Raw genomic sequence first — 57356 nt, 5'->3', positions numbered from 1 at the left:
AAGGATAGAGAGAACGCAGATCGATAACATCACATTCTATTCCTTTAGCAGCGGCTTTCTCCGCTGCTTCTTCCGCAACTTTCACCATTGCTCCCCATGCAAAAAGGGATAGATCCTCTCCATTACGCCGCCTATAACCTTTACCAAGCGGAATTGTATAACTTCCTGTAGGAACGTCACCTTTACCGGTCCGATACATTTTCATCGGCTCAAGAAACAGAACCGGATCAGGATCTTTAATACTACTAATTAATAGCCCCTTTGCATCATGTGGCGTTGAAGGAACGACTACCTTCAACCCAGGTATGTGAGTAAAAAGTGCTTCTGTACTATCACTATGAATTTCAGGGGCCCGTACACCTGCTCCATAAGGTACTCGAATCGTAAGTGGTACGGTATATCGACTTTGTGTTCGCGTTCGAATGCGCGTTGCATGAGTAATTAATTGATTAAACCCTGGATAAATAAAGCCAAGAAACTGGATCTCTACAACAGGAGTATATCCATTCATCGCAAGTCCAATTGATGTACCAATTAAACCTGATTCCGCAAGAGGTGTATCCATCACTCGCTGATCACCAAACAGTTCAAACAAGCCGTCAGTTGCTCTAAAAACTCCGCCGTTTCTTCCTACATCCTCTCCGAGAACAAGGACAGACTCATCTTCTTCAAGAACCACCTTTAGTGCTTCTGTAATCGCCTGCACCATCGTTAGCTTTTTCATATTGACCGCTATGCTCATTTCCCACTCTCCTTATGAAAAAAGCGCTCCTTTTGTTCTTGAACAGGCCAAACATCCGTGCCAAACACATGATCAAATATAAGTCCTTCATCCGATTTTTTTGTTTTTTCCATTTCCTCAACAGCAAGTTGTAATCGTTTCTCAGACTTTTTCTTAAGCTCTTCCTCCCAATCAGCATCCCAGCTACCTTCAGCTTTCAGATACTTTTCAACTCGACTAATTGGATCATCCGTCTGCCTTCTCCGTTCACTTTCTCCCTGGTCACGATATTTCGATGGCTCATCTGTCGTCGTGTGAGCCCCATAGCGCCATGTAACCGCCTCAATCAACGTTGGACCTTCCCCTTTTCTCGCACGTTCGACTGCTTTTAGCGTTTCACTATAAACAGCAAAAACATCATTTCCATCCACTCTTACACCAGGCATGTCATAAGCGAGAGATTTTTGAGCAATGGTTTTTGTATTCATCTGTCGCTCGATCGGAACGCTAATGGCGTAGCCATTATTTTGATTAAAGAAAACCACTGGAATTTGGAACACACTAGCAAAATTTAATCCCTCGTGAAAATCCCCTTCTGATGTTGCACCGTCTCCAAAATATACAAGCGATACTCTGTCGCTTCCTTTTTTCTTCTCAGCCCAAGCTGTACCAGTCGCATGAAGAATTTGGGAAGCAATCGGAACGGATGGTGGAAAAATGTGTTTTCCTTCTGGAGGAACACACCCTTCAATACATCCTTTCCAGTAAAGAAAGATATTGACGAGCGAATGCCCAAAAGCTGCCGTTGCGGCATGATCACGATAAGTAGGAAACATCCAGTCACCATCTTCTAAAGCTAGAGCACTTCCAATTTGCGCGCCTTCTTGACCTTCAAACGGAGCATAGGTACCGATTCGACCCTGACGCTGGAGATTAACAGCTTTTCGATCAAACATACGAGAAAACATCATTTGTTCATAAAATCGTTTTGCATTCGCTACCGTAATGGATGGATTTTCTTCCAGTTGTTTACCTTCTCCATTGACTAATTGAATAAATGGGAATTGCTCAGTTACGTCCATTAAACTCCTCCTCTAACATTAATATTAAGAGCGAACAGACCATTTCCCTGGTTTCTTATGCGCAAAGAAGCTATTTCTCCGTTTTCGGCTTTCAATTCGCTGTTCACAAAAAAGATTCGCCGCTTTTATCGTTGAAAATGAGTGAGTTTCCGCCTGCTCAAAAATGGACAATAACGTATCGTAAATCGCCTTTGTTTTTTGAAGCACTCGTTTGGGGTTTGGTGAATACAACTCATCAGATACCTGGATCAACCCCCCGCTATTTACAATATAGTCAGGCGCATAAAGAATACCGCGTTCATTGAGCTGATCGCCGTGCTCATTTGTTAAAAGCTGATTATTCGCAGAACCAACAATTGCTAGTACTTTAAGCTTATGGATGGTTTGATCATTAATGATCCCTCCAAGTGCACAGGGAACAAAAACATCGGCGTCTGCTTCGTAAATGTAATCCCCAGAAACGACCTTTACCCCCTGCTTGAGCTCAATCGCTCGTTGAATTAAACGATCTATAGCTGATTGATTAATATCTGAAACAATCAAATCTGCTCCTTTTTCAAGAAGCATTTCCGCGACTTTATAGCCTACCTTCCCAAGACCTTGAATCGCATATGTCCTGCCACCAAGTTCTTCTGAACCGAAAACAGTTTTATTCGTAGCTTGTATGCCGTAAAGAACGCCGTTAGCTGTTGGAATGGAGGAATCTCCACTTCCACCATATTCTTCTGGAACCCCTACAATACAGCTGCTTTCTCTTAATGAATGAACAAAATTATCAGGAGTTGTTCCCATATCTGTTCCTGTGTAAAATCGTCCATTCAAAGATTCTACAAATTGACCAAAAGCACGAAAAAGCTCAGGCGTCCGATCTATCAGCGGATCACCGATTATCACTGCCTTGCCACCTCCAAAATCCACATCAGCAGCTGCACATTTATACGTCATGCCTTTGGAAAGTCTTAAGACATCTTCAATGGCATCATCTACCGTTTCATAGGGACGCATTCGACAACCACCAAGCGCTGGTCCTAGCGTTGTGTTATGTATGGCGATTATGGCTTTTAGACCTGTATCAGCATCATTACAAAATAATAATTGCTCATGCTCTTCTATGCGATCAAACACGATTTTCACCCCTTTATGAAATCGCTTACATTTTAGCGTTTTCTAATTTCTCGTCGATCACCTTTTTAGGGAGGATAAACTGAATCACTTTTCCTGTCCCAATAAGCTCTCTTCCTTTTTTAACATCTATTCTGCTAATAACCGATTTGTGTGTAAGTGTAATAATAACGGCTCGTATTGTAAGGGACTGCCCTTCACACGCTGGGCCCATATGCTTTACCTCAACACCGCCGCCGATTCCCTCTTCATCATCTTCAAGGTAAGGAAGGATTAACTGTCTTGCGGCCCACTCCATATGATAGACCATCGATACAGTCGAATAAGCCTGATGGATGATTCCACCTTCAAACTGAGCATACATATCTGGCGTGACCTCTACATGAATGACAGCACTTTGTCCAACCGATATTCCCTGTTTCACCAGCTACACCTCACACCATAATATATGACGTTTATTTAACGATATAATAACATCACGTATAATAACCGTCAATGAATTGTCGAAAAATTAAGAACGGGCCATAATGAAAATAACTAAAGGTAAGTTAAAGAATCCTCCTTACCTCCATAAGCCATTTTAAAGAAAAACCAACCGGGAATCCGATTGGTTTCAATTCCTACCCTAAGAGGGCTCGATCATTGTTCATCTTTGTACCTTTGATTCGCTGGAATTCTTGAAGCAGAGCCTCAATTGTTAAATTCTGCTTATCTTCTCCCTCAACTTCTAATATAATTTTACCGCTATCCATCATAATTAATCGGTTGCCTAAGTCCAGCGCCTGTTGCATATTATGAGTGACCATAAGTGTTGTTAATTGAGTTCTTTCTACAATTTCACCAGTCAATTTTGTAATTAAAGCTGCTCTGGCAGGATCGAGAGCTGCAGTATGTTCATCTAATAAGAGCATTTTAGGCTCTGTGAAAGTCGCCATTAAAAGGGACAGCGCTTGCCTCTCTCCTCCCGATAGCATGCCAACTTTCGCAGACAGGCGATCCTCAAGACCAAGATGAAGCGTTTCAAGCGCTTCCTGGAAAGTTGTTTTCAGCTTTTTAGTCACGCCCTTCATTAGCGTTCTTCTTCGATTTCGATTGTAGGCGAGGGCCAGGTTTTCCTGTATCGTCATGGATGGAGCTGTTCCTGCCATAGGATCCTGGAAAACGCGTCCGATTAACTTTGACCTCTTATATTCTGGTAAGCTTGTAATCTTCTTATCATCAATAAAGACATCTCCAACATCAGGTGTTAATACCCCGGAAATCATATTCATTAAAGTTGATTTCCCTGCCCCGTTACTTCCGATCACTGTAACAAAGTCACCTGGATCAAGCGTTAAATTAATATCTTCAAGTGCAATCTTCTCATCAAGCGTACCTTCGTTAAATACTTTGTGAATTTGATTTAGTTGAAGCATACTCTTCGCCTCCATCCTTCATTTCTTTTAACTTCAACTCTTGCTGAAGACGTTTTCGCTTCTTTCGATTTCGTTCTTTTTGACCATCTATTAATTGTGGAAGAACAAGAGCAGCAATTACAATCACAGCTGTAATCAATTTCATATCGCCTGTCTCCAGGAAATCCACTCGTAGCGCTAAACTGACAACAATTCGATAGACGATCGCTCCTCCAACTACAGCGAATGTTGTCACTGCTATTGTCCGTGTTCCAAAAATTGCTTCTCCAATAATCACTGAAGCAAGTCCAATAATAATCATTCCAATGCCCATGCCAACATCTGCAAATGAGCTATACTGTGCAATTAATGCGCCGGCAAGTGCTACGAGAGCGTTCGAAAGCCCAAGTCCAAGAATCGTAAATTGATCCGTGTTCGCTGAGAAACTACGAATCATTCGTTTATTATCACCTGTTGCTCGAAGTGCAAGACCAATTTGCGTGCGTAAAAATAAATCCGTCAAAATTTTTATAAGTGTCGTAACAAGTAGCATGCTTATTAAAACGGACCATGTTGATGTTAGGTTGCCAAGTCCAATTGATGAAGCTAAGTTGCTTAGTAGAGGATCGAGCCCAGATGCTTCAAAAAAACCTTTTAATTTGGTAAAGACAGATTCCTCATTTAGCAACGGAACATTGGACCTTCCCATTATTCTTAAGTTTATGGAATAGAGTGCAATCATCATAAGAATCCCCGCAAGAAGAGGATTGATTTTCCCTTTTGTATGTAGGAGGCCTGTTACGCAACCCGCTAAAAACCCCACTCCGATTGCTATAAGCGTTGCAAAAAAAGGATTCGTTCCATTTACAATTAGAATTGCAGCAATAGCTGCACCAGTGACGAAGCTCCCATCAACGGTTAAATCGGGAAAATCTAGAATACGAAACGATAAATAAACACCAAGTGCCATAATTGCATAAATAATGCCAGATTCTACTGCTCCAAACATTGCTGAACCCATACCGAACTCCCTCCTATTCTTTTCACAGTGTATTTATCCATTTGAAAACGGTATTCGTAAAAAAGGTTCGAAAAAGAAAACTCCTTCTTTTTCGAACCCATTTTTCTACTCTGTGTATTCCCCCATCTCTTCCCATTCTGACTTCACTTCGATGCCCATTTCTTCTGCTGCTGTTTCATTCATTTTAAGTTTTAAATTCTGAGGGTATTGCACTGGAATATCTGCCGTCGTTTCTTCACCTTTTAAAATCTTTGCAGCCATCTGACCTGCTTCATAGCCAATATCTTGATAATCAAAACCATAAGCCGCAAAGGCACCGCGGTTAACAGAATCAAATTCTCCCGCAAACATCGGAATGTCCTTATCATTTGCTACGCTAATGACCGATTCGAGCGCTGATACGACCGTATTATCTGTTACGATATAAATCACATCTACTTTACCAACAAGCGCTTCAGCTGCTTGCTTTACTTCAGCTGAAGTGGAAACACTCTTCTCAACAGCTTTCATATCCTTACCTTCCATTGCTTCTTTCACAATATCAACTTGGGCCACAGAATTTTGTTCCCCAGCATTGTAGATCAGCCCAACATTTTTAGCATCGAACTCATTGGCAATAAACTCAATTGTTTTTGGAATCGCTTCAGGATGAGTATCTGTTGTACCTGTTATATTCTCACCTGGCTTATCAAAATCCTCGACAAGTTTTGCCCCGACTGGATCCGTTACCGAAGTAAAAACAATCGGAATATCGGAAGTGGCATTTAACGCGGACTGTGCGCTTGGAGTTGAATTCGCAAAAATTAAATCTACTTCATCACCTACGAGGTTTTGCGCAATCGTGTTACTGTTGTTCATGTCATTCTGAGCATTTTGAACATCGTAAGTAATGTTATCTCCTTCTTTAAATCCGTTCTCTTCGAGTGCCATTTTAAAACCTTCATAAGCTGCATCTAGTGAAGGGTGCTCCACGATTTGTGTGACGCCAATTGTATAAGTATCTTTACTTGCTTGTCCTTCATCATCTGCGTTTGATGACGAATTGTTCGATCCACACCCTGCAAGTGCCATCACGCTTACTACCGAAATTCCAATCCACTTTTTCCAGGATTTCAAATGCCTGTCCTCCCCCAAATAAGTTCTCCCAACTTATTGTCATCATATTTTAATCCTATCGCCTGTCCGGCATATTGTATCGTTATGGTACACTGGCAAATCTAGCTTGTCAACGAGTATTCAAACAATTATTACTATTTTATATTTTCAAAAATAATATTTTGATATAGATCTAGTGCTTTAAATAAAAACCTTTAAATGCCTTCATCTGATTCTCGTAAATTTGCTCAGCTCCTTCCATCATTTCTTTAAATAGCTCCTGAACTGTCGGAATGGACTTAACTAATCCGCTTATTTGTCCGCCATTAATAAATCCCTCTTCCAATCGCCCTTCTACTGCACCAATTCGATGCTTTTCCTCATCTGTCATTGCTTCAAAATCATCTGGATGAATACCTGCTCCTTCCGCTTGAATTAACCGGTCAGCATAAGCTGTTTTTAAGATCCTACGTACTTTTCCGACGCTCCGTCCTACGATAACAGTTTCTGTATCAGCTGCTTCTAGTAACCTTTCAACATACCGTTCATGATAAGGAGATTCCTTCGTTGCTATTAATCTTGTTCCCATTTGAATCCCCTCTGCCCCTAAAGCCAATGCTGCGGCAAAGCCTTTTGAATCACCTACTCCTCCTGCAGCAACGACAGGTATTTGCACTTTAGCGACAAGTTGAGGAATAAGCGTCATCGTCGTAAGCTCAAGTGGAGAATTGATCCCAGCTGCTTCAAAGCCTTCTCCTACGATAAGATCTGCACCAGATTTTTCAGCTTTTTGTGCATGCTTCACGCTAGCGGTAACACAAATGACCTTAATGTTATTTTGTTTAAAATAATGAATATAAGGGGCTGGATTACCGGCTGAAAGTGAGACGACAGGTACAGCGTGTTTTACAGCTAATTCACACATTCCTTTTAAGTTTTCTGTAACTGAAATTGGTATATTGAGCGCAAATGTTTTCTTAGTTCGTTTCTTCATATCAAGAAGCAATAATTCTACTTCATCTACTGTTAAAGTACCCGTTCCGATTGTCCCGAGTCCGCCTGCTTCAGACACAGCTGATGCAAGAACAGGACTAGAAATATTCCCCATTCCTCCTTGTATAAATGGGTAGTGAACGGACAGCAACTCACAAAGACGTCTCATTTTATATCTCCCCCTAAATTCATGACGATATTAATACGCTTTATATAAAACGTGTTATACTTATTTATAACATTCAAAGTAAAACAAAAAATTCCTGCTTCTTATGAAACACGATTTATTTCTAGCCCGTCACTAGCCTGTTATTTCAGAAAGGAGAACGCGCTTATATGTTATTTTCGTATAATGGTTTAACACCAGATCTTGCGGAAGATGTGTACGTAGCTCCAGGCGCCAAAATTATTGGGGATGTCACAATTGGAGAAAAATCGACCGTATGGTTTAATGCCGTTTTAAGAGGGGATGAAGCACCAATCACAATTGGAAAAGGGTGCAATATCCAGGACAATTGTACGTGCCATTTGTTTGAAGGGTTCCCACTTGTGTTAGAAGACGAAGTATCTGTTGGCCATAATGCGATTCTACATGGCTGTACGATTCGTAATGGAGCATTAATCGGTATGGGAGCAATCGTACTTGACGGGGCTGAGATTGGTGAAGGTTCGCTAATAGGGGCAAATACGCTGATCGCATCTGGTAAAAAGATTCCACCACATTCTATGGTTCTCGGCTCTCCAGGAAAAGTAATCAGGCAATTAACAGAGAAAGACAAGGAACTCATCACCTTAACGATTGAAACGTATAAAACAAAGGGAGAAGAATTTAAAAATCAGGTACATGAAGTGCTCAGATAACGAAAAAGAAGGAGCGGGATACCCGTTCCTTCTTTCTACTTCTATGACCTGTCAGATAACAAAGGATGCTGGAGCGCATCATACTCATTATCTTTATTTTTCAGTTCATTTCCTTCTCGAAAAACTTCTTCAAAAAAACGTGAAGCTGGTTTCGCAAGGGTTTTATAGTAATCGCTAAATAACATGGCTGCATGCTCGCCAGGCCATTCGTCAGGTAATAGTTGTGATGGAAGACCTGGATCAATAAATAGAAACTTCCGGTACTCATGAACGAGCTTAGCGCGTTCTACAAAACAGTCGCCATCACTCATTTTCCCTTTTTCAATTTTACTACGATCGATAACATAACGCTCACTATACATTTTAATAAACTCACGGTATCGATTGCTTATTTCATTCAAATCCCAGCATTCATTGACGAGGGCATAGTTTTCGTGTGGACCTTTATAATCAGCAACAAAGAAATGAACGTAGTCATTAATTTCATACTTATCGATCAGCCATTTCACCTGTTCTTCAAGGTGATTAGGTGAAAGCCATAAGCTAGCGGATGAACTGCCGAACCCGCTCCAAACAAGCTCTTTACGTAGCTCATCTCGAATATGTCGCTTCTCTTCAGGAATCGTATAAAGAAACATACGCCATCTTCCATCCCATTCTGCTGGCCGGAGCTTAAATATTCTCTCAGCCGCCTCATCCATTCTCCTAATCCCACGTTCTGTTAAATAGTAGAAACTCTTATTTCCTTCTTTCCTTGCTTCCACCCAGCCCTGCTTACTCATTCGTGAAATCGCCGCTCGAACAGATTGATCATTGTGCCCAAACTCTTTTAGAAGACGAATCAAACTACCAATCCAAATATCATTTCCATAGTGTCTAACATACTCTCCATACAATGTGAAAATCATGGAGCGTGTATTCAAAGATTCGCTCATCATCATACCTCCGCTTGCTTAAAGCATTCCGTCATAAAAACGCGGTTCAAATATGATGTTATACTACCAGAGCCTTTCCTCTTCTGCAACAACTACTCCCCTTTAAAAATTGGTTTCCTTTTTTCTGCAAAGGCATCCAATGCTTCAAGACGGTCATTCGTTGGGATTGTTACTTCATAAGCTTTCGATTCAATTGCCATTCCTGTATGACGATCCACATTCATACCTTCTCGGACAGCAAACTTCGCCTGCTGCACAGCAATTGGAGCATTTTTACAGATTTCTTGTGCTAACTCTTCACATTTTTTAAGCAAGTCTTCACGTGTTACGACACCGTTTAGAATACCATTTTCGTAAGCCTCTTCTGATGTTAGTTTTCGTGCTGTTAACACCAATTCCATCGCTTTCGCTGTGCCAATTAGACGAGGTAAACGCTGAGTTCCTCCCGCCCCAGGTATGATACCTAGACTTGTTTCGGTTAAGCCCATCTTTGTGCCTTCGACGGCATAGCGGAAATCACATGCAAGAGCAAGCTCAAAACCTCCACCAAAAGCAAACCCATTCAATGCTGCGATTGTTGGCTGAGGAAGTGATTCAACAGAAGAAAACACTTCTCGGATTTTTTTTACGTTGCGGCGGACTTCACTGTCAGAGAGTGTTCTTCTTTCTTTCAAATCAGCTCCTGCGCTGAAAGCCTTTTCACCAGCTCCAAAAAAAATAACGGCACGAACCTCGCGATCTGAATAAATATCGTCAATAATTCCCTGCAGTACTGAAAGGGTTTCGTAATTAAAACAGTTTAGAACTTCTGGTCGATTTAAAGTTACGTATCCAACATGGTTTTTTACTTCATATGTAACAACTGACATTTGAAGACCTCCTTCTATGGTAGTAAGCATAGGAAAGAGCCGGGAAGTAGGTTCACCAACCTCCACGGCTACTTTCGCTCTATAGCATCTATTCGAGATTTACCCCCGGTTTCCTGCTTTTTTCTCTCGCTCTCTTAACTCCCCTGGAAAACTGGTTTACGTTTCTCAGTAAATGCTCGAAGCCCTTCCTTATGATCTTTCGTTTGACCAGCTTCGGCCTGCGCAACAGCTTCCATTTCAAGCACCTCATCAAGGGTACTATCCCAGCTTCGAAGTAAACTCTGTTTAATGAGAGATACCGCTTTTGGGGGAAGGCTTGCTAGACGATTTGCAAATTGATTAATCCCTTTCTCCCACTGTTCATTAGAGAAAATTTGCGTCACAAGACCAAGGTGCTTAGCATCTGGAGCACTTACTTTGTCTCCAAGTAGAGCAAGTTCTAGCGCTTTTGCATGACCGATAAGACGTGGAAGGAAATAGGTACTCCCAGAATCAGGCACAAGACCAACATGAACAAATGCTTCAATAAAGCTAGCGTTCTCATGAGCTAATCGAAAATCACACGCAAGAGCAAGACTCATGCCTGCACCAGCCGCTACACCGTTAACTGCAGCGATGACCGGTTTAGATGATGAGGTAATTTCTTTTACCATCGGATTATAAGCAGCCCTTAGCATTTCACCATGATCCACACCTTCTTCAACGCTACCTAAATCCTGACCTGAGCAAAAAGCTCTTCCATTACCTGTGATCACCACACAGCGAGCTTCATTATCGTTATTCGCTAGCTTCATCGCTTCCGTTATTTCTTGATTCATTTTAAATGTAAACGCATTCAATTTATTCGGTCGATTTAACCGAATCCAACTTACGCGATCCTTTACTTCATATTCAATCGTTTCAAACATTCATTGCACCTCACTTTATTTTGTATCTGCTGTTTCTCCAACTTCTTCACCAATCATTAGTGTTACAAGATCGCCAGCAAAACTCATTAGATCTTTACCTGAAGCCTTGCCTTCTTGAGATTTCATTCCGGCTTTCATCGATTCATGATCTTCATAGTACATTTCACACATCAAATAATAGTCACTTTTTCCCATAGGTGAGCCAACAATCTTTGTCACTTCCATTTTCTTCAGTCCAGGGATTTTAGCTGTAATTGGGGCGTGCGTATTAAAATAATGCTCATCGAATTTCTGGGCGTTCTCCGGCTGTTTATACAATGCGATCACTTTAACCATCATTCATCAACCTTTCTTATTTTAATTAAATGGCTCTTTTCTAATAGATTGTTGCTTTTGAATCAATTATTGAATAAAAACCACACTTCGCTAATTGTAGCGGAAGGATGCTCGACTCCTGCGCGGGACTAGCGGGACAGGTGAGACCCCACAGGAGCGTAAGCGACGAGGAGGCTCACCGCCCGCCCCGCGGAAAGGGAGCATCCTGGAGCGGAAATGAACCACTTATCTAAAAACAACAATAACTACGAAAAGAGCTAATTAAATTGATACAGGCTTCATCGCTTCAAATGGGTTTTTACATGACTTACAATACAAAATACTTCGACAAGCGGCTGGTCCAAAAATATTATCCATTGTTGTATAAACTGATCCACAATATGGACACGGCACATGCCATTCCCCTTCCACACGGTCTTCAGGTGGCGCAATACCAAACTTTTTCAACTCCTGCTTCCCCTTCTCCGAAACAAGTTCGGTTGTCCATATCGGATGCCGAATAAATGCAACAGATAAAGAATTCACTTCAGGAATACTTTCTACAGCGAGCTCGATATTCCTTTTGATGATTTCTAATGCAGGACACCCCGAGAATGTTGGCATCACTTCAATTGTGACTCGATCATTATGAAAAGAAACGTTGTGGATCATCCCAAGGTCCACTACGCTTACAACAGGAATCTCCGGATCTTTTACCGTATCGAGCACCTTCATCACTTTCTCTTTAAGTATCATTTCCTCCCCCTCCTTACCACTCCGCTGTAGGGACAGATTGATATACTTCCGACAGCGTAGCAAGCGCTTCCCCTAAATGGGGTGTATGAGTGCCATTTCGACCATCCCCCTGTTTCATTTTCATAGAATAATGTATTTTTTCATTGTTTAAGTAAACCATCCATCGTTCCTTAAGGATCTCTTCACTTTCAATAAGCGAAAGCTTGGCCATTCGATCACCAATACTCCCGTATGAAAAAACACCACCTAACTCTTCAAATACAATGCTCATTGCTTCTTCCATTCTACTTTTCGCTTCAGCTGTACTACTGAAAAGCTGCTTAAACCAAACTTCCCAATGCATCATATGGTAGCTCATCTCAATGGAGATTTTTTGAACAATGTGTTGCAGTGGCTCATAAGATGATTTCTTAATTGAATCAAGTCGAACCTTTTTGGCCAGCGTATAGAAGTAATTTCGAACAACAGTAAATGCCCAATCATATGATGGATTTTCTAAATAAGTCCCCGTTCCATTCGGCAACTCTACAAGAATGGCATTTCGAAAATATTCAGGAGAGCGATTATGCGTTAAGTGATCTATCTTTCCTTCTCCAAGCTCTTCTAGTAATCCATAATAAAGTGCGGCATGCCCCATCAAATCCTGACTAATTGAAGCAAACGCTACATCTTCTTCAATATGAGGCGCAAGACCTAGCCATTCTGATCCACGGTATGCTAGCAGAAAATCATCATCAGCTAATTGATAGATCAGTTCAATTAAACACTCGCGATATTCGATAGACTCATCCATTAGCCTTCTCCTCCTCCCATGATATCTTTTTCAGTAAGCTGCTCCTGCTCATACTGGCGCCATTTTTTCTTTAAATAACCATATCCTTTTGTTTCACGATAATCTTTCTCTAAATGTTTCATCGCTTCTTTTTCTTCCTGACTCATTCGTTTTATGTGATCCCGCTTGACGACCCAAATATCAGCTACTTGCTCACGTCGAAAGAAGTTCTCCTTTGCCATAACAAATGCTAATTCCTGATTTGGCGCGAGAAGACTAAATTGATGCTGTAGTGAAGATGTATCTGTTTTTTTACTGAACACCTCGTAAACTTCATAGAAAAGACTGTCTTTATTACTCACGACATATCACCTCGCAACATTTGATACCTCACTTGTTCCAAGCGCTTCCCTTACCCAGCTATTCATTTCATACGAGCGCATTCGTAGCGCTAATCGCTCCTTCGATTTTGGACCATGTCCAGTCACAATTTTCTTGAATTCTTCCCAATCTGGCTGTTGATACTGCCATTCAGAAGTTTCTTCATCAAATTTCAGCGTGGGATCTGGAATCGTTAGACCTAGCGCCCATACTCGAGGAACATATTTTGTTAGAAATTCCTGCCTGAGCTGTTCATTCGTTTTGGTACGAAGCTTATAGCGCATATTTTTATCTTGATGGCTGTGTCCTGTTTCGGCGTTTGTTTTTGGCCCAAAAAACATTAATAACGAGGTCCACCATCTGTTAATAGAATCTTGTAATAAGGTACGTTGCTCCTTCGTTCCTTCAGCTAGGGCCATAATAATGCTTTCACCATGCTGAGCATGAAACACCTCTTCAGCACAAATACGTTTCAAAGCGCGGCCATAAGGTCCATAAGACGTTCCAAGCATCATCGTCTGCGATATAATTGCGGCACCGTCTACTAACCATGCAATCACACCAGCATCCCCCCACGTTGGAGCTTTCATATGAAAGACATTATGGAATTTCAATTTTCCTGAAAAAAGATCTTTCATAATATCATCACGATTTCTCCCTAGTGGTTCCATTAAATCTTCTGCTACTCGAAGCAATAGCTGACCATGGCCCATTTCATCCTGAACTTTCGCCATAATCGCAAGCTTTCGGTAGATAGATGGAGCCTTTGGAACCCACTCTTTTTCAGGTAAAGCTCCCATAATCTCACTAATCCCATGCATGGATATCAAACGAATTAACGCTTCTCGATAGTCATCTGGCATCCAATCATCCGCTTCAATTTTTTCGCCACTATTGATACGATTCATAAAATGATCCATTCTTTCGTTTAAAGAAATCACCATTGTGCGCACCTCCAATATAACGTATATTTAACGTCATTATATTTTATTGTTATATAAATATCAATTGTTTTCTGATTATTCATAACAAAAGCCGATCCAAAATGGATCGGCTTTTGTCTTAAGCGTTTACTTGTTTACGAAGAGCTTTTCTTAATATTTTTCCAGTTGTATTCTTCGGCAATTCACTAATAAATTCTACAATCGTCGGGCATTTATATTTTGCCAGATGCTCTTTACAATAGTTCATTACATCTTCTTCCGTCATCTGCTGCTTTGTGACAACAAAGGCTTGAACTGCCTCCCCGAAGTTTGGATCTGGGACGCCCACTACTGCTGTTTCAACGATATCAGGATGCTGATAAAGAACTTCTTCAACTTCTCTTGGATAGACATTATATCCGCCTACGATGACCATATCCTTTTTGCGATCCACAATATAGAAGTAGCCCTCTTCATCCATCTTCGCTAAATCACCAGTAAATAGCCAGCCTTCTTTCAGCGTTACTGCGGTATCCTCTGGCATTTTATAATAACCTTTCATCACATTTGGACCTTTAACTGCTAGCTCTCCAACCTCCCCTACCGGAACTTCCTGACCTAGTTCATTAACGACTTTATTTTCAACATTCGTGATGTTCATACCAATCGAGCCTGCTTTACGGGGACGATCCAGTGGATTGAAGCACGTCACAGGTGATGCTTCTGATAATCCATATCCCTCTGAAATCCGAACTTGAAACTTTTCTTCAAAACGGTGTAGAAGGGCCACAGGTAAAGAAGAACCTCCTGAAATACAAAGTCGCATATGCTGAAAATATTCAGCTCGACCTTCTGGGTATTGGTATAAGAAATTATACATGGTTGGTACTCCTGCAAAAATAGTAGCTTTGAATTTCTCGGCAACGCGGAAAACTTCTTGAGGACTGAACTTAGGAAGGATTAACAACGTCCCTCCTGAAATAAGAGGGGCATTCATTGAAACGGTCATGCAAAACACGTGAAACATAGGAAGGGCAGTGACCACAACGTCATTAGAAGAGATCTGAAGATAAGAGCCAGTATCTGATGCATTACTAAATAAATTCTTATGCGAAAGCATCGCACCTTTTGGTTTTCCTGTTGTTCCCGATGTATACAGGATAACAGCCAAGTCATCTTCGTTTATCGTAACATCTGGAAAAACCTCGTTTTGATCCTTAATCATTTTTGTAAACGGTTTCAATTTTGTGTTTGCAATAACTCTCTCTTCTTTCCCTTCACCTGTATAAGCAACAAGAACGATATCGGTTAATTGATCGGCCATTTTTTCAACTAGAGGGAGTGCTTGTTCCAATGTAACAATAGCCTTCACGTCTCCATTATGAAGAAGATAGCCAATTTCATCTGGAGTATAAATAGGATTAATTGGAATAACGACTGCACCAGCTCTTAAGACACCGTAGTAAGCAATTAAAAACTCTGGTGAGTTCCCTAATATTAAAGCCACGTGATCGTCTTTTTTAATTCCTTCTGCCGATAAGTTTGCAGCAAAAGCAGAAACTTTCTGATCAAGTTCTTTGTACAAGACAGCTTCATCCTGATATATGTAAGCTTGTTTCTCAGGATAAGTCGCCGCTGTCTCTGTTAATTGCTGAGATAGATTCATTCGCTCTCCTCCTATATGAATGAGTGATCATTCATTTTTAATTTTCTAAATATATTATATTGGAAGAAAATTTTACTAGCAAGGGGAACAAAGAAAAGTTCATAAATTAATTCTCAACAAAAAAACGTTCTAAAATATTTAGAACAACTAGAAAGGGGCAACAAAACAAGAAGGAGCTGGATTCCCAGCTCCTTTCTTTTAGTATAGAAGATCAATAAATTCCTTTTTTGTTATTTTCCCGAAATAATGAGATACGTCCACTTCTTGAAGAGCTTCTTCAAGCGATCCACGTTCATAACGAACACCCATTAGTTGGTTTTCTATCTTTTTCACGTCCCCAACGCCAAAGAAATCTCCAAAAATCGTAGCCTGTTCGATGTACCCCTTCTTTACTTCAAGACGAACATCTATTGACCCAATCGGAAAACGCTTAGAATGCTGAACGTTAAATTTTGGAGAGCGACCATAATTCCAATCCCAGTTCTTATATCGTTCCTCCGCAATTTCGTGGATGGCTTTCCAATCTTTTTCGGTTAAGCCATAAGAGGGGATTTCTTTTTCTCCTTCGAAAATATACTGAAGCAACGTTTGTTTAAATTGCTCACGCGTCATCTCTTGATCCATATGTTCACTAATATTTGTAACGCGACTGCGAATGGATTTAATGCCCTTCGATTCAATCTTCTCTTTATTTACTTTTAGAGCTTTCACTACATTTTCTAAGTTCACATTAAACATTAGCGTTCCGTGACTATACATTCTCCCCTTTGTTGAAAACTGGGCATTACCTGATATTTTCTTCCCATTCACTAACAAATCGTTTCGACCACTGAGCTCCGCATCTACACCAAGTTTGCTAAGTGCCTTTACTACCGGATCGGTGAACTTTTTATAATTGTGAAAACTATTGCCGTCATCCTTCGTGATAATGCTAAAGCTTAGATTACCCTGATCGTTATAAACCGCGCCTCCACCCGAAAGACGACGAATGACATCCACACCATTCTCACGTATGTAGCTCGTATCAATTTGCTCAATGGTATTCTGATTTTTCCCAACAATAACTGTTGGATTCATCGAGTAAAATAACAAATAGGTTTCCTCAGGATCAAGCTCCTTCAAAATGTATTCCTCAATCGCTAGATTAATCCCAGCATCCATAATGTTCTCATTATCTATATAAAGCATCCTTGTACCTCCTGTATGTTCTCTATCTCTATTCTAATGAATTGTTGTAAAGGAATCAAAACCTGATACTTATGTCCCCCCGACCAAAGTATGAAAAAGCACAACACCTCTACCCTTTCCTAGCCGCTACCGTACGAATATTGTAAGCAAACGTACTTTGAGGAGGAGCAATATGAAAATCGTTTATTACGAAAAAGGTGAAATCCCCGTCGTCGTAGGGGCATCAAACCTAAACTCAAGCCTAACCATCGAACAAATCAAATCCGAAGGCGAAAAAAAATCCAAAGAACTAGCCCGCCTACTAGGCCGAGAAATCGGCTTCCTAATGGACATGAACGGAAAACTAGACGCAACGCTGGGGGAATAACGAAAAGCGGAAGCCTCCGTTTAGACCCGGCAGGCACTGGAGCCCTCCAAATTGAACACGGTCTTTGTGTTCGAGTTGGAGGGTGAAGTGACCGAGGGTCTGGAGGCTGCAGCTGGATCTACGAAAAGCGGAAGCGCCTTTTACCCTCGACAATCTTGAAATCCTATTCAAAAAGCCAGAAGAAGGAGTCCTTCTTCTGGCTTTTTACTATAACTCTTTTTCTGAATCCCAAACTAGTCCTGTAGAAGCAAGTACAACTTCCCCATCAAAGTATTGTTTTGCATCTTTTTGAAGATCCGATAACTCTCCAAAATGCGGAAGATGCGTTAACATAAGAGTGGAAACATTCGCTGCGCTTGCAATCGTTGCTGCATCCGTACTATTCATGTGCCCCATTTTAGAACCATCCATATCTGCATAAAGGTTGCATTCTGAGATGAGTAAGTCAGCTCCAGCAGAAAAGACTTCGAACTCTTTTATATAGCTTGAATCTGCTGTAAACACTACGGTATGCTTTCCATCAGTTATGCGCATAGCAAAACATACAACCGGATGTTTTGTTTTTTGAAAAGTAATGGAAAATGGGCCGAGCTCTAAACGATCTTCTTGCGTGTAAGACCTCGCTTCGGTATAAGGCTCATGACCCAAACTATTAAAACCTGCTTCATCATGTGAATGACCATAGATCGGTAGCAATGGTAATTCAGATTTTGTTTTGGATTGAATCAAGCGCCCATGATAAAGAACCCCTACATCTGCAATGTGATCTGGATGGTAGTGACTAATGATGACACTATCAAGTTCTTCGACGGAAAGGTGATATTGAAGTTGTGCCAATACACCACTTCCACAATCAATTAACAAGTTATAGCCTTCACTCTGGAAAAGATACCCTGCACTCGCTTCACCAGCTTTAGGGTAACCTCCCCACGGACCTAATACAGTCATTTTCATTGTTTATCCCTCCCCTGCTTTTTCTTCTCTAATAAAGCGCGAGCCGTAAAGTGATCCGTTATAAGAACATTGGCATAGCCACCTTCCAATGCCCCATATATCGCTTCAACTTTCTTAGGACCACCAGCCGCCAATATCGACTTTTCTTTTGTAGAAAGCTCTTGTAGATCAATTCCAATTGTACGTTCATTTAATTCCTTATGAATGAGCTTCCCTTTTTCGTCAAAAAATCTCGAACAAATTTCACCAACAGATCTCGTATGAATGACTTCAAGCTCTTCTTTTGATACATAATCTGCCTGTACAATAACCGAGTCATTTGTTGGAATTCCAACACTAAATAAGGCAATATTCGCATTCCGACCCATGTCAAGAACACGACGAATGTGTCTATCTTCTTCCATCGTTTTCTTTACAAGAAGATGGTCAACTATGGCAGGAACAGGCAAGAAATGGCTCGTAGCATGAAATGCACGGCCAAGCATTTGAATCACTTCATAAGCATAGGTATTGGTTTCTGAATAACTAATGCCGCCATTTAATTGAACAACCGAAACGTTTTTCAGTAACTTATGACGAAGGTTCTTACCGATCTCATTAAGCGTGGTCCCCCATGAAACACCAATCAAATCATTGTCTTGTATAGCTGTATTTAAATAATCAGCTGCAATTTTACCGATATGTTTTTTGACAAGATCATCCTCAAATTGAGGAACAATGGCGACTCTCGTTTCTAATAGTCCAAACAAATCAGCAAGTTCTGATGAAAGCATATGAACATCTTGGGATGGATCATGAATTTTAATTTCAACAACGCCTTCTGCTTTCGCTTGTTTTAATAAACGCGAAACCGTGGGCCTTGAAACCGCTAATTTTTTTGCGATCTCCTGTTGACTATAGTCCAATTGATAGTATAAGCGGGCAGCTTCGACCACCTTTGTTAGTTTATCTTTATCCATAGCAACACCCGTGTATTCAAATATTTAATGGTCTTGAGTTAAGAAAAAGGCTTCCAGAAAGACCATTTTCGCCTTCTGAAAGCCTTCCGCTCTTCGTCTTAAGATACGATTATCTTATTTGGAGAGCATTGCTTTAACTTTATTGACAACATTTTCTGCAGTAAAGCCAAATTCCTTAATAACAGTGTCGCCAGGCGCTGATGCTCCAAAGCGGTCAATCGCAAGAATATCACCTTTTTGGCCAACATACTTATCCCAGCCAAATGATACGCCCATTTCAATACCAAGACGAGCCGTTACGTTGTCTGGTAGAACGCTTTGCTTATAATCAGCTGATTGTTTTTCAAATCGATCCCAGCTTGGCATGCTGACAACAGAAGCTGAAATGCCTTCTTTTGAAAGAAGTTCTTGCGCTTCTACTGCTAAACCAACTTCAGATCCAGACGCAAGAAGAATGGCTTCCGCATTCTCGCCACCAGCAACTACATACGCACCGCGTTTAACGCCTTCGTATGCTTGTTCCTGTGAATCTGTCACAACTGGAAGGTTCTGACGAGAAAGCACTAGAGCTGTTGGGTGATCCGTTGCTTCAACAGACAACTTCCATGCTGCAGCAGTTTCATTTCCATCCGCTGGTCGGATAACTGAAAGACCTGGCATCGCACGAAGTGAAGCGAGTTGCTCAACAGGTTCGTGAGTCGGACCATCTTCTCCTACTGCTACGCTATCATGAGTGAATACGTATGTTACAGGTACACCCATCAATGCTGATAGACGAAGTGCAGGACGAAGGTAGTCAGAGAATACGAAGAACGTCGCTCCAAAGATACGAAGACCTTTATGAAGGGCAATTCCGTTCATTGCTGCAGCCATTCCAAATTCACGTACGCCGAACCAAATATTACGGCCACTATAATCTGCTGGTGAGAAGTCCTGCTCATCTTTCAACATTGTTTTGTTAGAAGACGCAAGGTCCGCTGATCCACCGAAGATTTGCGGGTTATTTTTAGCAAGAGCATTAAGAACTTCTCCAGATGCAGCACGAGATGCTGTGCTTGTTCCTTTTTCATAAGTAGGAACTTCGCTATCCCAACCTTCAGGAAGTTCATTATTTAGAGCTGCTGATAATTGCTTTGCAAGCTCTGGATATTGTGCTTCGTATTTTTTGAAAAGTTCATTCCATTCCTGCTCTTTTTTGCTTCCAGCTTCTTTGAAGTCTGCAAATTGGCCTTTCACTTCTTCAGGAATATAGAAATCTTCTTCGAAAGTCCACTGATAGTTTTCTTTCACTAGCTGAATTTCATCTTTCCCAAGTGGTGCACCATGAGAAGTGTTTTTGCCACCTTTGTTTGGTGAACCATACCCAATTGTTGTTTTCACTTCAATTAGTGTCGGTTGCTCTGTATTGCTTTTCGCTTGTTTAAGAGCGTCCGCAATAGTATCCATGTCATTTCCATCTTCAACGCGAATCACTTGCCAGCCGTATGCTTCATAACGTTGTTGAACGTTTTCTGAGAAGGACTGATCAAGATCACCATCAAGAGAGATGTCGTTTGAATCATACATAACAATAAGACGACCAAGCTTCAAATGTGCAGCGAGTGAAGCTGACTCTGAAGATACGCCTTCCATTAAGTCGCCATCTCCACAAATGCTGTACGTATAGTGATCAATGACATTAAAGTTATCTCGGTTATACGTTGCAGCTAAATGACGTTCAGCCATTGCCATACCAGTTGCCATCGCAAGTCCCTGGCCTAGTGGTCCAGTTGTTGCGTCTACTCCTGGTGTCTCACCGAATTCTGGGTGTCCTGGAGTATTGCTTCCCCACTGGCGGAATGATTTTAAATCTTCCATTGTTACGTCATATCCAAACAAGTGAAGCATGCTATATAATAGTGCTGAACCGTGACCTGCTGAAAGAACAAAACGGTCGCGGTTAAACCAATCCGGGTTAGATGGATTGTGATTCATGAACTGACTCCATAGCGTGTAGGCCATAGGTGCAGCTCCCATCGGCATGCCTGGGTGACCTGAGTTGGCTTTTTCAACTGCATCGATTGCTAGCGTACGAATCGTATTTACAGCAAGTGAATCCATTTGAGTCGTTGTCATATGTATACACTCCTTTTTTATATTGAAATTTAGTAAAATCCCTAATGAACAAATGTACATCTGTTATTATACATGAGTGAAACAAAAAGAAAAAGGAAACCGAATACTTTTCAACAAAATTCTTTTTCTCAAAATTATCTTCCCTCGAAATAAAGAATTCAATCCTTTAAAAAACGATAAAGTACAACCCAAATGAAAGAAAGCGCAGGCTGTGCCCGCGCTTAAACTTACAGCATATACACTTTCACTTCATAAGGGCGCATGTTCGACTCATTTTGCAACTGATTCGCCACATCGTGGTAATTATGAACGAGTAGTTTTCCGCCGTTTAACGTTTCTGGAAGATTCAGTTCACTCGTTTCTTTCGAGAAGTTAGCAGCAATAACCAACGTTGTGTCCTGATAACTCCTCGTGTACACATACAAATTCTCATCCTCTTCTAAAAGTAACTGATAATTACCATGGATAAGTACAGGAAGCTCTTTTCGAAGGCGAATTAAGTTTTTATAAAAGTAAAAAATAGAATTTTCGTCACTTAACGCCTTTCTCGCATTAATTTCGTGATAATTACCATTCACTTTTAACCATGGAGTTCCAGTCGTAAACCCCGCGTTCTTCTCATCAGTCCACTGCATAGGCGTCCGTGCATTATCACGGCCTTTTTTATAGATAGCGTCGAGTACTTCTTCTGGATTTCTTCCTTTTTCAACAACTTCTTCGTTATACATATTAAGCGTTTCGATGTCCTCGTAATCCTTGATATTATCAAAGTAGACATTCGTCATCCCGAGCTCTTGTCCTTGATAAATATATGGCGTTCCTTGGAGAAAATGAAGCCACGCAGCCAGCATCTTGGCTGATTCTACACGATATTCCTGATCATCTCCAAATACAGAAACTGAACGAGGCTGATCATGATTCTCCATATATAAACTATTCCACCCAGTACCGTGAAGCTCAGTCTGCCATTTTGAAATAATCCGTTTTAAATCCGTTAGTTTCCAAGCCTGTTGATCCCATTTACCTCCAGGTCCACTTGTTACATCCATGTGTTCAAACTGAAACAGCATATTCACAATACCATCATTTTCATTCGTGTACTTTTTACCATCTTCAGGCGTGGCCAATGGCATTTCGCCAACCGTCATCACATTGTATTTTGATAAAACCTTTTCGTTCATTTCGTTCATGTATTCTACGAATTTCGGACCATTTACGAAGTAATCTCCTCCCCACTGATAAGGAGAATCATCCGTTACTTCGGCATCTGGTAAGCCAGGCGTTTTGGAAATCAAATTTATAACATCCATCCTGAATCCATCGACCCCTTTATCGAGCCAGAATTTCATCAGATCATACACTTCTTCTCTTAGCTTTTCGTTTTCCCAATTGAGGTCAGGTTGCTTTTTTGAAAAGAGATGTAGAAAATATTCCTCACTCTCTTCATCATACTCCCACGCAGAACCTCCGAAAAAAGATCCCCAGTTGTTTGGAGGGTGGTCTTCCTTACTTTCTCGCCATATATAATATTCACGAAACGGATTATCTCTTGATTTTCTCGCTTCGGTAAACCACGCATGTTCATCAGAAGAATGGTTAACAACTAGGTCCATTACAAGACGGATTCCACGTTGATGCATTCCTTCTAACATCTCTTCCCAGTCTTCCATCGTTCCGAACTCATCCATAATCGTTCGATAATCACTAATATCGTAACCGTTGTCATCATTCGGTGACTTATAAACGGGTGATAACCACACCACATCAATGCCTAATTCGTTCAAATAATCTAGTTTTTCTGTAATTCCTCGAATATCACCAATTCCATCCCCGTCACTGTCATTAAAACTTCTAGGATAAATTTGATAAACAACGCTTTCCTTCCACCACTGTTGAGCCATGCAGTCTCCTCCTTTATACCGTGAACTTATGCGCAAACGTTTTCACTGACTATTATAGAAGAATGTCACCGAGAGTACAACTGCAGAAGTGAAACGTTTTCTTTTCCATTGAGGGTAAGTTCTTTTCTAATTGAGCAAAGGATTGATATAATGGTTTTTATCGAAAGCTCCTTCTACATGAAGGAAGAAAGTAGAATGAGAGGAGACAGTTGCAACAATGAGTATCATCCAGGTGAAAGATCTTAAGAAATCGTTCGGACAGTTAGAAGTATTAAAGAATATTAATACAGATGTAAAAGAAAAAGAGGTTGTTTGCGTAGTTGGTCCTTCTGGTTCAGGCAAAAGCACCTTCCTTCGCTGTTTAAATAAATTAGAGGAAATAACGGGCGGTAGCGTCATCGTTAATGGTCATAATATTGCGGATCCTAAAACGAATATCAATAAGGTTCGTCAGGACGTCGGAATGGTTTTTCAACATTTTAACCTCTTTCCACATAAAACAGTTGTTGAGAATGTAACCCTTGCCCCCATTAAAGTAAAAGGGGAAAACAAACAAAACTCCGCAAAGAAAGCAAAGGAACTTCTTGCTAAAGTTGGTCTTGAAGATAAGGCCAATAATTACCCAGGCGAACTTTCAGGTGGACAAAAACAGCGTGTAGCGATTGCAAGAGCTCTTGCGATGGAACCTAGCGTCATGCTGTTTGATGAACCAACTTCAGCCCTTGATCCTGAAATGATCGGCGAAGTGTTAGAAGTAATGAAAGACCTTGCAAAAGAAGGAATGACAATGGTTGTTGTTACTCATGAAATGGGATTTGCACGTGAAGTAGGCGACCGTGTTATTTTTATGGACGGCGGCTATATCGTAGAAGAGAACGTCCCTAACGAATTGTTCTCAAATCCTCAAAATGAGCGAACTCAGGCTTTCTTAAGTAAAATCCTATAACAAAAACGTGCAGGAAATTCCTGCACGTTTTTGTTTGGAGAAAGTGAACATCAACAACCATTCATAGTACCTTTATGCAAATCATAATGAATGCTGTCGCCTACAATTATCTCAGCTATTCTTCCTTATCTATCACATCAAATATCTTCCGTGATTCAAATAAATCGACTACTTTGTTCAACCACTCGTAGTATCCCAGAGCGTAAGACATCTTATCTAAGTCTTCTTCAGCCTTGATCTTATCTTCATTCGTAATATCGCCATCCAACACTTCCATTAGCTCAGCAATCGACTCTTTGCAAGCATCCCGATTCATTTCAATTCCTTTTCGCCAATGGATACAAAAGAAATCCGTAAAGGTTTGATACCAATCTGACTTCACTTCGTAAAGATCTTTACGCTCCCCCTTTCTCCACACCTTATCCACCATATTTAAGTCGATTAATGTCCTTACTCCGGTCGACATACTTGTCTTACTCATTTGAAGCTTATCCTTCATTTCATCAAGCGTCATCGGCTCTTTTTCGAAAAACATCGCGCCATATAAACGGCCCACAGAAGGAGTTACGCTATAAATATCCATATTTTTAGAGATTGATTCAATCACTCGTTCTCTTGCATTCTCTACTCGTTTATCTTGCAAACTATGCACCTACTTTTCCAATCGTTTGTCATTTCATAGTTTAGTGTTAACCCCATGAATTGTAAAGTTTACTAGCAAACCTTGTAGCATATACTAGCATCCTAGACGATACTTAAGGATTTACCCGTTTAGTTTGTACAGTTTTTTCTGTATGTACTGAATTACCTGAATTTGAGCACTCACGACGTTTGTAGTATTAAGTACCTACACTCTATACTTAATAGGTCGGTAAAAAAAGACTAGTAAATGACTGTTTATCGTAAATTTCGACATATTTCAGTTATTTTTGTAATTTTATCCGCTAACTATTTGAAATAAAGGCAGAGGTGAAACTATGGAGAAAGCCAAAATCACAGTAAAAGACGTAACCAAAATATTTGGCAAATCGCCCAAACAAGCTACAAAGCTTTTAGATCAGGGCAAATCAAAAAGTGAGATTTTAAAAGAGACCGGAAATACGGTTGGCGTTAACCGCGCAAGTTTCGACGTATATCCCGGTGAAATCTTTGTTATCATGGGGCTATCAGGTAGTGGTAAATCTACACTTGTTCGGCTTCTCAATCGATTAATTGAACCTACTTCAGGACAGGTTCTCATTGATGATGAAGATATCGTCAGGATGAAACCTGAACAGCTTCGCGATGTTAGACGAAAGAAGCTTAGTATGGTATTTCAACGTTTCGCACTTTTCCCTCATAAGACAGTACTAGAAAACACAGAGTACGGACTTGAGGTGCAAAACATTAGTAAAGAGAAACGTTCTGGAAAAGCGCAGGAATCACTCGAACTTGTTGGATTAAAAGGATATGAAAAAAGCTATCCGTCAGAACTAAGTGGTGGCATGCAGCAGCGTGTCGGACTTGCACGCGCTCTTGCAAATGATCCCGATGTTCTTTTGATGGATGAAGCTTTTAGTGCGCTTGATCCACTCATTCGTAAAGATATGCAGGATGAACTTCTTGAACTTCAAGAGTCTATGGAGAAAACAATTGTTTTTATTACACATGACCTTGATGAAGCACTTCGCATCGGTGATCGGATCGCTTTAATGAAAGATGGTTCCATTGTTCAAATTGGTACACCAGAAGAAATTATGACGAATCCAGCCAATGACTACGTTGAACGATTTGTGGAAGACGTCGACCTTTCAAAAGTATTAACAGCTTCTCACGTTATGAAGCGAGCTGAAACACTAAGAGCTGATAGAGGCCCACGTGTAGCGCTTCAACTTATGCGTGAACAAAAACTTTCTAGCTTATATATCGTGGATAAAAAGCAAAAATTAATTGGTGCCATTACAGCGGATGATGCTGCAAAAGCCATTGAAGCCAAAAAAGAAATTGCTGATATTCTCATTACAGACCTTCCAACTGTCGCACCTGATACATTATTAACCGATATGTTTGTGAAAATGGCAAGCTCGTCTCTCCCACTTCCGGTCATTGATGAAAACGATAAGTTTAAAGGCATCATTGTACGAGGAGCTGTTATCGGAGCGCTAGCCGGCAATGAGACAGAATCAGCGAAAGGAGAGGTGAGCTAAATGCAACTATTTCCTAAGATTCCATTAGCTGATTGGGTAGACAGCTTTGTTGATATGCTTACTGATAATCTTGAACCTGTTTTTGATGGCATTACATCTGGTATCGATTGGTTTGTTGAAGGAATTGTTTCAATTCTAGGCTTCCCGCCAGCGCTTGTGCTAATTGCTATCTTTACGATCTTGGCCTGGTGGTCAAGTCGATGGCCAGTTGCCATCTTTACGTTACTTGGTCTACTACTAATAGATAATTTAGGTTATTGGGATCCAACAATTGAAACACTCGCTCTCGTGTTAACTTCGGTTATTATATCCATCATTCTTGGTGTTCCACTTGGAATATGGGCATCACAAAGTGACCGAGTAAGAGGCATTATTACACCTGTTCTTGATTTTATGCAGACAATGCCTGCATTCGTTTATCTCATTCCTGCCATTTTGTTCTTTGGAATTGGGATGGTACCAGGTATCATCGCTTCTGTTATTTTTGCGATGCCCCCAACGATTCGCTTAACAAACCTTGGGATTCGTCAAGTACCTGAAGACTTAATTGAAGCGTCAAATGCATTTGGTTCTACTACGAAACAGAAATTAATTAAAGTACAGCTACCGCTTGCAACACCTACGATTATGGCGGGAATTAACCAAAGCATTATGCTTTCCCTTTCAATGGTTGTTATTGCATCTCTAGTAGGTGCACCTGGCCTTGGGGCAGATGTTTATCGAGCTGTAACACAAATTAAAGTTGGTATTGGTTTTGAAGCTGGTCTCGCAATCGTTATTCTAGCGATTATGCTCGACCGGATTTCTCAAAATATAGGTAAAACAAAAAACTAAGGGGGAATTACATGTTTAACTTTAAAAAAGGGTTAACAGGACTAGCATTATTTTTGTCACTTACATTGATTCTTGCTGCTTGCGGCGGAAATAATGGCGGAGATAGTAGTGAAGGCTCTAGCGAAGGTGGAGCAAACGTTGGAGAAGAAGTAGATTATGAAATTGTAGGAATTGAACCTGGTGCTGGAATTATGAAAGCTACAACTTCTGCACTTGAAGAGTACGATAGCTTGAAAGGTTGGGAATTAATCGAGTCTTCTTCTGCAGCGATGGCCGCAGAACTTGGGAAAGCCATTGAAGACGAAGAGCCAATTATCGTAACTGGTTGGACGCCACACTGGATGTTCGCGAAATATGATCTTAAATACCTTGAAGATCCAAAAGGACTTTATGGTGAAGAAGAAAATATCGAAACATTTGCACGTAAAGGATTAAAAGAAGATCAACCTTCTGCTCATACAATTCTTGATCAGTTCAACTGGACTCCAGAAGATATGAGTTCTGTAATGGTTGAAATTCAAGAAGGTGCTAAGCCTGAAGAAGCCGCACAAAACTGGGTAAACGAACATACAGATATGGTTGAAGAATGGACAAACGGAGCTGATGAAGTAGACGGCGAAGAAATCTCGCTTGCCTATGTTGCATGGGATTCTGAAATCGCAAGTACAAACGTCGTTGCGAAAGTACTTGAAAGCATGGGTTATAAAGTAGAGTTAACTCAGCTTGATGCTGCTTCTATGTTCATCGCTGTTTCTGAAGGTGATGCTGATGCAATGGTAGCTGGATGGCTTCCAATTACACACGCTGATCTTCTAGATGAGTATGGTGACAACATGGACCGTCTTGGACCAAACCTTGAAGGTGCGAAAACTGGACTTGTTGTGCCATCTTACGTTGAAGCTGATTCGATTGAAGATTTAAAACCAGCTGAATAACATCAATGAAAAAGCGAGATGAGGAATTCCTCATCTCGCTTTTTATTATTCGATCAATCCCTTGTCTTTCAAGAATTCAACAGCTACATCTTCAGGTTCTTCTCCATCCATATCAACTTTTGCATTCATCTCAGACATTTCTTCTTCTGAAATACTTCCAGCAAATTCATTCACAACCTTCTCAAGGTCCGGATGGGAATCAAGAACTTCCTGGCGAACAATTGGTGCAGCATAATATGGTGGGAAGAATTGCTTATCGTCTTCTGTTGTAGCAAGATCAAAACGAGCAATTCGACCATCAGTGGTAAAGGCAGGAATGACGTCAACTTCTCCTTCATTTAAAGCATCGTACATGATGTTTGGATCTAGACTCACTTCATCCTTGTAAGTAAATCCATAAGCTTCTACGAGTGCATCGTAACCATCTTCTCTTTCATAGAAAGTGTGTGGTCCACCAAATACCAAATCATTTGAAGCTGGGATGATGTCTGAAAATGTTTCTGCATTCACCTCTTTATTTGTTTCTTGGGTCATCGCAAGCGTGTATCCATTTTCAAAGCCTAAAGGCTCTAGCCAAACAAGGTTATATTCATCTTTATAGCCTTTTTTCACTCGTTCAAAAATTTCATCAGCCGATTCATCCGATTCAGCACTTTCTTTTAATACCGCTTCAAGACCAGTACCGGTATATTCAACATACATATCAATGTCACCATCAACTAGCGCCTGTTGAAGAATATTCACTTCTCCAACACCTGCATCAACTTCTACTTCATAGTCACTATTCGCCTTTATGTACTCTGCAAGAAGATGCGGTAAAATGTATTGCTCTGTCCACGGCTTACCGGAAATAACAATTGGATCACTTTCTTCACTTCCACTGTCTCCCCCACATGCAGCAAGAACCATCAATACACCCAGTAAAAGCACGGTCAATCTCTTCAATCAAATCTCTCCCTTTATTTTTTTGCTTTAACTCCTTTAGGAGTTGCCGCGTTTTCTAATAACTTTAGAATTAGGTCAAAACCAAGAGCAAGAATGGTTGCCGGTAGTGCACCAGCTAGCACAAGCTCATCTTTATTAGACGTTAGTCCTCGATAAATAATATCACCTAATCCTCCTGCACCAACAAACGTCGCTAGAGTTGCTACCCCGATCGTCAATACGGTAGCCGTACGAACGCCCGCCATAATGACAGGAAGAGAAAGAGGTACTTCAATCTTCATTAAAATCTGCATACTTGTCATCCCCATCCCTCTCCCAGCTTCAATGGAAGATTGGTCCACGGATGTGATGCCCGTGTATGTATTCCTTAAAATCGGAAGAAGTGCATACACCGTTAATGCGATGATGGCAGTAATATTTCCGATTCCAAGAAACGGAATAAGAAAACCAAACAATGCAAGACTCGGAACCGTTTGAAAAATAGCAGCTACGGCAATAAACGGCTCAGCCAACTTCTTGCGTCTGGAAATAAAGATACCAAGTGGAACTGAGATTAAGATGGCAATTACAATCGATATAAATGATAGGAAAAGGTGCTCCTGAAGCGCAACAAAAATATCATCCCAACGATTTTGCATCGTTTCAATAAATAAAACAAAAAAGTTTTCCTCATTCATTCAGAGGTTCCTCCTCCTTATAACCGAGTTGCTCAAGACCAGCTAGTCCGCGCATCATGCTACTTCTCGTGACTAATCCCGTCAGCTTTTCCCCTTCTACTACAGGGATACTGATTGGTTGCTTTTCAGCAAAGCGTTTTGCGATTTCAGGATAAAGCGTGTTTCTCTGAATTGGCTCAATGATTTCAATGACATCTACAATTCGTTTTGTATCACCTTCATAATGCTTCTGAACCTGATCAAGAGTCACGACACCTTTATATTCCTGTTCAGGGCCAGTGACGACGAGACTATCCACACGCTCTGATTTCATTAGCCGAAAAGCTTCAGCTAGACCTCTGCTCTCTTTAACAGTCGCTACTTTTTGAATCATTAAATCAACTGCAGTAGGAGCTTGTCCCTTAGCCATCCGTTCATCCCCTATAAAATTGCGAACAAATTCATTCTTTGGATGACGTAACAAACGATCAGGTGTATCGAGTTGAAGAATTTCACCGTCTTTCATGATCGCAATCCGATCGGCAATCTTCATCGCTTCATCCATGTCATGGGTGACAAAAACAATCGTTTTTTGGATTTCTTTTTGTAATTTCACAAGCTCATCTTGAAGCTGTTCACGACTAATTGGATCGAGTGCACTAAAAGGCTCATCCATTAAAATGATGGGAGGTTCTGCTGCAAGGGCACGAATGACACCGACCCGCTGCTGCTGACCTCCACTTAACTCAAGTGGATAGCGAGACCGAAATACTGATGGCTCAAGTCCAACAAGGTTCAGCATTTCATCAACTCGTTTATCTATTTTGCTTTTATCCCATTTTTTCAATTTAGGAATGAGTGCAATATTTTCTGCAATTGTCATATGTGGCAAGAGACCAATTTGCTGTATGACATATCCGATACTCCTTCTTAATTCAACAGGATCTTGGTCAGAGATTGGTTTTCCATCAATGGAAATCTGACCTCCGCTCGGTTCGATTAAACGGTTAATCATTTTCATAGTGGTCGTTTTACCACATCCACTCGGGCCAATTAACGTTAACAATTCGCCTTGTTCGATATGTAAATTAATATCTTTCAACGCCTCAGTACCATCAGCAAACTTTTTGCTAACATGCTCGAAAGTAATCATTCTATCGCTTCTCCTGCCTCCCTATAAATCCATAACTTTATTGTATTTACCCGTTCTTTTCCTAGGCGTAAACTATTTATCGCACAATAACACAACTTTCTTACTAATACTGTATCGTTTTTCCAACCAATTATCAAAAGAAAAGAGGCTAGCTTAATCAATTGATTAAACTAGCCTCATAGATCATAGATTTCTTATTCGTTCATCGCAGGTTCCAACCCATGTTTCTTACGTTTCTTCAATTCTACAAAGAAGAAAGTGATCGTTCCAATGGCAAAGATTGCAATAAATCCTAATAATACGTAGACATTCTTCCACATGAATGCAAAATCTCCGCTGGAAATAACAGCTTTCAATCCTGAAACGGTGTACGTCATTGGCAACCAAGTATTAAACACTTGTAACCCTTCAGGAATTAACTCAAGTGGGAACGTACCGGCACTTGTTGTTAATTGTAAAATCAAGATAATGATCGCTACAAATCGCCCTGGATCTCCTAATGTCGTAACAAAGAATTGGATCAATGTCATATAAGCGAGACTTGATACGACAGAGAAGAGTAAGAATAACGGCACACTCTGCACTTCAATCTGCAATGCATATAAAAGAACAGCATCAGAGACAAGTGCTTGAATTACGCCAACTACTAATAAAATACCGTATTTACTCATAAACCAACCGATTGCCGTTCGTGGCGTTCCTGCTGGATCACGAAGTGGAAATACAATAGACATGAGAAGTGCCCCTACAAACAAACCAAGGGAAAGGAAGTAAGGTGCAAATCCGGTTCCGTAGTTTGGTACGCCTGAGACAGCCTCTGTATCTACATTAACTGGATCAGCAAACATACTGTACGTCTCATCATCAGCATTCGTATTTGATGTTTCTTCCGCGGCATCTCCTAGTTTATCCCTAAGCTCTGATGTACCATCTGTTAATTTCTGTGCTCCGTTATCAAGGTCTTTAGATCCATCTGCTAATTTCCCTGCACCAGAAGTTATTTCTGAAGATCCTCCTTCTAACTCTGAAAGTCCGGATGCTAACTCTTGTGAACCACTAGATAATTCTGTCATACCAGAATTGAGTGTTCCTACGTTATCGATCAATGAATTCCAGCCTGTGGAAACCGTATTGGTTCCATCTGCAACCTGTATAGCACCGTTATGCAGTTGATCGATCCCAGCATTAGCTTGATTTATTTTGTCACCAAATTTTTCTAGACCTTGTTCAAGATCGCCCTGTCCTTCATATAATGCCGTGGCTCCCTGGGCAAGCTGACGCTGCCCTTCTACTAGAGCATCTAGACTTGAAGATGCACCTGAAAGTTTCTCTGCTTCGTTTGAAAATTTCGTAGCTGCTTCTCCAACTGACTTCGCTGCTGTACCAGACTTCTCAGCAATTGGTTGAAGCTGACTAATCAGCGCTTGCTTTTGCTCATCCGTATACTGATCGCTTCCTTGAATTGACTCTATAACACCCTGCAATTCCTTAGGAACAGCTGAGGCATTCGTCACGCCACTTGTTAGTGATTGTTTCAGTCCTTCTGCATCAACAGAAGGTAATGATTTATTTTCTAATGCTGAAACTGAAGCATTTAGGCCATCCATCAACTGCTTTGTTCCATCTCTGCTTTGCTTCACACCAGCCAGAAGCTGCTCTTGTCCACCTTTAAAATCTCCCATATTGCTGCTAAGTTCACCAAGCCCATTACTGAGTTGAGAAGATCCATCAGCTAACTGACTAACTTGTGGCTGTTTTTCTTTCAACCCATCTAATAAATCAGTCGTTCCCTGGTTCGCTTCACTAATGCCATTTGCAAGATCAACGGATCCGTTTTCTGCACTACTTAAGCCATTTGTTAACTCAATCGATCCTTCATTAAGCACGGCAAGATTATCTTTCAGTTGCTTTGTACCATCTTTTAGATCAGAAGAACCATCCGCAAGCTCTCCTGCTCCCTCTGATGCATCTGAAAGACCATCAGCTATTTCACTAAACTTATCAAAGACGAGCTCACTATAATTTTCAGTGATGTTTTCAGCAATTTGTGATTTGATTTCACTAACAGCCGTTCCGCCTATTTGCCCAGCTAAGAAGTTAAAACTCTCATTTGGCACATATTCTAAGTTTAATTTATCAGGATGTTCATCAAGAACGGTCGTCGATTTCTCAGAAAAATCTTCTGGGATATGAATCTTCATATAGTAGGTTTGATCTTCAAGACCTTTATTTGCTTCTTCTTCATCAACAAAATCCCACTTGAATTCAGGCTCATCTTTCAACTTATCGACAAGCTCATTCCCTATTTCAAGATGCTCCCCTTCAAAATCCGCCCCATTGTCACTATTAACAACAGCGACTGGAATCTGATCTAAATTTTCGTATGGATCCCAGAACGCCCATAAAAACATGCCACTATATAACACCGGTATAAACAACACAGCAATTACTGGAATTAAGATTTTTTTATTCTTAAGCAATGACGCCCATTCAGAGCGAAATTGTTTTGATGACTTCTTCATATTTACCCTCCTGTCTAATTGACCAAATTCCTCATATGGTCATTTTACCTCAAAAAAAAAGACTTTTCTTTACTTACTATGGATTGAAAGTGATGTGACCGTTTTTTTATTCTGGTCATTTTTTTGCCACAAGAGATAATATATCACCCTTTATTTAGAATAGCAATAGCAGTAGCTTACTTTATTTTCACTACTGCTCTTCCGTCTTAATTCCACTCATCATATAAAATTCAAGGTGATTTGCAATTTCTTCTTTACTAAAGGAAGGATGCGTTTTTTCCCAATCGAAAATAAGCGCGATATACATTTTAAACATAAGAAAGGCTGCAAGAGATGGATCACATCTTTTCACTTCGCCATCTGAAATGCCACGTTCAATCTCTTGTTCAAGAAAATGAAGGATCGCCTTTTCTACAAGGTTCAAAGCATCCATAGCTGCAGGGGTTCCAATCTCACGTACTTCTTGAGAGAGCTTTATCGCCAACTTATGCTCCCGCCGATGTTCCAATACACTATAAAGCGCACGATGAAGATTTTCAAAAAACGTATCCTCTCTATGAATGGAATCTTGAGCAAGTTCTTTTAGTTCAATAACCATTCCCCGTACAATTTCATTGAACAGTTCCTCTTTATTTTTAAAGAAATTATAGATTGTTCCCTTCCCTACATTCGCAATTTTAGCAACTTGATCCATTGTTGTCGCTTTGTAGCCAAACATTGAAAATGATTTTTCAGCTGCTTCCATTATGCTTTTCTTTCGATCGAACGTCATCTTACTCCTCCTATTGTTTTATAATTGGCAATGTGACAGTTACGGTTGTTCCAACGTCCTGGGCACTTGTATAGTGAACTTTCCCCCCAACATTACGCATTAATCGATTTGTAATCATCGTACCGAGTCCAGTTCCCTTCGATTTTGTTGTATAAAATGGCAAACCGATCTTCTCAAGTTCTTGTTCACTCATCCCTGCCCCATTGTCACGAATCACGATATCTACCGTACCTTTTTTTGTCCCATATTGCAAAGCTACAAGAATAAGACCTTCGCCTTCTATGGATTCAATCGCATTTTTAATTAAATTTATTAAGCATTGTTTTAATTCTTGAGAGTTCCCCCATATTAAAAATTCACCTTTTTCTTCATAATGAATTTTCACATTATAATAAGAGGCAAGTACTTCAGTTAGAGCCGTTGTATCTTTCACAACCTTGTTCAAATCAACCTGTTCATAGTTATCTTTAGTTGGTTTAATTAACATCAGGTAGTCCGTAATAATTTTATTGGTTCGTTCAACTTCTTCGAGCATGAGTGGAGCATAATTTTTTACTTTACTATCCTCAGTGTCACTTGAGATAAACTGTAGCAGTCCTTTAATCGTTGTTAAAGGATTTCGAATTTCATGCGCAATCGCCGCTGCCATTTTCCCTGCCACAGACAACTTTTCTAAATATACTGTTTCTTGAAGCTGAATGTTAATCATAACTAACCGCTCTGTTAAGTAAAAGATAATAAAATAAGCAATCATAAATGCAGTAAAATAAATGGGATAGAAATAAGATTGTAACGGATCTAAGAATAGAATGAGAATCACGATGTAAGAAAGGATAAACACTCCACCAGTAATTAGAATTCCCTTCCACTTTCGAATAGACTTTCGGAAATAAGGGCCAAAACTACTAGCAACGATAAACCCTATAACAGCGATTAATACACCCACCCATGCATTCTCGCCGCCCATCCACAATCGGCCAGTAGAAATGGTAAGTGTACAAATGATCCCAGGCAGTTTACCACCATAAAGAGTGACAAGAATGAGAGGAACAACTCGTAAATCAAATACAGTATCTCCGAATGTCTCCAGTGGGAAAAGCATACAAAGCAACGCCATCACTGAACTGATTGCTCCGTATATTAATTTTTCTTTTAAATTAATTGAGCTTGCTCTCGTAAATGGCATGACCATATTCCAGATAAATAACACTGAGAAGAGCATTGCAATATTAACAAGTAAAGGTCTTGCCATCTCTAACATGATTATTTCTCCTTTGAGACTAATTGTTGCCATTTACATTCTACCACTAGACCTCTTTCGACACTAACAAAATTAGATAATCATTCCAGATTGAGACGGCAAAGAATTTAGAGCAAAACACATTTAAGGACACATCTAATGGATGTGTCCTTAACCTTATTTCAAATAGTTTTGAACTGAAGTAACAGCTTCCTCGCCTTGGTCAATACAGTCAGGAAGACCTACTCCATTATAAGAAGCACCTGCCAGAAAAACACCAGGCATTTTCTGATGGATACCTTTTATTACCTTATCGATTCTTTCACGGTGACCGACTTCATATTGCGGCATCGACTGTCGCCATCTTGTAATACGATAAAACTCAGGATGGCCCTCAATTTCCATAATTTGATTCAGGTCGTTTAATACCGTCTGTACAATTTCTTCATCACTCTTGTCGACGATTTCTTCTTTCCCTGCTCTTCCAACATAGCAACGAAGAAGAACTTTTCCTTTTGGTGCAGCGTGTTCCCACTTCCGATGAGTCCAGGTACAAGCTGTAATGGTGTAATCAGCATTTCGAGATACAACGAACCCTGTGCCGTCCATTGCCTTTTTGATCGCTTCTTCTGGAAAGGCCATTGCAACTGTGGCAACTGTTGTAGAAGGCATTTCTTGCAATGGAGCGACTTCTTCATGCTCTCTCAGCATGTGAAAAACTTGCTGATGCGGCGTTGTAACGATGATGGAATCAGCCATTAATTCTTCTCCGCTCGTTGTCAGAAGCGTATATGAGTTCTGGTTTCTCTGTATCTGATCCACCTTAACACTTTTTCGAATGTGCACATCTGTTAACTTTTCTTCGAGGGTTCTGACAAAGGACTGTAATCCTGATTTAACCGTTAAAAATGCTGGCTTTTTCTTACCAGTACTTCTTCTAGAAGGTGGCGTTGTCTTTTTCATACCTACTATCAAGCTACGGTACTCCTTTTCCACTTCTGAGAATTGCGGGAATGTAGACATCAAGCTTAGTTTATCGATATCGCCTGCATAAATGCCTGACAATAACGGTTCAATTAAATTCTCCACCACTTCATTTCCAAGTCGTCTTCTAAAGAATAATCCTAGCGATTGATCTGCATCTCCGTTATTCGCTCTTGGAAGAATTAAATCTCCTGCCGCTCTTGATTTTCCTTTTAAGCTAAATAATTTAGTCGATATGAATGGTGAAAGTTCAGTTGGGATGCCCATCACAGCTCCCCCCGGTATTGGATAGAGCTGATCGTTATTCAACACAAAAGCTTGACCAGTCGAATTCGGAACAAGCTGATCTTCCATACCAACTTCTTTTACCAAACGTGCCGCACTCTCTTTTCTCGCAAGAAAAGAGTCAGGACCGCGTTCAATTACAAAGCCATTTGTTGTATCTGTCTGAATCTTTCCACCGAGACGATCCGTGCCTTCAAGTAACGTTATCTCATATGGGAGATGAGCATCTCTCATCTCTTTTTGAAGATAGTAGGCGGCTGTTAAACCCGTGATTCCGCCTCCGATAATGACAATTTTTTTTGTTTGCTTATTCATGACTTATCATCTTCTTTTTAATTAATTCGTTCGTCACAACTGTTGCTAAGATCTCAATAAATTCATTTGTCGCGTTTGGCATTTCTGGACGATGGTAAGCTGCCCCAAGTTCATCAGTCATCTGTCGACACTCATAATCGTTATCATATAATACTTCAAGATGATCTGCGACAAAACCAACAGGACAATAGATAAAACCTGTGTAGCCTTCCTGTTCAAACAAATCACGTGTTAAATCCTGAATATCCGGTCCAATCCAGGGGTCAGGCGTATTTCCTTCGCTTTGCCAACCTACCGCATAGTGATCAATACCAGCTCTCTTTGCAATATGTTTTGCTGTTTCCTCAAGCTGAGCTGGGTAAGGATCGCCTTCTTTTAGTATTCTTTCTGGTAAGCTATGAGCAGAAAAAATAACAATCGTTTTCTGTTTCTCTTGCTCACTTATTTGGCTTAAATAGGATTGAAGCTGATTGACCCAGTATTGAATGAACTTCGGCTCGTTGTACCATTGATCAATCGCTACTATATCGGGATAACCTAGCTTGTTTGCTTCTGTTCTAGCTCGTTCATTATACGTTTTTACACCAACAGTCGAATAGTGTGGAGCTAGCACAATACTAACCGCTTCCTCTATTCCATCTTTTTGCATATTGCGGACTGCATCTTCTACAAAAGGTTCAATGTGCTTTAAACCAAGATAGCTTTTAAACGTGACCTCATCGCCAAACTGTTTATTCATGTGATCTTCTAATTTTTGAGCCTGTTCTTTCGAAATATCTGATAGGGGAGATATACCGCCTATGGCTTCATAGCGTTCAATTAAATCCTGCAGCATTTCCTCTGTAGGTCGTTTCCCCCGACGTATATGTGTATAGTATGGTTCAATTTCTGCTTCACTTCGCGGTGTACCGTAGGCCATAACTAGTAGGCCGATGGTTCGCTTCATCCCATACCTCCCCCGTTTCTTTAACTATTTCTTTCGTGTGTACTCGTGTACAAAGTGAGTAAGACGTTGCAAGGTTTCGACTTGAACTTGCGGAAACACACCGTGTCCAAGATTAAAAATAAATCCAGGTGTTTCCATCCCCTGATCAAGGATTTCCTTCGTTCTTTCCTCAATAACATCCCATGGAGCAAGAAGGAGAGCCGGCTCTAGATTCCCCATTAGAGGCTTTGTTATGCCTTCCACTTCTCTCGCCTTCTTAATTGATATTCTCCAATCAATTCCAATCACATCGACAGGAAGCTTATTCCACTCCTGAATAAGGTGACTAGCTCCAACCCCAAACATTAAGAGCGGCACATTCAATTCTTTAAGACGTGAGAAAATTCTATTCATCACTGGTGCAATATAAGTTCGATAATCCGCTTCGTTTAGCGCACCTACCCATGAATCAAAAAGCTGAACCGCCTGAGCTCCTGCTTGTACTTGAGCTGTAAGATAAGCAATTGTCATATCTCCAAGCTTATTCATTAGTTGATACCATCCCTCAGGATCTGAATACATAAATGCCTTGGTTTTATGATAATTCTTAGACGGCCCACCTTCAATCATATAGCTCGCTACAGTAAACGGCGCCCCGCTAAATCCAATTAATGGAACAGATAGCTGGTCTCGAAGCATTTTAATGGTCTCCATCACATACGGAATATCTTTCAATGGATCAAGTTCGCCAAGTCGATCAATATCAGATCTTGTTTTAATCGGATTATCAATAACAGGACCAATTCCTGATTTAATTTCAACATCTATTCCAATAGACGGAAGAGGCGTCATAATATCCGCAAATAGAATGGCTGAATCAACCCCAAGTTGTTCAACAGCAAATCGCGTTACTTCCGCTGCTACTTCCGGATTCAAATTCATCTCATGAAACGAATACTTTTCTCTGATCTTTCTATACTCGGCTTGGTATCGCCCAGCTTGTCTCATATACCATACAGGTGTATGGTCCGTTTCTTCCCCCCGGCATGCCCGAAGAAATTGATCATTAAATGTTGCTTTATTCATGCTTGTCCACCTTTCTAATTCCACAACGTTCATTTATACATCCTTACATACTATAGCGATCGTTAGCTTCAGTGTACAGATATTGAAGAAAAAAGTCATAAAATCGTCCAACTTTGAAGCCGTTTACATCGTATACTTTAACACAATTCCTTTAGCAAAAAAGTGAATTTCCTCACTCATTTTCTGTTTTTCTTTATTGCGCTTGTTTTCTGTTTCTCTTATTCACTATTTTTAAACCTATCAAATAAGCTAACCGAAGCCTCATTAGATACTTCACCTTCTTGATCTGTTAACGGATTAAATGGTACAACTTCATATGATACAGATCCAAAGAAAGAAATCGAATTTCTAGTATACTCTCCCGTTCCATCTACTTCAGCGATTTGCTCTCGCTCTCCATCTTTTATTTCATAAATGTGATAAACGACACGCTCATCTGATGAAGCGGTCCACTTTAGTTTGACTGCCGGTAGACCATATAGAAAATCAAACTCAGCTTTAACATCATTAATAGTAGGAAGAGAGATTGGTTTCTCCATATCTTTCACACCTGAAGGTTTCTTAAACTCCTTCTGACTATTTTCATTCGAAGAGGCATTAATAACTTCTTTAAACAATTGAACAGGATATTCACTTCCACCAGATAAATAGTGTGAATCTGTGGTTCTATCGTACCCCATCCAAACAGCACCAACGTATTCAGGAGTGAATCCAACAAACCAGGCATCGCGAGAGCCTCCTGATACTCCTTCATAAGAAGTGGTTCCTGTTTTACCAGCAACTGCCACCTCCGACTTACCACTTGTAGCAGTACCATTCTTTACAACGCCCTCAAGAATCCTAGTCATATACCATGCCGTTTGCTTTGAATAAACTTTTTCTTCAGTCTGATTGGCTTCTCCCACAAGCTTGCCATCATTATTGTATAGTTTACTAATAAAAAATGGCTCAATCTGCTTCCCATCTTCAATAAACGGTCGATAAGCTGCCATCATTTCAAATGGTGATACGCCCTTATCAATCCCGCCAAGTGCGATTTTCAGGTCACGATCTTCAATCGAAAGTCCACTTTTCTCAAGATAAGATTTGGAATACGGAATACCAATTTCATTTAGAAGCCAAACAGCAGGGGCATTCGCCGACACTCTTACAGCATCATAAAGTGAAAGTTTGCCTTTGTATTGATTATTATAATTGGATGGTGAGTAACCATCGTAATCAATCTTCTCATCTTTAAGTAACGTATAAGGACTATACTCTTTTTTCTCAAGCGCCGGAGCATAAACCGCTAATGGTTTTAGAGCAGAACCAGGTTGTCTTTTGGCTGTAACGTGATTAAACCCTTTCTGAACGTAATCACGACCTCCCTGAACGGCCACTACACCTCCGCTTGCTGCATTCATCATGGAAAACCCTCCCTGTGGTGGGGTTTCTGCGTCGCTTCCTGGAAATAGAGCATCATTTTGAAACTGTTCATATGCGGCTTTCTGCAATGAAGGATTTAATGGTACAACGATTTGATAACCACCCCTCAGCACCTCTTCGTTCGATAAATTATATCGTGTCTTAGCTTCTTGAAGTGTCATATCAATATACGTAAGATATGCCGGTTCTTTCGTAACCTCAGCAATATCAAGAGCAAGCGTTTTTCCCTGAAGGCGAACTGCTTCTTCTGGTGTTAAATAATCATGCTTTTCCATCAATGTTAAAACAAGATCACGTCGATCTTTACTTTCTTCTGGATGGTTAATAGGCGAATAATTAGATGGTGCTTTCGGGAGACCCGCAAGCATGGCCCCCTCCTCTACGCTTAATTCTGAAGCGGGTTTGTTAAAAAACATTGTAGAAGCAGATTGAATACCATAGGCCCCATGACCGAAATAAATTTGATTCAAGTACATTTCTAAAATTTTTTCTTTGCTATAACTCCGTTCGAGATTAATTGCAATAACGGCTTCTTTTGTTTTCCTAAGCCACGACTTATCATTCGTTAGAAACACATTTTTAGCGAGTTGCTGTGTGATTGTACTTCCTCCTTCCACTTTCCCACCTGCTAAAATGTCACGATAGAGCGCTCTTCCTATTGCTTTCACATCCAAACCATGATGTTCATAGAAGCGACTGTCTTCTGTTGCTACAAATGCTTCTTGGACATGATCAGGGATGTCATCTATTGAAATAGGTTCACGGTTTTCGAAATAAAGTTTCGTTATAAGATCACCATCTTCATCGACGAGTTCGGTTGCAGAATTCATTACAAGCTTTTTTTCGTCAATAACATAGTTTCCTGCTAATAATATCCCTAAGTATCCTAATAACCCAATTAGGAACACGGCGAGAGTTGCGATTAAGCCTATGCCGAGTTTTTTCATTCTATATGGCACTCCCTTTAATCAATTAATTACAGCTAAGCTTACATGAAATAGTGCGTATTTTGTACTATAGACAATGACGATTCTGTTTAGTTTTTGCCAAATAAGGGTAAAGTATCAGGCAAATCTCCCTGATCATTTAATTGAAAGGATGGGTATGATGAATAGTTACGTTACATATGGAACTTACGATTATCTATTGAAACTAAAAGAAAAACACGAGGATAAGAATGTTTTCCTCTTCACTAATCCAGATGGTGCTGCATTGTATCACGAAACAAATGGCACTACTTTTTTCAAGAACGCAAAAAAATATGAAGTTATCGACAGTAAAGGAGATGTACAAAATCCTGGATTTGTTGTGTTAAATCATATCCCTGTCGAAGAGAGTGAACGCGCTGTATTTGAAGATCGTTTTAAAAACAGAGCGGGCAAGGTTGAGAATGAACCGGGCTGTGAGGGAATCCGAATCTTACGACCTGTGGCTAATGACACTTATGTAGTAGCAACATTCTGGGATAGTGAGGCATCTTTCAAGAGCTGGCAAACATCTGAAGCCTATGAAACAGCTCATAAAAACCGTCATACAAGTAAAGGTCTTCCTAAAACGATTTTCTCGGGTAAACCTTATCTAAAAACCTATCAAATAGAAAAACCAGAATCAGTTTAATCGCAAATAGATCTGGGTAACGCTTAATTAAAACGGATTTATGGTAGAGGAGTGAGCCTTATGCTAGTAAGCGAAAATGAAGTCTATAAATATGCAATCGATACAAAAGATGGAGAAAAAGGCATCTTAAAGGAACTTTATTTCGATGATGAACACTGGGCGATCCGCTATCTCGTCATTGACACACATAAATGGTTACCAGGTCGTAAGGTGCTGATTTCTCCTATTTCTATCGAACATACGAACCATGACACTAAATCATTCTCCGTTTCACTTACTTCTCAAGAAGTAAGTGAAAGCCCTGATATCGATACAAACCAACCCATTTCTCGAAAACATGAAATGGACGTAAACCGCCATTTTAGCTGGCCCTATTATTGGGTAGGTACTGGTGCATGGGGAAACGGGATGTATCCTAGACCATTTATGGCAGATGATTTACCTGATGCAAATTCATCACTACGCAATTCCAATGAAGACGAGGAAAACCATCTGCGTAGCACGAAGGAAGTAGCCGGCTATCACATCCAGGCTACGGATGGTGAGATTGGTCATGTTAAAGATTTTATCTTTGACGAAGAAACGTGGCAGCTTCGTTATTTTATCGTTGATACAAAAAACTGGTTTTCAGGTAAAGAAGTTCTACTCTCAACCAAATGGATCCATGATATTAACTGGCAGGACCGCACGGTTGTTGTAGATGTTACTAAAGAAGACATTGATCAAGCTCCAGAATATCGATTAAACGAACCGATTACACGTCGATTTGAAGAAGATCTTCATGCCCATTATGGAAAAACTGGATACTGGAAATTTTAACTAAGGCGAGGTGGTCTTCCATCTCGCTTATTTTGACATAATCCGAGATCATTTCCCAGGGAATTTGAATAGTGGACAACCAACACTAGTTTTCAACAAATTCGCCTGTCACAAATCTGTTGGTTTATATTTCCTCCTAAAAAGGGTACTTGTTGTAAAAGAGAAAAGATAGGAGCGTTTTTGTGGCAAATCCAAGTAAAAAACACAAAGAAGTTAAATATCCTGAAAGACAATTTTATTTTCCCGCACAAATCGTAGAAACATTTATTGCTAAAGGAGAATCTCATAGCGATCGTCCCCTTAACAGACAGTTTATACTGTCCATTTTAGCTGGAGCATTCGTAACATTTGGCGCTATTTTCTCTGTCCTTATCGCGATGGGGGTAGAAACAGAAGGCGTTAGTAAACTTCTATCAGGCATCGGCTTCGTAACGGGGTATGCCATTGTCTTTATTTCAGGAGCTATTTTGTTTACAGAAGTAAATGTCCTCCTTCCCACCTATATTCTTCAAAGGAAGTTTTGGATTCCGAAAAACATATTAAAGTTCTGGGTCGTTTGTTACTTCGGTAACTTAATTGGTGCTTTACTAGTGGGGACGCTTGTTGTGGCCTCCGGCTCATTAACCCCTGAATTTTATTCAGAATTAACGACGTATACCGAACATAAAATGAAATTCTTATCTGATGGAACGTTAGGCTGGTTCCAAATTCTGCTCTCAGGAATTATCGCAAACTGGTTAATTGGAATGGCTGCATTTCTCGCCACTGCCGCTCGTGATTTAACTGGTAAAGTACTTGCAACCACACTCCCTGTCATTATTTTCGTAGCAGGGAATTTCCAGCATAGTGTCGCAAATATGGGTTATTTCAGTACCTCCTTTATCCATGGATCCGAATACTCCTGGATTGAATTTCTTTTCTTCAACCTGGTCCCCGCAAGTATCGGGAACTTAATCGGTGGTGGTGTTCTCGTAGCTTTAACATTTACTTATGCTTTTAAAGAAGAAATCAATGAAGAACGACTGCCAAAAGAAGAAGCAGAATGAAATAAGGCAGCATGTCAATGGACATGCTGCTTTTTATAATCTCAATTAAACGAATAAAAATGAGCGTTTTCTTAGCTATCAGCTTCGTTCGAATTCAAAAGATTAATCATCCTGTACGAGTGTAGATTATGATTGATAAGGGAATAAGAAAGAGAGATTATGTGAAAGGAGCCATAACATTGACACGTGTAGCCATTATCTTAAATCCTAAAGCAGGAAATGTTAAAATGGTCAATCAAATTGAACTGATACAAGAACGACTTCAAGAAAGATATGAACACGTTTCTCTTCACAAGACAGAACATGAAGGGCACGGTGCTGAATTAGTAGAGGAATGGGCGGATGATGTCGACATTCTGATCGGTGCTGGTGGAGATGGTACCATCTATGAACTAGCAAATGCGATTTGTAAGAGGGAGAATCGTCCTATTTTCGGTGTGATTCCTGGTGGAACTTGTAATGACTTCTCTCGAGCGATTGGGATCAATCAAAATCCGATACAAGCTGTCGAACAGCTTTTAGAAGATAACCGTTCCCTTATTGATGTTGGACGCTCTAATGACGAGTATTTCTTGAATTTCTGGGGGATTGGTTTAATCACGCAAACATCTGAGAACATTAATCCTGATACGAAAGAGGTTTTTGGAAGGCTTTCCTATTACATTAGTACAGCCCAAACAATTAATAATCCAGAACCTTTTCACCTTAAAGTAGAAGCCGATGAAACGAATTTTGAAGGCGAAGCGGTGATGATGATTGTGGGTAACGGTCCTTTTACAGGAGGCATTCAAGCTTTCTTCCCTGAAAACAACCTGCAAGATGGAGAATTCGATGTATTAATCATTAAAGAGACGTCACTCCCTACTTTCTGGTCAATTTTTCAATCCAAAGTGTTCAAACAATCTCGATTTAACGAAGATATACTTCATTTCCAAACAAAGAACTTAAGTATAACAGCCAGTCCAGAACAAACAATCGACTGTGACGGAGAACGTTATTATACGACCCCGTCCACACTCGAAGTTCTACCAAAATACTTAACTGTTCTTACTGGAAAAAACTTTCCGAACTGATCCTAAACTGAAAGAGGAACGTTTCATCCAAAGAACCCACTCCAATGAGAAGATACAAACAGATAGCCAGAGGGTACCGGCTGCATAGCCTGCTAGTACATCACTTGGATAATGAACACCTAAATAGATTCGGCTAAATCCAATCATTAGAATAAATAGTAGTACAAGTAAGCCACTTATCCATTTTGTTGTCCTTCCTCTCTGGCTTCTTACAATTAAATATCCGATAAATCCATAAAGTAAAAAAGATCCCATTGCGTGGCCGCTTGGAAAACTATACCCAACCGCATCATAAGCAGCATCTACAGAAGGTCTGGATCGTGCAAAGAAATGTTTTAACACTTTCGTTAAGAGGCCGCCTGCCGCCTGAGCAATGATAAAAAAGAGAATACTCCATCCATCACGTTTCTTAAACCACAGTATAGCTACTGTTGCGATTGAAACTACTGTGATCCACCAAACTGATCCTAATTCTGTAATGATTTCGATCACGTTCAACAGTCCATCAGACCTGATAGGGTCGATTGCCGATATGATCGATTGATCAAATTGAAGCGTTTCTTTTTCAAGTATTTCTTCCGCTAACTCTGAAAATAACATGATTGCTAATATAGCAACTAATAGGCCAAATGCATTTAAGACAAGAGGTAACCAAACCTTTTTTTGTTTTAACGCTCCAGAAAGCGTACTAAAAAACTCATTTTTGTTCATATTCTTACGCCTTTCTTATTTAGACTTTTAAAAAAAGCCGCTGAACCAGCAGCGGCTTTTTCTTAGTTTTCTTTATTCAATACCATTCGAACGAGAAGATGAGCTAATTCGTGACGCTGTTCTTTATTGCCAACGAGCCAAAGTTCCTGAAGAAGTTTCTCTTCTCTATTTTTAGGCTCTTCCTTCGCGGCTAAGTAACCTGCTACTTTTTCTGCTGCCTGGGCCAATCTCTCTTCACTAAGTCCTAGTTTTTCTCCCAGCTCCACTCTTGTAGCAAGATAAGATTTAAACTGTTCGAAATTAGAAAGGATATCATCCATCCGCTCGTCACTCATTCGATCTAACGTATCATCAACTTTATTTACGTTAAGCTCACTTTCTTTATTAACTAAATGATTTTTCTCAGTCATTGCTTTCACTCCTTTAATCAGCTATCCATCACTGATAACGATTTTTCAATAAACACTGGAATATCGTCAGGGTTTCGACTGCTCACGAGATTACCTCCACAAACGACAACCTCTTCATCAAATACGTTTGCTCCAGCATATTTTAAATCCGTTTGAATGGACTTGAACCCAGTAATGTTTCTTCCATTTAAAACTTCTGCTGAAATGAGTAGCTGTGGTCCATGACAAATAACGAGCGTTTTCTTATTCAAAAACATCATTTTCTTCGTAAACGTAACAAAGCGATCGTCTGCCCTTAGTTCATCTGGAGAAACGCCTCCAGGAATAAACAGAACATCAAACTCTTCAGGTTTTACATCGTCTATTCCCTTATCAGATGTAACTTTAGCCTCACCTTGTTTTCCAGTTAATTCTTGACCTGCTTTCGTGCTTATAACGGTTAAGGAATGACCAGCATTGTTAAACTGCTCTGCGGGTTTTGTATATTCTACATCCTCAAACATATCTGTCATTAATACGGCAATCTTACTCAAGATAAACCCTCCTAGATAAATAAAATAGTGTCATTGATATAATGAATATTACCCCTCCTAACATCCGTCAAACATTAATTCTATTCTCCCTAAATATTCTTTGGTTTATGTTTTATCGTGCCAATATAAGGGTAAAATTAATATGGAACCAAAACAGTAAAGATTTAGAAAGGATGTTTAAAATGGCAGACAAAAAACAAGAACTCATCGATGGACTAAATGTAGACCTTGCTAACGAATACGCTGCAAGTATTATGTATACTTATAATGCGGCAGTTGTATCTGGCTTATATCGTCAAACATTGAAACCATTCTTTGAAAGTGAAATCGCAGATGAACAGGGCCACGCTCTTTACCTTGCAGAAAAAATTAAAGTATTAGGCGGTACCCCTACTACTGCACCAGCTGAAGTAAAACAGCTTACCGATGTAAAAGAGATGCTTATTGAAGCTCGCACAGCTGAGAAGGATACCATTGATCGTTATGAAAAGCGTAAAAAACAAGCTGAAGAACTTGGTTTTACTGAACTTGTTGTAAAGCTAGACGATATGATTGCGGACGAAACACATCACATGGAAGAAATGGATCGCATTCTTAGCGACGCACGGTTCGAATAAACAACATCCTTACCTATCATCAATAAGGTTACAGACAGAAAAAGAGCCAGCATGGATAACTCCAGCTGGCTCTTTTCTTTATGTTGTTTGGTTTTCTTCTTTAATCATCCGTGTCCGATAAGCATTGATTGCATTTTCACCTAGCCAATCAAGAAAGTGATAGTTCACGTAAGCTCCTACAATTGCCCCTACGCCGGGTACCATTTGAAGTAATTTAGGGAGATCAATATAATCTCGATACTCAAGCTGAAAAGTTTTCCAATCATGCTCTTCGTACTTTTTCCGAACTTCTATTTGGCTAAGGCTCTCATCCCAGCTAGAAATCTTTCGATAACTTTTTCTTCTAGTATCATCAGATGAAAAAGCAAGCTGAAAAATAGTTAGAATAAAAACCCTTTCTTCTATTTTTTTAGCATCATATCCATAAGTGCTAGCGAGGTCAAAGAGGAGCTTCATTTTAATCGATAAAAGCAACGGGAAATCAGCTAATCCTAATAGAATTCCTCCCGCTCCTGTACCAGCACCTTCAGTAGCAGCGATTCGTTTGTATTTACGTATCAATTCTTTCGCCTGTTGATCTCTCACTTGAAGTGATAGATTTTTTTTTGGTGGATGTATCGTATACGTACTTCCAACGAGGACCCCTTGCACCATCGCCTTTATACTATTTGTCACAATTGAATGAAGACGTTCTGGTATAACACCATTGATTCGATTTTGTATTCTTTTGGCTGATCGTGACACCATAGAAGATTTCCTCGTGATTTTTCGCTCCCACGCCTCAAGTTCTTCCGATATTTCGCTTTGATATTCCATGCAACTAAACACCCTTTGCTTGTTCATTCCTAACGTTTTAAGAGACCGACCTTCTAACTACTGCTGCGCGAGATGTTGCAACAGCAACGGCTGCACTTCCTGCTAAAAGCACAGATAAAAATACGATCACATCAAGAGATAGAAGAAAAGAAAGAGCTGCAAACGTTACTGCTTGTGCACCCAATAAGCGAAGCAACATAAGGCGAAACGCTTTTCCTTGTTCATGATCCGATACTGGATAAAGCTTTACCATGACATGTGCTTGATAATGAGGATAAAGCGTGCGTAACTGAGTGGCTGTCAGATAAATAATCAGAGCAGCACCAATCACTTTCCCAATTAAGCCGGGCACAAAAGCAACTACTGCAAGACCTAGAAGCCACAATCTAAAATAAATGCCAAAATACTCGTTACTCCGAATAAAAGCTTTTTGATAAAGAGTAGCATAGACAGAATCAGAAGGTAATAGCTTCTCACCCAGGCTACTTAAGAATCGTCTTTGTTTAACTGATTGCTTCAATTTAGGAACATCTGTAAATAAGTTAGCCGTACGATAGAATTTCATACTTTGCTTTTCATCCATTGCAAGCAACTTCTCCCATTTGATTGCATATTTCCGTTGCAGAGGGAGAAACATCAAAAAGAAAGTGACGACGAATAGTACGGCAGCTAGAGCGACATAGAACCATTGCGCCTGTATTAGCAATAAGTATGTGAATATAATCGTTACAGCAAGTCTTGCCAGGATATAAACAATACTCGCATGGTGAGCTGGCAGATGCAGCTCCATCCATTTCATGAGAACATTCGCGCCTTTTAATACAATCAGAACACAAATCACAAAAACATAATATCCAGTTCCAGCAGCCATTTCATGCTGATAGAGTGGTGCAAGGATCGTCATCATGACTACTGTTGTGAATACTTGAAGAGCAAAGCTATACATAAGTGATTTACGAAAATAACCTTGCAATCGGTTCTCAGCAGGTAGCATGAAGACAAGATCTGCTTCGGATAAAAAGAAACGAAGTGGTGTACGAACAAGTACAATAGCTGCAACGATGGTAATAACGGCCACACCTGGAAAGGATTCAGGTAGCACCTTTAGAATTTCACTGTAATAATACGCTCCAAAAATGAGAGCCAGAACAAGAGTGAACAAAAAGCTGCTGTTTCCAATTAGCCTGAAATACCGCATAGCAATGTTCCAGAAGGCTCCTGCCCTTTCTTTCCATAAGGTCTGTAGCTGCATCATTTTCCACTCCTGGTCGCTTCGATATAAATGTCATCAAGTGTTGCAGCGCCATTACCGATTTGATTTCGTAATTCTGTCATTGTTCCTGCCATAACAATTTGTCCATCATGCAAAATAATAAAACGATCGCAATATCTTTCAGCCGTTGAAAGAATATGGGTGGACATTAGCACTCCAGCCCCTTTATCTTTCATTTCAAGCATCATATGAAGAAATGATTGAATACCGATGGGGTCTAACCCAACAAATGGCTCGTCGACGATATACAGGGATGGCTTTACTAGAAAGGCGCACATAATCATAACCTTCTGTCTCATTCCTTTAGAAAAATGCCCTGGAAACCATTTTTTCATATTCGTCATACGAAATTCCTGCAAAAGTGCTTCAGCTCTTTCTTTCCATTCTTCACCAAGTTCATAAGCCAATGCCGTTAACTGCAAATGCTCCCAAAGCGTTAATTCATCATATAATAGAGGCGTTTCGGGTATGTAGGAAAATTGTTTGCGATATCCGTCTTTATTATCAGCAAAAGTCGTCCCTCCCACTTTGATTTCGCCATTCATTGGATCAAGTAATCCGAGAATATGTTTAATTGTTGTGCTTTTACCAGCACCGTTAAGTCCGATCAATCCAACAATTTCATTTGAGTTTACACGTAGAGACACATCATGAAGGACAGGCTTATTTGCCTGATACCCACCAGTAAGATGACTGACTTCTAAAATTGAATTATTCATAGCGTTCCTCTCATTTCATCATTTGCTTTTATTTTAACAAACTTTTATTTAGGGAGTGATAGACCGAAGTCATTCTTTTTCTTTCACTATCCACATCTTACCTTTTTCATAGAAGAGATGCTAGAAGAGTCCAAAAAACAAGGACATTGAATAGAATTTCTCTTTTAGGAGCATCCTTTTAAAGAGTGTGGCGTCTTCCCTTAATCAAGTTACACTCAGGGCTCTGCACCCCCGGCAGAGCCTTTTTTAGTTAGAGTCAATCCCATTAAACAAGAAAATTATGGTACGATGAATAAAAAGATTGAAAGGATGATACTCATGAGTCATTCACCAGATTGTATCTTCTGCAAAATTATTAATGGGGATATCCCTTCTGCCAAAGTTTACGAAAATGATGATGTGTTAGCTTTTCTTGACCTCACCCAGGTAACAGAAGGACACACCCTCGTTATCCCCAAAAAGCATAAACAAAACATCTACGAACTTGAGCCTGAAACGGCGTCGAAGCTCTTTGAAGCGGTCCCTGAGATTGCAAATGCTCTAAAAGCCAACTTTACCCCTGAAGGGATGAATATTCTTAATAACAATGAAGCCATTGCAGGACAATCTGTCTTCCATTACCACCTCCACCTGATTCCTCGCTACGGAAAAGGAGACGGATTTGGAGCTGTTTGGAAGACACATGAAGATGAGTACGATGCAGAGAAGTTGCAGCGCCTAGCTGAAGGGATTCGTTCACAGCTATCTCAGTAAATCCTTCTCACCACTTGAAAAGAGACCGCTACGGTCTCTTTTTAATTTGGGAACGAGTCATTTCATTTAACGTATAAAAACCATTTGGTATTCCCCAATCAGGATGTTCAAATGTATGTTCCATTCTATTCAACATTGTAGATAATTTAGTACGCAAATCAGGATTCCACCTTAATTCATGTATGAACTCTTCACGATGGCCCCCGTAACCAAGCATTGCTTTCAATTCGTTTAATAAATCTGCTTGCCACATAGAAGGCAATTCAGATTCTCCCGGAATATCTTTAAATCGAACATAAGAGCCTTCTCTCAAAAAAGCATGTGGATAGTAATAGGCATACACTCGCTCAAAATGTTCGCCTGTTTTAAGCGTTAACTTTCCATGAAGATGTTCTCGTAGCACATATCCACCTTCTGTCCTATTTAAAAGCTCGAGCTGTTCACGGTCAACAAACGTTACCCATACTTCTGTCTTTGCTCCAGTAACAGGGGCAATAACAGCAGGGAGCGCACCATATGGCGCAAGAAAAGACCCCGCCACTACGTCCGTATCCTTTAATTCTGCTCGATAATATAGAATAAAGTCACTTAAATCAGGGTTAAGACTAAATTTATACCGAAGTTGAGCGAGACAAACATTTGATCCATAAGCTAGGAGGGGTATTCGCTCTTCTATTGGAGATAAACCTTCTGATAATAGAAGCTCCTCTACCGTAAATTGTTCTGAACTAGAAAAAGCTAATGATCCTGAAACATCCTCTCCTCTAGCATAATGAACAATTTGTTTTTCAACGGGTACGTGCTCACTTTCATCAATCCGATGTGCTTTTCCATTATGGTACAAAAACGACGAAGCTGGTCGTGGCCCAGGGTAAATATCTGGATGATCGTATGGTCCGATATGAGTTGGTTTGTTTTCGCGATACATTGCATAACACCACTTTCTTAACATTCACTTCTATATAGAATAGCAAAACAAAAGCAGAGAGCAAATGCTTCTGCTTCAATCGAACGAAATATTCGAAAAGATTAGAAAAAAACATAGCTACGCTGATTCTTTTAATGATAGGATGAGTACAAGTTTAATTGAAGCATCGCATTACATTGCTAAAGGAGTGTCGAATCGTGGAGCGTCGTTATAATTTTAATGCTGGTCCGTCTGCTTTACCGCAAGATGTGCTTAGTCATGCTCAATCAGAGCTTCTTAATTATCAGCAGCAAGGCATGTCAATTATGGAGTTTAGTCATCGTAGTAAAGAATATCAGAGAATTCATGATGGAGCTAATGAACTCCTTAGAGAATTACTTAAGATTCCAGATGATTATGAAGTTCTTTTTCTTCAAGGCGGAGCGAGTCTGCAGTTCTCAATGATTCCGATGAATTTACTTCATCAAGGTTATATGGCAAACTACTTGCTCACTGGAAGCTGGTCTCAAAAGGCCTTAACAGAAGCCCAAAAAATCGGGGAAACGTACATTGGGGGCAGTAGTAAAGAAGCTGATTTCAAACGTATACCCGATTTAAACGCGCTAAAATATGGGGAGAATGATGCCTATGTTCACCTGACATCAAATAATACAATCCACGGGACGCAGTGGAAGAGCTTTCCTCAGCGTAAAGAGTCCAGGTTTATTGCGGATATGTCGAGTGATATCTTGAGTCGCTCTCTTCCGATCGACCAATTCGGACTTATTTATGCTGGTGCCCAGAAAAATCTAGGACCAGCTGGCGTTACAGTTGTCATTTTGAAAAAGGATCTACTGAGTGAAATTCCAGATAATCTCCCTACCATGTTAGATTATCGTACTCATGTTGATAAAAAATCTCTGTATAACACTCCTCCATCCTTCGCTATCTATATGTTATCTCTCGTTCTAGAATGGACGAAGAAAAAGGGTGGTTTAAAAGAAATAGAGAAAATGAACGCCGAGAAAACAAAATTACTTTATACCACCATTGATGGTAGTAAAGGTTTTTATAGTGGAACAGCCGAGGCAGACAGTCGTTCCTCTATGAACGTAACCTTTACTCTTCCTAGTAAAGAGCTTGAAGATCTGTTTCTTAAAGAAGCGGAAGAAGAAGGGTTTGTAGGTCTAAAGGGCCACCGTTCGGTCGGAGGATGCCGAGCATCCATCTATAACGCCGTCCCGCTTAATTCCGTTAAAGCGTTGAGCGATTTTATGCATACATTCCATCACAAACACAATATTTAACACTTTTCAATAGGACCTTCGTTTGTTATGATATAAAAAATTAGATCTTTCGCAGCAGGCACATAGGGCACTGTTGGAGAGAATACCATCGAATGATGGAGAATGAGTTGAGAAGAGGAGAGATTTTTTATGAAAACGAAAAACTTAGTACTAATGGCTTTACTGCTTGGTATTGGAACGATTCTTCACGCTATTATTCCAGGGTTAATTTCAGGAATGAAAAACGATATGCTTCTAACAATGATGTTCCTAGGAATCTTGCTATTTCCTGAGCGTAAAAGCGTTCTAGTACTTGGTCTTGCAACTGGCGTTATTTCTGCTGCAACAACTACCTTTCCTGGTGGACAGCTTGCAAACATGATCGATAAGCCCGTTACAGCATTTGCATTCTTTGGACTTTATCTTCTTGTTCAGCGTTTTGGACAGTCGCTAATAACTGTTGGGATCCTAACAGCGCTCGGAACAATGATTAGTGGCGCTATTTTCCTTGGAGCTGCTCTTGTTTTCACAGGACTACCTGGTGGCGCTGCATTTACAGGATTGTTTCTAACAGTCGTTCTTCCAACTGCTGCAGTGAACACCATTGCAATGGTATTAATCTTTCCAGTTGTTCAATCGATTCTTAAACGCACTAGTTTTGCTTTTTAAATGCAACAAAAACCCGGCCAAATTGGCCGGGTTTTTTTATATTCTCACTCCAGTTTCCCACTCACGAAACTTTTCTAGTTCATTCTTTAATTGCCCTGCTACAAATCCGATAACAGCTACATCGTCTAGTAAGCCGATACCAACTAATAAATCTGGCACTGCATCAATCGGACTCACAAAATAAAGAAGTGCTCCCACAATCATGATGACAGATTTTTTGGAGATATCGCGATAACGACCTTTTCTAACTTCTTGAACGAGTCGTGAGAATGTTTTCACATCAACCCACATATCATCCATTCCTTTACGACCCTTATAGAGAGCTCCCTTTTTTAGAGATTCGATTGACACTTCTTGCATTCGGTCTTTATCTTTCATTACGGAAACTGCTTTTTTTGTCATTCGTTTAAAAACACTTTTCACCATTCGATTCATCTTTTCACGCTCCTTTGCTACCCTTCTCTCTATAAGATACCTCAAAAGAGCGTCTTTCTAACCACCTATGCGATTTTTTTATGTTTGCGACCTGAAACGGCTGGGGAAAATAAGAAAGCGTGCTAGAAAACAAGCATAGCCATCGAAATACCCAGAACTAGAAAAACAACGGCAAAAGTTCCAAACAAGTAAGCACTTTTTTGTTTCCGAATCATTTGTTCATTATGAAAAGAATATTTTCTAATAAGTAACAATCGACTAACCATAGCGGTTAATAATAAACTACCAGCTGCTATGAGAAAAAAGATAAATCCAGCCACACCCGTCCCCTCCCATTACCTTAGCGTATAGTTAAAGGTATATGTAAGAAAAGCTGTTTTCATAACCTAATAGAATAATGAACAAAATAAGCAGGATTTTTTAAGAGGACGGCGAACTAATTTGTTTAAGTGGCTATATAAGGATTTGGATAGGAAAGGATGATCATCATGGGTAAAGCGAAGACATTACTAACAGGATTTATATTTGGAGGGGTGGTTTCAGCCGCTTCTGTACTTTTAACAACACCTAAATCAGGCAAAGAACTAATTGCTGAAACAAAAGTAAAGAGCGATGACATAAAAGAAGGGTTTGCAAAGCTTAAAAGCGATTTGAACGAGCTTAGTACTCAAGTTAAACAGTTGTCTTCTGAAGGAAAAGAAGTGATCCAAGAAGTAGCTGCTGATTTGAAGCGCTCTATTTCTTCTTATCAACAGGACATTCAACCTAATTTAACAAGGTTAAAAGAAGATGTAGAAGAAATGCAAAAGACAATTGAGACAGTTAAAGATGAAGTAAACAGTCCGGCTTCGAAATAGCCGGTTTTTTTACAGACGATCAACAATATTCTAATATAGTTTGAAAGACCGAGAAGAAAAGGAGGGCCTTTATGAAGGAAGAACAGGAAATTTCAATTCAAGAAGCGATGATTTTCAGTCATCGAATAGGCCAATTGAGTAAAGCACTCTGGAAATCTGTTGAACGTGATTGGCAAGAGTGGCTAAAGCCTTTTGATCTTAACATTAATGAACATCATATCCTTTCCATTGCTTACCACCTTGACGGGTCTTCTATTTCTGATATTGCCAAATTTGGTGTGATGCATGTTTCAACCGCGTTTAATTTTTCAAAAAAGTTAGAATCTCGATCTCTTCTCACTTTTTCAAAAAAAGAGAATGATAAGCGCAATACATATGTACAGCTTACTGAAAAGGGTGAGAAATTGTTGCAGGAAACGTGGAAACATTACTCTCCGAATCGTGATAGTGTATTAAAAGCTTCCATGCCTATTCGAGATCTTTATGGTAAGTTTCCTGAATTTACAGAAATGATGTGTGTAATTAAAGAACTTTACGGGGAAGACTTTATGGAAATTTTCCAAAAGTCGTTCACCAAGCTTGAGAGTGAATTCTCAAGAGAATTCACAAGCCAGGATGACGAAGAACGATTGAAATCGTTTTAACGATAAGGTGATACTTTAAGAAGTGTCTCCATTAGTTCTCGGTAAGTCTCTTCCTGAGCAAGTAGTGCTTTAATTGTCATTAGCGGATCTAACTTAATATTTAACATACCTACAAAATGCGTGAGCAACGTTGAACGGTTTAAGAGACCTTCTTCGATTTGTTCATGCATTTTTTTATTTACTTCTACACATAATTGAAACACTTCTGTTACCTCAGCCTCGGTTAGTCCTCTGTCAATCACAAGGCGATAAAATGGGTATTCTCCTTCCTCTTCCATCTTAGCAAGTAAGCGCATATGAAACTCAATTCGATCTAATCTTTTGTGGATGGCTTCCATGTTAACTTAACTCCTTACTTTGCGATCAATTGTACTTATAGTTTACCGGAACAGGGTATAAATTGAAATGTATTTTCCAGACTAATCCAGCGCGAAAAAGCGCTGATTTTGTCAAAAAGATTTCGACTTATTTCTTTACAAAAAAACGTGTTGATTTCTGCGTAGAATCGCTGTACAGTATACGAGTATTCACTATAACACGAACCCACATGAAAGTTACGGAAGCAGGTGATTCTTATGAATTGTTGGAAATCGATTTACCTTAATCGTGAATTCGGAACACATCGATTAACTATTTTCTCGATGCTGTTAACTCTATTATACTTTATTGCATTTTATCTCGTCTTCAGTATGTTATATCCGACAACAAAACATGCGATTGTACCGATACTACCGTTTCTCGGTTCCCTGGCTGTCCTTTTTCCTATTCATAAGCTGATCCACTGGCTTCCTTTAACATTAGCCGGCTTAAAAGCAACGATGAAATTAGAAAAAGGATTTGTCCTCCTACCGATGATGCGCTGTGAAACGTGCAGTCCAATTTCAAGAAATCTTTTCTTAATTGCAGCTCTTGCACCAGCCGTTACGATTACGACTGCCGCAATTGTTGCATCAGTTTACATGCCAGCCTATGTATCGTTTTTCTCAATTCTGGCTGCGGTTAACCTTGGTTTTAGCTTTAGCGACTTTCTGTATGCCTCTCAAGTGCTTCGCGCACCAAAGAATGCATATGTAGAAGACCGCAGTGAAGGTTTCCATATCCTTATTAAACGAGCTTCTTAACTTATCCCAAAAAAGGTAAGAAGAAATCCTAAAAGAACAGAGCGCTAAAATTTAGCGCTCTGTTCTTTTACTATTGCCTTGCAGTCAGCAGTATTGAATTCTCATAAGACTTCCTTCATAATAATGTTAGGACAACATGCTAATTAATAGGATAGTAGGCATCGAATACAATTTCATCATTAGGAAGGTCGAATGATTTCGCCCTAAGCTTCATATCATTCTTCAATTCTAATTCGCTTACAGCCATATAAATTGTCCCATTATCAGAATCAATTGTTATTTCAGGCGGCAATGATGCCTGCTTTTTTATAAAGGAAAGAACTTTATCACTTGGAAGCTCAAGCAGACCAATCTGAAAAGATTTTTCTTTTAATAAAAGGTCACCATTTGGCTGTACCTGAGGCTCGAATTTAAGAAAAAAGTCCACTTTCCTATCAAAAATCGTTACGTATCCTTGAAAAGATGCCAGCTCATCGAGATTGACACTATATCCAATGTTCTTTTGTTTCTCACTGTACTTTTCAAGTTCTTGATTAATGATTT

At 40.0% G+C, this 57356-nt stretch carries 61 protein-coding genes and 2 pseudogenes (2 of these 63 only partly in view); 17 read left to right on the top strand and 46 right to left on the bottom strand.

All coding sequences use genetic code 11. The features are described from left to right. From ATG70_RS21455 to ATG70_RS21420, 8 genes are all read right to left on the bottom strand, one after another. A protein-coding gene (locus ATG70_RS21455) for an alpha-ketoacid dehydrogenase subunit beta (RefSeq protein WP_098446487.1) crosses the window boundary here: on the bottom strand, positions 1 to 742 show its 5' portion. It extends 254 nt beyond the left edge of the window; only the first 742 of its 996 coding nucleotides appear in the window; the start codon lies at positions 740 to 742; its stop codon lies off the left edge, out of view. Then, positions 739 to 1803, bottom strand: a complete 1065-nt coding sequence (gene pdhA, locus ATG70_RS21450; RefSeq protein WP_098446486.1) for a pyruvate dehydrogenase (acetyl-transferring) E1 component subunit alpha — start codon at positions 1801 to 1803, stop codon at positions 739 to 741. The genes ATG70_RS21455 and pdhA overlap by 4 nt, the downstream gene beginning before the upstream one ends. A gap of 24 nt (positions 1804 to 1827) precedes the next feature. Continuing rightward, on the bottom strand, positions 1828 to 2928 hold the full coding sequence (locus tag ATG70_RS21445) for a Glu/Leu/Phe/Val dehydrogenase dimerization domain-containing protein (RefSeq protein WP_373560799.1): 1101 nt from the start codon (positions 2926 to 2928) through the stop codon (positions 1828 to 1830). A 25-nt stretch (positions 2929 to 2953) separates the two neighbouring features. Then, positions 2954 to 3349, bottom strand: coding sequence for a thioesterase family protein (locus tag ATG70_RS21440; RefSeq protein WP_098446484.1), 396 nt, complete (start codon positions 3347 to 3349; stop codon positions 2954 to 2956). 196 nt (positions 3350 to 3545) lie between these two features. Continuing rightward, the gene (locus tag ATG70_RS21435) at positions 3546 to 4340 is read right to left on the bottom strand and encodes an ABC transporter ATP-binding protein (RefSeq protein ID WP_098446483.1); all 795 of its coding nucleotides are present in this window, start codon (positions 4338 to 4340) and stop codon (positions 3546 to 3548) included. Continuing rightward, complete coding sequence (locus tag ATG70_RS21430) at positions 4306 to 5340, bottom strand: ABC transporter permease (RefSeq protein WP_098446482.1); 1035 nt, start codon at positions 5338 to 5340, stop codon at positions 4306 to 4308. Before ATG70_RS21430 ends, ATG70_RS21435 begins: the two co-directional genes overlap by 35 nt. A 105-nt stretch (positions 5341 to 5445) precedes the next feature. Beyond that, entirely contained in the window at positions 5446 to 6456 is a 1011-nt protein-coding gene (locus ATG70_RS21425) for an ABC transporter substrate-binding protein (RefSeq protein ID WP_373560798.1), read from the bottom strand. 172 nt (positions 6457 to 6628) lie between these two features. Then, positions 6629 to 7597: an NAD(P)H-dependent flavin oxidoreductase gene (locus tag ATG70_RS21420; RefSeq protein ID WP_098446481.1), complete on the bottom strand. Its 969-nt coding sequence runs from the start codon at positions 7595 to 7597 to the stop codon at positions 6629 to 6631. A 167-nt stretch (positions 7598 to 7764) separates the two neighbouring features. Between ATG70_RS21420 and ATG70_RS21415 the strand changes: the two genes are divergently transcribed. Beyond that, the gene (locus tag ATG70_RS21415; protein WP_098446480.1) at positions 7765 to 8289 is read left to right on the top strand and encodes a gamma carbonic anhydrase family protein; all 525 of its coding nucleotides are present in this window, start codon (positions 7765 to 7767) and stop codon (positions 8287 to 8289) included. A 41-nt stretch (positions 8290 to 8330) separates the two neighbouring features. On the opposite strand, the gene paaX is transcribed toward ATG70_RS21415, so the two are convergent. The 10 genes from paaX to ATG70_RS21365 form a co-directional block, all read right to left on the bottom strand. Continuing rightward, positions 8331 to 9224, bottom strand: a complete 894-nt coding sequence (gene paaX, locus ATG70_RS21410; RefSeq protein WP_179886361.1) for a phenylacetic acid degradation operon negative regulatory protein PaaX — start codon at positions 9222 to 9224, stop codon at positions 8331 to 8333. Positions 9225 to 9316: 92 nt separating this feature from the next. Further along, positions 9317 to 10093, bottom strand: coding sequence for an enoyl-CoA hydratase-related protein (locus ATG70_RS21405; RefSeq protein ID WP_098446479.1), 777 nt, complete (start codon positions 10091 to 10093; stop codon positions 9317 to 9319). Positions 10094 to 10227: 134 nt separating this feature from the next. Continuing rightward, positions 10228 to 11001: an enoyl-CoA hydratase-related protein gene (locus ATG70_RS21400; RefSeq protein ID WP_098446478.1), complete on the bottom strand. Its 774-nt coding sequence runs from the start codon at positions 10999 to 11001 to the stop codon at positions 10228 to 10230. A 15-nt stretch (positions 11002 to 11016) separates the two neighbouring features. Next, positions 11017 to 11337: an EthD family reductase gene (locus ATG70_RS21395; RefSeq protein WP_098446477.1), complete on the bottom strand. Its 321-nt coding sequence runs from the start codon at positions 11335 to 11337 to the stop codon at positions 11017 to 11019. Positions 11338 to 11598: 261 nt separating this feature from the next. Further along, positions 11599 to 12072, bottom strand: coding sequence for a 1,2-phenylacetyl-CoA epoxidase subunit PaaD (paaD, locus tag ATG70_RS21390; protein WP_098446476.1), 474 nt, complete (start codon positions 12070 to 12072; stop codon positions 11599 to 11601). A gap of 13 nt (positions 12073 to 12085) precedes the next feature. Next, on the bottom strand, positions 12086 to 12865 hold the full coding sequence (paaC, locus tag ATG70_RS21385) for a 1,2-phenylacetyl-CoA epoxidase subunit PaaC (protein WP_098446475.1): 780 nt from the start codon (positions 12863 to 12865) through the stop codon (positions 12086 to 12088). After that, positions 12865 to 13206: a 1,2-phenylacetyl-CoA epoxidase subunit PaaB gene (gene paaB / locus ATG70_RS21380; protein WP_098446474.1), complete on the bottom strand. Its 342-nt coding sequence runs from the start codon at positions 13204 to 13206 to the stop codon at positions 12865 to 12867. The genes paaC and paaB overlap by 1 nt, the downstream gene beginning before the upstream one ends. A gap of 6 nt (positions 13207 to 13212) precedes the next feature. Then, the gene (paaA, locus tag ATG70_RS21375) at positions 13213 to 14169 is read right to left on the bottom strand and encodes a 1,2-phenylacetyl-CoA epoxidase subunit PaaA (RefSeq protein ID WP_098446473.1); all 957 of its coding nucleotides are present in this window, start codon (positions 14167 to 14169) and stop codon (positions 13213 to 13215) included. 118 nt (positions 14170 to 14287) lie between these two features. Beyond that, positions 14288 to 15814 carry a fatty acid--CoA ligase family protein gene (locus ATG70_RS21370; RefSeq protein WP_098446472.1) on the bottom strand — a complete coding sequence of 509 codons (1527 nt, stop codon included), beginning with the start codon at positions 15812 to 15814 and terminating at the stop codon, positions 14288 to 14290. 198 nt (positions 15815 to 16012) lie between these two features. Continuing rightward, positions 16013 to 17002, bottom strand: coding sequence for a lipoate--protein ligase (locus tag ATG70_RS21365; protein WP_098446471.1), 990 nt, complete (start codon positions 17000 to 17002; stop codon positions 16013 to 16015). Positions 17003 to 17174: 172 nt separating this feature from the next. Between ATG70_RS21365 and ATG70_RS21360 the strand changes: the two genes are divergently transcribed. Then, a complete protein-coding gene (locus ATG70_RS21360) occupies positions 17175 to 17369 on the top strand; it encodes a hypothetical protein (protein WP_098446470.1) in 195 nt (64 codons plus the stop codon). A 207-nt stretch (positions 17370 to 17576) separates the two neighbouring features. Here ATG70_RS21360 and ATG70_RS21355 read toward each other — a convergent pair whose 3' ends face one another. From ATG70_RS21355 to ATG70_RS21340, 4 genes are all read right to left on the bottom strand, one after another. Continuing rightward, the gene (locus tag ATG70_RS21355; protein WP_098446469.1) at positions 17577 to 18323 is read right to left on the bottom strand and encodes an MBL fold metallo-hydrolase; all 747 of its coding nucleotides are present in this window, start codon (positions 18321 to 18323) and stop codon (positions 17577 to 17579) included. Then, positions 18320 to 19282: a sugar-binding transcriptional regulator gene (locus tag ATG70_RS21350; RefSeq protein WP_098446468.1), complete on the bottom strand. Its 963-nt coding sequence runs from the start codon at positions 19280 to 19282 to the stop codon at positions 18320 to 18322. Before ATG70_RS21350 ends, ATG70_RS21355 begins: the two co-directional genes overlap by 4 nt. A gap of 114 nt (positions 19283 to 19396) precedes the next feature. Beyond that, a complete protein-coding gene (gene tkt / locus ATG70_RS21345; RefSeq protein ID WP_098446467.1) occupies positions 19397 to 21397 on the bottom strand; it encodes a transketolase in 2001 nt (666 codons plus the stop codon). Between the two features lie 227 nt (positions 21398 to 21624). Beyond that, positions 21625 to 23298 (bottom strand): glycoside hydrolase family 13 protein, encoded by a 1674-nt coding sequence (locus tag ATG70_RS21340; protein WP_098446466.1) that lies wholly within the window; start codon positions 23296 to 23298, stop codon positions 21625 to 21627. A gap of 217 nt (positions 23299 to 23515) precedes the next feature. Between ATG70_RS21340 and ATG70_RS21335 the strand changes: the two genes are divergently transcribed. After that, on the top strand, positions 23516 to 24244 hold the full coding sequence (locus tag ATG70_RS21335) for an amino acid ABC transporter ATP-binding protein (protein WP_098446465.1): 729 nt from the start codon (positions 23516 to 23518) through the stop codon (positions 24242 to 24244). Positions 24245 to 24359: 115 nt separating this feature from the next. On the opposite strand, the gene ATG70_RS21330 is transcribed toward ATG70_RS21335, so the two are convergent. Beyond that, a complete protein-coding gene (locus ATG70_RS21330) occupies positions 24360 to 24827 on the bottom strand; it encodes a GbsR/MarR family transcriptional regulator (RefSeq protein WP_373560808.1) in 468 nt (155 codons plus the stop codon). 394 nt (positions 24828 to 25221) lie between these two features. On the opposite strand from ATG70_RS21330, the gene ATG70_RS21325 reads away from it, so the two are divergent. The 3 genes from ATG70_RS21325 to ATG70_RS21315 are packed head-to-tail and all read left to right on the top strand — an operon-like array spanning position 25222 to position 28199. After that, positions 25222 to 26430, top strand: coding sequence for a quaternary amine ABC transporter ATP-binding protein (locus ATG70_RS21325; RefSeq protein WP_098446463.1), 1209 nt, complete (start codon positions 25222 to 25224; stop codon positions 26428 to 26430). Continuing rightward, on the top strand, positions 26431 to 27264 hold the full coding sequence (gene choW, locus ATG70_RS21320) for a choline ABC transporter permease subunit (RefSeq protein WP_098446462.1): 834 nt from the start codon (positions 26431 to 26433) through the stop codon (positions 27262 to 27264). An 11-nt stretch (positions 27265 to 27275) separates the two neighbouring features. Further along, positions 27276 to 28199, top strand: coding sequence for a glycine betaine ABC transporter substrate-binding protein (locus ATG70_RS21315; protein ID WP_098446461.1), 924 nt, complete (start codon positions 27276 to 27278; stop codon positions 28197 to 28199). Positions 28200 to 28244: 45 nt separating this feature from the next. Here the strand turns inward: ATG70_RS21315 and ATG70_RS21310 are convergent, their stop codons facing one another. The 12 genes and pseudogenes from ATG70_RS21310 to ATG70_RS21265 form a co-directional block, all read right to left on the bottom strand. Next, entirely contained in the window at positions 28245 to 29144 is a 900-nt protein-coding gene (locus tag ATG70_RS21310) for a glycine betaine ABC transporter substrate-binding protein (RefSeq protein WP_098446460.1), read from the bottom strand. Between the two features lie 14 nt (positions 29145 to 29158). Beyond that, complete coding sequence (locus ATG70_RS21305) at positions 29159 to 29821, bottom strand: ABC transporter permease (RefSeq protein ID WP_098446459.1); 663 nt, start codon at positions 29819 to 29821, stop codon at positions 29159 to 29161. Then, complete coding sequence (locus ATG70_RS21300) at positions 29814 to 30953, bottom strand: ABC transporter ATP-binding protein (RefSeq protein ID WP_098446458.1); 1140 nt, start codon at positions 30951 to 30953, stop codon at positions 29814 to 29816. The genes ATG70_RS21305 and ATG70_RS21300 overlap by 8 nt, the downstream gene beginning before the upstream one ends. A gap of 194 nt (positions 30954 to 31147) precedes the next feature. After that, complete coding sequence (locus ATG70_RS21295) at positions 31148 to 33475, bottom strand: YhgE/Pip domain-containing protein (RefSeq protein ID WP_098446457.1); 2328 nt, start codon at positions 33473 to 33475, stop codon at positions 31148 to 31150. A gap of 190 nt (positions 33476 to 33665) precedes the next feature. Further along, positions 33666 to 34247, bottom strand: a complete 582-nt coding sequence (locus ATG70_RS21290; protein ID WP_098446456.1) for a TetR/AcrR family transcriptional regulator — start codon at positions 34245 to 34247, stop codon at positions 33666 to 33668. A gap of 10 nt (positions 34248 to 34257) precedes the next feature. Continuing rightward, complete coding sequence (locus ATG70_RS23020; RefSeq protein ID WP_373560807.1) at positions 34258 to 34734, bottom strand: ATP-binding protein; 477 nt, start codon at positions 34732 to 34734, stop codon at positions 34258 to 34260. Positions 34735 to 34788: 54 nt separating this feature from the next. Then, positions 34789 to 34920, bottom strand: a pseudogene (locus tag ATG70_RS23015) (histidine kinase dimerization/phospho-acceptor domain-containing protein); the annotation flags it as partial. Positions 34921 to 35046: 126 nt separating this feature from the next. Then, positions 35047 to 35433: pseudogene (locus tag ATG70_RS23010) on the bottom strand (LytS/YhcK type 5TM receptor domain-containing protein); the annotation flags it as partial. Positions 35434 to 35664: 231 nt separating this feature from the next. Next, entirely contained in the window at positions 35665 to 37071 is a 1407-nt protein-coding gene (gene hemY, locus ATG70_RS21280) for a protoporphyrinogen oxidase (protein WP_098446454.1), read from the bottom strand. Beyond that, the gene (gene hemH / locus ATG70_RS21275; protein WP_098446453.1) at positions 37064 to 38017 is read right to left on the bottom strand and encodes a ferrochelatase; all 954 of its coding nucleotides are present in this window, start codon (positions 38015 to 38017) and stop codon (positions 37064 to 37066) included. Before hemH ends, hemY begins: the two co-directional genes overlap by 8 nt. Positions 38018 to 38041: 24 nt before the next feature. Further along, on the bottom strand, positions 38042 to 39082 hold the full coding sequence (hemE, locus tag ATG70_RS21270) for a uroporphyrinogen decarboxylase (RefSeq protein WP_098446637.1): 1041 nt from the start codon (positions 39080 to 39082) through the stop codon (positions 38042 to 38044). Positions 39083 to 39300: 218 nt separating this feature from the next. Beyond that, on the bottom strand, positions 39301 to 41454 hold the full coding sequence (locus ATG70_RS21265) for a transglycosylase domain-containing protein (protein WP_098446452.1): 2154 nt from the start codon (positions 41452 to 41454) through the stop codon (positions 39301 to 39303). Positions 41455 to 41614: 160 nt separating this feature from the next. On the opposite strand from ATG70_RS21265, the gene ATG70_RS21260 reads away from it, so the two are divergent. The 4 genes from ATG70_RS21260 to ATG70_RS21245 all read left to right on the top strand — a co-directional run bounded on the left by ATG70_RS21260 (position 41615) and on the right by ATG70_RS21245 (position 45062). Beyond that, positions 41615 to 42124, top strand: a complete 510-nt coding sequence (locus tag ATG70_RS21260; protein WP_098446451.1) for an antibiotic biosynthesis monooxygenase family protein — start codon at positions 41615 to 41617, stop codon at positions 42122 to 42124. 60 nt (positions 42125 to 42184) lie between these two features. Continuing rightward, a complete protein-coding gene (locus tag ATG70_RS21255; protein ID WP_098446450.1) occupies positions 42185 to 42943 on the top strand; it encodes a PRC-barrel domain-containing protein in 759 nt (252 codons plus the stop codon). Between the two features lie 182 nt (positions 42944 to 43125). Further along, positions 43126 to 43989 (top strand): formate/nitrite transporter family protein, encoded by an 864-nt coding sequence (locus ATG70_RS21250; RefSeq protein WP_098446449.1) that lies wholly within the window; start codon positions 43126 to 43128, stop codon positions 43987 to 43989. Positions 43990 to 44168: 179 nt separating this feature from the next. Next, complete coding sequence (locus ATG70_RS21245) at positions 44169 to 45062, top strand: diacylglycerol/lipid kinase family protein (protein ID WP_098446448.1); 894 nt, start codon at positions 44169 to 44171, stop codon at positions 45060 to 45062. Here the strand turns inward: ATG70_RS21245 and ATG70_RS21240 are convergent. The 3 genes from ATG70_RS21240 to ATG70_RS21230 all read right to left on the bottom strand — a co-directional run bounded on the left by ATG70_RS21240 (position 45027) and on the right by ATG70_RS21230 (position 46719). Beyond that, positions 45027 to 45773, bottom strand: coding sequence for a phosphatase PAP2 family protein (locus ATG70_RS21240; RefSeq protein WP_098446447.1), 747 nt, complete (start codon positions 45771 to 45773; stop codon positions 45027 to 45029). The genes ATG70_RS21245 and ATG70_RS21240 overlap by 36 nt on opposite strands. Before the next feature lie 62 nt (positions 45774 to 45835). Next, positions 45836 to 46183, bottom strand: a complete 348-nt coding sequence (locus ATG70_RS21235; protein ID WP_098446446.1) for a DUF3243 domain-containing protein — start codon at positions 46181 to 46183, stop codon at positions 45836 to 45838. A gap of 17 nt (positions 46184 to 46200) precedes the next feature. Further along, entirely contained in the window at positions 46201 to 46719 is a 519-nt protein-coding gene (locus ATG70_RS21230) for a type 1 glutamine amidotransferase domain-containing protein (protein WP_142329622.1), read from the bottom strand. Positions 46720 to 46898: 179 nt separating this feature from the next. On the opposite strand from ATG70_RS21230, the gene ATG70_RS21225 reads away from it, so the two are divergent. Continuing rightward, entirely contained in the window at positions 46899 to 47333 is a 435-nt protein-coding gene (locus ATG70_RS21225; protein WP_098446445.1) for a ferritin-like domain-containing protein, read from the top strand. 78 nt (positions 47334 to 47411) lie between these two features. Here the strand turns inward: ATG70_RS21225 and ATG70_RS21220 are convergent, their stop codons facing one another. From ATG70_RS21220 to ATG70_RS21210, 3 genes are read right to left on the bottom strand one after another with little or no spacing between them, the layout of a single operon-like run. Continuing rightward, positions 47412 to 48149: an EcsC family protein gene (locus tag ATG70_RS21220; protein WP_098446444.1), complete on the bottom strand. Its 738-nt coding sequence runs from the start codon at positions 48147 to 48149 to the stop codon at positions 47412 to 47414. A gap of 37 nt (positions 48150 to 48186) precedes the next feature. Beyond that, positions 48187 to 49404: an ABC transporter permease gene (locus tag ATG70_RS21215; RefSeq protein ID WP_098446443.1), complete on the bottom strand. Its 1218-nt coding sequence runs from the start codon at positions 49402 to 49404 to the stop codon at positions 48187 to 48189. After that, positions 49401 to 50141, bottom strand: a complete 741-nt coding sequence (locus ATG70_RS21210; RefSeq protein ID WP_098446442.1) for an ABC transporter ATP-binding protein — start codon at positions 50139 to 50141, stop codon at positions 49401 to 49403. Before ATG70_RS21210 ends, ATG70_RS21215 begins: the two co-directional genes overlap by 4 nt. A gap of 318 nt (positions 50142 to 50459) precedes the next feature. On the opposite strand from ATG70_RS21210, the gene ATG70_RS21205 reads away from it, so the two are divergent. Continuing rightward, the gene (locus tag ATG70_RS21205; protein ID WP_098446441.1) at positions 50460 to 50894 is read left to right on the top strand and encodes an HIT family protein; all 435 of its coding nucleotides are present in this window, start codon (positions 50460 to 50462) and stop codon (positions 50892 to 50894) included. A 28-nt stretch (positions 50895 to 50922) separates the two neighbouring features. On the opposite strand, the gene ATG70_RS21200 is transcribed toward ATG70_RS21205, so the two are convergent. After that, positions 50923 to 51822: a hypothetical protein gene (locus ATG70_RS21200; RefSeq protein WP_098446440.1), complete on the bottom strand. Its 900-nt coding sequence runs from the start codon at positions 51820 to 51822 to the stop codon at positions 50923 to 50925. Positions 51823 to 52019: 197 nt separating this feature from the next. Between ATG70_RS21200 and serC the strand changes: the two genes are divergently transcribed. Both serC and ATG70_RS21190 read left to right on the top strand, forming a co-directional pair. Continuing rightward, positions 52020 to 53108, top strand: coding sequence for a 3-phosphoserine/phosphohydroxythreonine transaminase (serC, locus tag ATG70_RS21195; protein ID WP_098446439.1), 1089 nt, complete (start codon positions 52020 to 52022; stop codon positions 53106 to 53108). Positions 53109 to 53237: 129 nt separating this feature from the next. Next, positions 53238 to 53756, top strand: coding sequence for a tryptophan transporter (locus ATG70_RS21190; protein WP_098446438.1), 519 nt, complete (start codon positions 53238 to 53240; stop codon positions 53754 to 53756). A 36-nt stretch (positions 53757 to 53792) separates the two neighbouring features. Here the strand turns inward: ATG70_RS21190 and ATG70_RS21185 are convergent, their stop codons facing one another. Beyond that, positions 53793 to 54191, bottom strand: a complete 399-nt coding sequence (locus ATG70_RS21185; protein ID WP_098446437.1) for a YkvA family protein — start codon at positions 54189 to 54191, stop codon at positions 53793 to 53795. Positions 54192 to 54313: 122 nt separating this feature from the next. After that, on the bottom strand, positions 54314 to 54511 hold the full coding sequence (locus ATG70_RS21180; RefSeq protein ID WP_098446436.1) for a hypothetical protein: 198 nt from the start codon (positions 54509 to 54511) through the stop codon (positions 54314 to 54316). Positions 54512 to 54679: 168 nt separating this feature from the next. On the opposite strand from ATG70_RS21180, the gene ATG70_RS21175 reads away from it, so the two are divergent. Further along, positions 54680 to 55048 carry a YtxH domain-containing protein gene (locus tag ATG70_RS21175; protein ID WP_159781133.1) on the top strand — a complete coding sequence of 123 codons (369 nt, stop codon included), beginning with the start codon at positions 54680 to 54682 and terminating at the stop codon, positions 55046 to 55048. A gap of 71 nt (positions 55049 to 55119) precedes the next feature. Further along, positions 55120 to 55692, top strand: a complete 573-nt coding sequence (locus ATG70_RS21170; RefSeq protein WP_098446434.1) for an HTH-type transcriptional regulator Hpr — start codon at positions 55120 to 55122, stop codon at positions 55690 to 55692. Here the strand turns inward: ATG70_RS21170 and ATG70_RS21165 are convergent. Beyond that, positions 55689 to 56030 carry a DUF1878 family protein gene (locus tag ATG70_RS21165; protein ID WP_098446433.1) on the bottom strand — a complete coding sequence of 114 codons (342 nt, stop codon included), beginning with the start codon at positions 56028 to 56030 and terminating at the stop codon, positions 55689 to 55691. The two genes, ATG70_RS21170 and ATG70_RS21165, sit on opposite strands and share 4 nt — an antisense overlap. Positions 56031 to 56267: 237 nt before the next feature. Here ATG70_RS21165 and ATG70_RS21160 point away from each other — a divergent pair, with 237 nt between their 5' ends. Beyond that, a complete protein-coding gene (locus ATG70_RS21160) occupies positions 56268 to 56813 on the top strand; it encodes a DUF3267 domain-containing protein (protein ID WP_098446432.1) in 546 nt (181 codons plus the stop codon). 139 nt (positions 56814 to 56952) lie between these two features. Here ATG70_RS21160 and ATG70_RS21155 read toward each other — a convergent pair whose 3' ends face one another. Beyond that, positions 56953 to 57356: the 3' portion of a YpmS family protein gene (locus ATG70_RS21155; RefSeq protein WP_098446431.1), read on the bottom strand. 193 nt of this gene lie beyond the right edge of the window; 404 of the gene's 597 nt are visible here — the last part of the coding sequence; the start codon falls outside the window, past its right edge; it ends in the stop codon at positions 56953 to 56955.

Source organism: Bacillus sp. es.036, from assembly GCF_002563635.1.
Taxonomy (GTDB): domain Bacteria; phylum Bacillota; class Bacilli; order Bacillales; family Guptibacillaceae; genus Guptibacillus.
This window is presented reverse-complemented; position numbering and strand designations above follow the sequence as displayed.

Excerpts from the sequence above, each read along its gene's own strand:
- ATG70_RS21170 (WP_098446434.1), top strand. The coding sequence starts at position 55,120 with ATGAAGGAAGAACAGGAAATTTCAATTCAAGAAGCGATGATTTTCAGT.
- ATG70_RS21190 (WP_098446438.1), top strand. The coding sequence starts at position 53,238 with ATGAAAACGAAAAACTTAGTACTAATGGCTTTACTGCTTGGTATTGGA.
- paaC (WP_098446475.1), bottom strand. The coding sequence starts at position 12,865 with ATGGATGAGTCTATCGAATATCGCGAGTGTTTAATTGAACTGATCTAT.
- ATG70_RS21315 (WP_098446461.1), top strand. The coding sequence starts at position 27,276 with ATGTTTAACTTTAAAAAAGGGTTAACAGGACTAGCATTATTTTTGTCA.
- ATG70_RS21420 (WP_098446481.1), bottom strand. The coding sequence starts at position 7,597 with ATGAGACGTCTTTGTGAGTTGCTGTCCGTTCACTACCCATTTATACAA.
- ATG70_RS21265 (WP_098446452.1), bottom strand. The coding sequence starts at position 41,454 with ATGAAAAAACTCGGCATAGGCTTAATCGCAACTCTCGCCGTGTTCCTA.
- ATG70_RS21210 (WP_098446442.1), bottom strand. The coding sequence starts at position 50,141 with ATGAATAATTCAATTTTAGAAGTCAGTCATCTTACTGGTGGGTATCAG.
- ATG70_RS21365 (WP_098446471.1), bottom strand. The coding sequence starts at position 17,002 with ATGCTTTATATAGATAATGAGAACATTATGGATGCTGGGATTAATCTA.
- ATG70_RS21435 (WP_098446483.1), bottom strand. The coding sequence starts at position 4,340 with ATGCTTCAACTAAATCAAATTCACAAAGTATTTAACGAAGGTACGCTT.
- ATG70_RS21360 (WP_098446470.1), top strand. The coding sequence starts at position 17,175 with ATGAAAATCGTTTATTACGAAAAAGGTGAAATCCCCGTCGTCGTAGGG.
- ATG70_RS21165 (WP_098446433.1), bottom strand. The coding sequence starts at position 56,030 with ATGGAAGCCATCCACAAAAGATTAGATCGAATTGAGTTTCATATGCGC.
- paaD (WP_098446476.1), bottom strand. The coding sequence starts at position 12,072 with ATGATACTTAAAGAGAAAGTGATGAAGGTGCTCGATACGGTAAAAGAT.
- ATG70_RS21185 (WP_098446437.1), bottom strand. The coding sequence starts at position 54,191 with ATGAATCGAATGGTGAAAAGTGTTTTTAAACGAATGACAAAAAAAGCA.
- ATG70_RS21430 (WP_098446482.1), bottom strand. The coding sequence starts at position 5,340 with ATGGGTTCAGCAATGTTTGGAGCAGTAGAATCTGGCATTATTTATGCA.
- ATG70_RS21305 (WP_098446459.1), bottom strand. The coding sequence starts at position 29,821 with ATGAATGAGGAAAACTTTTTTGTTTTATTTATTGAAACGATGCAAAAT.
- ATG70_RS21325 (WP_098446463.1), top strand. The coding sequence starts at position 25,222 with ATGGAGAAAGCCAAAATCACAGTAAAAGACGTAACCAAAATATTTGGC.
- ATG70_RS21160 (WP_098446432.1), top strand. The coding sequence starts at position 56,268 with ATGAATTGTTGGAAATCGATTTACCTTAATCGTGAATTCGGAACACAT.
- ATG70_RS21215 (WP_098446443.1), bottom strand. The coding sequence starts at position 49,404 with ATGATGCAGCTACAGACCTTATGGAAAGAAAGGGCAGGAGCCTTCTGG.
- ATG70_RS21225 (WP_098446445.1), top strand. The coding sequence starts at position 46,899 with ATGGCAGACAAAAAACAAGAACTCATCGATGGACTAAATGTAGACCTT.
- ATG70_RS21220 (WP_098446444.1), bottom strand. The coding sequence starts at position 48,149 with ATGGAATATCAAAGCGAAATATCGGAAGAACTTGAGGCGTGGGAGCGA.
- ATG70_RS21370 (WP_098446472.1), bottom strand. The coding sequence starts at position 15,814 with ATGAATCTATCTCAGCAATTAACAGAGACAGCGGCGACTTATCCTGAG.
- ATG70_RS21400 (WP_098446478.1), bottom strand. The coding sequence starts at position 11,001 with ATGTTTGAAACGATTGAATATGAAGTAAAGGATCGCGTAAGTTGGATT.
- ATG70_RS21340 (WP_098446466.1), bottom strand. The coding sequence starts at position 23,298 with ATGGCTCAACAGTGGTGGAAGGAAAGCGTTGTTTATCAAATTTATCCT.
- tkt (WP_098446467.1), bottom strand. The coding sequence starts at position 21,397 with ATGACAACGACTCAAATGGATTCACTTGCTGTAAATACGATTCGTACG.
- ATG70_RS21405 (WP_098446479.1), bottom strand. The coding sequence starts at position 10,093 with ATGTCAGTTGTTACATATGAAGTAAAAAACCATGTTGGATACGTAACT.
- hemY (WP_098446454.1), bottom strand. The coding sequence starts at position 37,071 with ATGAATAAGCAAACAAAAAAAATTGTCATTATCGGAGGCGGAATCACG.
- ATG70_RS23020 (WP_373560807.1), bottom strand. The coding sequence starts at position 34,734 with ATGTTAATTAAACCAACTAAAGATAACTATGAACAGGTTGATTTGAAC.
- ATG70_RS21260 (WP_098446451.1), top strand. The coding sequence starts at position 41,615 with ATGAATAGTTACGTTACATATGGAACTTACGATTATCTATTGAAACTA.
- ATG70_RS21415 (WP_098446480.1), top strand. The coding sequence starts at position 7,765 with ATGTTATTTTCGTATAATGGTTTAACACCAGATCTTGCGGAAGATGTG.
- hemE (WP_098446637.1), bottom strand. The coding sequence starts at position 39,082 with ATGAATAAAGCAACATTTAATGATCAATTTCTTCGGGCATGCCGGGGG.
- ATG70_RS21200 (WP_098446440.1), bottom strand. The coding sequence starts at position 51,822 with ATGTATCGCGAAAACAAACCAACTCATATCGGACCATACGATCATCCA.
- ATG70_RS21205 (WP_098446441.1), top strand. The coding sequence starts at position 50,460 with ATGAGTCATTCACCAGATTGTATCTTCTGCAAAATTATTAATGGGGAT.
- pdhA (WP_098446486.1), bottom strand. The coding sequence starts at position 1,803 with ATGGACGTAACTGAGCAATTCCCATTTATTCAATTAGTCAATGGAGAA.
- ATG70_RS21240 (WP_098446447.1), bottom strand. The coding sequence starts at position 45,773 with ATGAACAAAAATGAGTTTTTTAGTACGCTTTCTGGAGCGTTAAAACAA.
- ATG70_RS21235 (WP_098446446.1), bottom strand. The coding sequence starts at position 46,183 with ATGACTGAGAAAAATCATTTAGTTAATAAAGAAAGTGAGCTTAACGTA.
- ATG70_RS21350 (WP_098446468.1), bottom strand. The coding sequence starts at position 19,282 with ATGGATAAAGATAAACTAACAAAGGTGGTCGAAGCTGCCCGCTTATAC.
- paaA (WP_098446473.1), bottom strand. The coding sequence starts at position 14,169 with ATGGTGATTTCTTTAAACGAAAGAATGGATCATTTTATGAATCGTATC.
- ATG70_RS21290 (WP_098446456.1), bottom strand. The coding sequence starts at position 34,247 with ATGACGTTCGATCGAAAGAAAAGCATAATGGAAGCAGCTGAAAAATCA.
- ATG70_RS21335 (WP_098446465.1), top strand. The coding sequence starts at position 23,516 with ATGAGTATCATCCAGGTGAAAGATCTTAAGAAATCGTTCGGACAGTTA.
- ATG70_RS21295 (WP_098446457.1), bottom strand. The coding sequence starts at position 33,475 with ATGAAGAAGTCATCAAAACAATTTCGCTCTGAATGGGCGTCATTGCTT.
- ATG70_RS21255 (WP_098446450.1), top strand. The coding sequence starts at position 42,185 with ATGCTAGTAAGCGAAAATGAAGTCTATAAATATGCAATCGATACAAAA.
- hemH (WP_098446453.1), bottom strand. The coding sequence starts at position 38,017 with ATGAAGCGAACCATCGGCCTACTAGTTATGGCCTACGGTACACCGCGA.
- ATG70_RS21300 (WP_098446458.1), bottom strand. The coding sequence starts at position 30,953 with ATGATTACTTTCGAGCATGTTAGCAAAAAGTTTGCTGATGGTACTGAG.
- ATG70_RS21175 (WP_159781133.1), top strand. The coding sequence starts at position 54,680 with ATGGGTAAAGCGAAGACATTACTAACAGGATTTATATTTGGAGGGGTG.
- ATG70_RS21330 (WP_373560808.1), bottom strand. The coding sequence starts at position 24,827 with ATGGATATTTATAGCGTAACTCCTTCTGTGGGCCGTTTATATGGCGCG.
- paaX (WP_179886361.1), bottom strand. The coding sequence starts at position 9,224 with ATGAGCGAATCTTTGAATACACGCTCCATGATTTTCACATTGTATGGA.
- ATG70_RS21355 (WP_098446469.1), bottom strand. The coding sequence starts at position 18,323 with ATGAAAATGACTGTATTAGGTCCGTGGGGAGGTTACCCTAAAGCTGGT.
- choW (WP_098446462.1), top strand. The coding sequence starts at position 26,431 with ATGCAACTATTTCCTAAGATTCCATTAGCTGATTGGGTAGACAGCTTT.
- ATG70_RS21395 (WP_098446477.1), bottom strand. The coding sequence starts at position 11,337 with ATGGTTAAAGTGATCGCATTGTATAAACAGCCGGAGAACGCCCAGAAA.